This is a genomic window from Spirillospora sp. NPDC052242 (assembly GCF_040679555.1).
GTDB lineage: Bacteria > Actinomycetota > Actinomycetes > Streptosporangiales > Streptosporangiaceae > Spirillospora.
The window spans coordinates 1-57,671 of the sequence record NZ_JBFAUZ010000012.1; the positions used below are offsets into that span (position 1 = coordinate 1).

At 74.9% G+C, this 57,671-nt stretch carries 46 protein-coding genes; 23 read left to right on the plus strand and 23 right to left on the minus strand.

The window, feature by feature from the left end; genetic code table 11:
• Positions 1-196: 196 nt before the first annotated feature.
• Positions 197-430: an FmdB family zinc ribbon protein gene (locus AB0L25_RS12090; RefSeq protein WP_500171220.1), complete on the plus strand. Its 234-nt coding sequence runs from the start codon at positions 197-199 to the stop codon at positions 428-430.
• 16 nt (positions 431-446) lie between these two features.
• Here AB0L25_RS12090 and AB0L25_RS12095 read toward each other — a convergent pair whose 3' ends face one another.
• The 3 genes from AB0L25_RS12095 to AB0L25_RS12105 all read right to left on the minus strand — a co-directional run bounded on the left by AB0L25_RS12095 (position 447) and on the right by AB0L25_RS12105 (position 3,941).
• Positions 447-806 (minus strand): DUF1330 domain-containing protein, encoded by a 360-nt coding sequence (locus AB0L25_RS12095; RefSeq protein ID WP_500171222.1) that lies wholly within the window; start codon positions 804-806, stop codon positions 447-449.
• Between the two features lie 103 nt (positions 807-909).
• Entirely contained in the window at positions 910-2,769 is a 1,860-nt protein-coding gene (gene ilvD, locus AB0L25_RS12100) for a dihydroxy-acid dehydratase (RefSeq protein ID WP_500171224.1), read from the minus strand.
• Positions 2,770-3,125: 356 nt separating this feature from the next.
• Positions 3,126-3,941: a nuclease-related domain-containing protein gene (locus AB0L25_RS12105; protein WP_500171226.1), complete on the minus strand. Its 816-nt coding sequence runs from the start codon at positions 3,939-3,941 to the stop codon at positions 3,126-3,128.
• Positions 3,942-4,271: 330 nt separating this feature from the next.
• On the opposite strand from AB0L25_RS12105, the gene AB0L25_RS12110 reads away from it, so the two are divergent.
• The gene (locus AB0L25_RS12110; RefSeq protein ID WP_500171228.1) at positions 4,272-5,696 is read left to right on the plus strand and encodes an amidase; all 1,425 of its coding nucleotides are present in this window, start codon (positions 4,272-4,274) and stop codon (positions 5,694-5,696) included.
• Between the two features lie 51 nt (positions 5,697-5,747).
• Positions 5,748-7,841, plus strand: coding sequence for a 4-alpha-glucanotransferase (malQ, locus tag AB0L25_RS12115; protein ID WP_500171229.1), 2,094 nt, complete (start codon positions 5,748-5,750; stop codon positions 7,839-7,841).
• On the opposite strand, the gene AB0L25_RS12120 is transcribed toward malQ, so the two are convergent.
• The gene (locus tag AB0L25_RS12120; protein WP_500171231.1) at positions 7,822-8,820 is read right to left on the minus strand and encodes a hypothetical protein; all 999 of its coding nucleotides are present in this window, start codon (positions 8,818-8,820) and stop codon (positions 7,822-7,824) included. The genes malQ and AB0L25_RS12120 overlap by 20 nt on opposite strands.
• 71 nt (positions 8,821-8,891) lie before the next feature.
• Positions 8,892-11,429, minus strand: coding sequence for an aminopeptidase N (pepN, locus tag AB0L25_RS12125; protein ID WP_500171233.1), 2,538 nt, complete (start codon positions 11,427-11,429; stop codon positions 8,892-8,894).
• Between the two features lie 172 nt (positions 11,430-11,601).
• Here pepN and AB0L25_RS12130 point away from each other — a divergent pair, with 172 nt between their 5' ends.
• The 8 genes from AB0L25_RS12130 to AB0L25_RS12165 all read left to right on the plus strand — a co-directional run bounded on the left by AB0L25_RS12130 (position 11,602) and on the right by AB0L25_RS12165 (position 17,650).
• On the plus strand, positions 11,602-12,216 hold the full coding sequence (locus tag AB0L25_RS12130; protein WP_500171235.1) for a DsbA family oxidoreductase: 615 nt from the start codon (positions 11,602-11,604) through the stop codon (positions 12,214-12,216).
• A gap of 144 nt (positions 12,217-12,360) precedes the next feature.
• Positions 12,361-13,080 carry an energy-coupling factor ABC transporter permease gene (locus tag AB0L25_RS12135; RefSeq protein ID WP_500171236.1) on the plus strand — a complete coding sequence of 240 codons (720 nt, stop codon included), beginning with the start codon at positions 12,361-12,363 and terminating at the stop codon, positions 13,078-13,080.
• 11 nt (positions 13,081-13,091) lie between these two features.
• Positions 13,092-13,427 (plus strand): PDGLE domain-containing protein, encoded by a 336-nt coding sequence (locus AB0L25_RS12140; protein WP_500171238.1) that lies wholly within the window; start codon positions 13,092-13,094, stop codon positions 13,425-13,427.
• Complete coding sequence (gene cbiQ, locus AB0L25_RS12145; RefSeq protein ID WP_500171240.1) at positions 13,427-14,191, plus strand: cobalt ECF transporter T component CbiQ; 765 nt, start codon at positions 13,427-13,429, stop codon at positions 14,189-14,191. Before AB0L25_RS12140 ends, cbiQ begins: the two co-directional genes overlap by 1 nt.
• Positions 14,188-14,940 (plus strand): energy-coupling factor ABC transporter ATP-binding protein, encoded by a 753-nt coding sequence (locus AB0L25_RS12150; protein WP_500171242.1) that lies wholly within the window; start codon positions 14,188-14,190, stop codon positions 14,938-14,940. The genes cbiQ and AB0L25_RS12150 overlap by 4 nt, the downstream gene beginning before the upstream one ends.
• Positions 14,941-15,065: 125 nt before the next feature.
• The gene (locus AB0L25_RS12155) at positions 15,066-16,022 is read left to right on the plus strand and encodes an ATP-binding protein (RefSeq protein ID WP_500171243.1); all 957 of its coding nucleotides are present in this window, start codon (positions 15,066-15,068) and stop codon (positions 16,020-16,022) included.
• A 90-nt stretch (positions 16,023-16,112) separates the two neighbouring features.
• Complete coding sequence (locus AB0L25_RS12160) at positions 16,113-17,117, plus strand: hypothetical protein (protein WP_500171245.1); 1,005 nt, start codon at positions 16,113-16,115, stop codon at positions 17,115-17,117.
• A gap of 68 nt (positions 17,118-17,185) precedes the next feature.
• The gene (locus AB0L25_RS12165; RefSeq protein WP_500171247.1) at positions 17,186-17,650 is read left to right on the plus strand and encodes a ribose-5-phosphate isomerase; all 465 of its coding nucleotides are present in this window, start codon (positions 17,186-17,188) and stop codon (positions 17,648-17,650) included.
• 33 nt (positions 17,651-17,683) lie between these two features.
• Here AB0L25_RS12165 and AB0L25_RS12170 read toward each other — a convergent pair whose 3' ends face one another.
• On the minus strand, positions 17,684-17,854 hold the full coding sequence (locus AB0L25_RS12170) for a hypothetical protein (RefSeq protein WP_500171249.1): 171 nt from the start codon (positions 17,852-17,854) through the stop codon (positions 17,684-17,686).
• A gap of 160 nt (positions 17,855-18,014) precedes the next feature.
• Here AB0L25_RS12170 and AB0L25_RS12175 point away from each other — a divergent pair, with 160 nt between their 5' ends.
• On the plus strand, positions 18,015-19,133 hold the full coding sequence (locus AB0L25_RS12175; RefSeq protein ID WP_500171251.1) for a PP2C family protein-serine/threonine phosphatase: 1,119 nt from the start codon (positions 18,015-18,017) through the stop codon (positions 19,131-19,133).
• A 32-nt stretch (positions 19,134-19,165) separates the two neighbouring features.
• Here the strand turns inward: AB0L25_RS12175 and AB0L25_RS12180 are convergent, their stop codons facing one another.
• A complete protein-coding gene (locus AB0L25_RS12180; RefSeq protein ID WP_500171252.1) occupies positions 19,166-20,449 on the minus strand; it encodes a serine/threonine-protein kinase in 1,284 nt (427 codons plus the stop codon).
• A 273-nt stretch (positions 20,450-20,722) separates the two neighbouring features.
• On the opposite strand from AB0L25_RS12180, the gene AB0L25_RS12185 reads away from it, so the two are divergent.
• On the plus strand, positions 20,723-22,102 hold the full coding sequence (locus AB0L25_RS12185; RefSeq protein ID WP_500171254.1) for a sensor histidine kinase: 1,380 nt from the start codon (positions 20,723-20,725) through the stop codon (positions 22,100-22,102).
• 24 nt (positions 22,103-22,126) lie between these two features.
• Positions 22,127-23,668: a carboxyl transferase domain-containing protein gene (locus AB0L25_RS12190; protein WP_500171256.1), complete on the plus strand. Its 1,542-nt coding sequence runs from the start codon at positions 22,127-22,129 to the stop codon at positions 23,666-23,668.
• Positions 23,669-23,673: 5 nt separating this feature from the next.
• On the opposite strand, the gene AB0L25_RS12195 is transcribed toward AB0L25_RS12190, so the two are convergent.
• Positions 23,674-24,312: a response regulator gene (locus tag AB0L25_RS12195; RefSeq protein ID WP_500171257.1), complete on the minus strand. Its 639-nt coding sequence runs from the start codon at positions 24,310-24,312 to the stop codon at positions 23,674-23,676.
• On the minus strand, positions 24,309-25,436 hold the full coding sequence (locus AB0L25_RS12200; RefSeq protein WP_500171259.1) for a sensor histidine kinase: 1,128 nt from the start codon (positions 25,434-25,436) through the stop codon (positions 24,309-24,311). Before AB0L25_RS12200 ends, AB0L25_RS12195 begins: the two co-directional genes overlap by 4 nt.
• Before the next feature lie 132 nt (positions 25,437-25,568).
• On the opposite strand from AB0L25_RS12200, the gene AB0L25_RS12205 reads away from it, so the two are divergent.
• Positions 25,569-26,423, plus strand: coding sequence for a hypothetical protein (locus tag AB0L25_RS12205; RefSeq protein ID WP_500171261.1), 855 nt, complete (start codon positions 25,569-25,571; stop codon positions 26,421-26,423).
• On the opposite strand, the gene AB0L25_RS12210 is transcribed toward AB0L25_RS12205, so the two are convergent.
• Positions 26,416-27,351 carry a hypothetical protein gene (locus AB0L25_RS12210; protein ID WP_500171263.1) on the minus strand — a complete coding sequence of 312 codons (936 nt, stop codon included), beginning with the start codon at positions 27,349-27,351 and terminating at the stop codon, positions 26,416-26,418. The two genes, AB0L25_RS12205 and AB0L25_RS12210, sit on opposite strands and share 8 nt — an antisense overlap.
• A 45-nt stretch (positions 27,352-27,396) precedes the next feature.
• Positions 27,397-29,472: a hypothetical protein gene (locus AB0L25_RS12215; protein ID WP_500171264.1), complete on the minus strand. Its 2,076-nt coding sequence runs from the start codon at positions 29,470-29,472 to the stop codon at positions 27,397-27,399.
• A 121-nt stretch (positions 29,473-29,593) separates the two neighbouring features.
• Between AB0L25_RS12215 and AB0L25_RS12220 the strand changes: the two genes are divergently transcribed.
• The gene (locus tag AB0L25_RS12220; protein WP_500171266.1) at positions 29,594-30,637 is read left to right on the plus strand and encodes an alpha/beta hydrolase; all 1,044 of its coding nucleotides are present in this window, start codon (positions 29,594-29,596) and stop codon (positions 30,635-30,637) included.
• A 67-nt stretch (positions 30,638-30,704) separates the two neighbouring features.
• On the opposite strand, the gene AB0L25_RS12225 is transcribed toward AB0L25_RS12220, so the two are convergent.
• The 8 genes from AB0L25_RS12225 to AB0L25_RS12260 all read right to left on the minus strand — a co-directional run bounded on the left by AB0L25_RS12225 (position 30,705) and on the right by AB0L25_RS12260 (position 40,612).
• Positions 30,705-32,132 (minus strand): aldehyde dehydrogenase family protein, encoded by a 1,428-nt coding sequence (locus AB0L25_RS12225; RefSeq protein ID WP_500171268.1) that lies wholly within the window; start codon positions 32,130-32,132, stop codon positions 30,705-30,707.
• A 4-nt stretch (positions 32,133-32,136) separates the two neighbouring features.
• Positions 32,137-33,699: a PucR family transcriptional regulator ligand-binding domain-containing protein gene (locus tag AB0L25_RS12230; protein WP_500171270.1), complete on the minus strand. Its 1,563-nt coding sequence runs from the start codon at positions 33,697-33,699 to the stop codon at positions 32,137-32,139.
• Positions 33,700-33,939: 240 nt separating this feature from the next.
• Positions 33,940-34,725 (minus strand): hypothetical protein, encoded by a 786-nt coding sequence (locus tag AB0L25_RS12235; RefSeq protein WP_500171271.1) that lies wholly within the window; start codon positions 34,723-34,725, stop codon positions 33,940-33,942.
• A gap of 45 nt (positions 34,726-34,770) precedes the next feature.
• Complete coding sequence (locus AB0L25_RS12240; protein ID WP_500171272.1) at positions 34,771-35,757, minus strand: hypothetical protein; 987 nt, start codon at positions 35,755-35,757, stop codon at positions 34,771-34,773.
• Between the two features lie 46 nt (positions 35,758-35,803).
• Positions 35,804-36,781: an LLM class flavin-dependent oxidoreductase gene (locus AB0L25_RS12245; protein ID WP_500171273.1), complete on the minus strand. Its 978-nt coding sequence runs from the start codon at positions 36,779-36,781 to the stop codon at positions 35,804-35,806.
• Between the two features lie 63 nt (positions 36,782-36,844).
• Positions 36,845-37,156: a hypothetical protein gene (locus AB0L25_RS12250; RefSeq protein ID WP_500171275.1), complete on the minus strand. Its 312-nt coding sequence runs from the start codon at positions 37,154-37,156 to the stop codon at positions 36,845-36,847.
• A gap of 118 nt (positions 37,157-37,274) precedes the next feature.
• Positions 37,275-39,002: an ExeM/NucH family extracellular endonuclease gene (locus AB0L25_RS12255; protein WP_500171277.1), complete on the minus strand. Its 1,728-nt coding sequence runs from the start codon at positions 39,000-39,002 to the stop codon at positions 37,275-37,277.
• A gap of 158 nt (positions 39,003-39,160) precedes the next feature.
• A complete protein-coding gene (locus AB0L25_RS12260) occupies positions 39,161-40,612 on the minus strand; it encodes a carbon-nitrogen hydrolase family protein (protein ID WP_500171279.1) in 1,452 nt (483 codons plus the stop codon).
• A gap of 167 nt (positions 40,613-40,779) precedes the next feature.
• On the opposite strand from AB0L25_RS12260, the gene AB0L25_RS12265 reads away from it, so the two are divergent.
• Positions 40,780-41,517 carry a hypothetical protein gene (locus AB0L25_RS12265; RefSeq protein WP_500171281.1) on the plus strand — a complete coding sequence of 246 codons (738 nt, stop codon included), beginning with the start codon at positions 40,780-40,782 and terminating at the stop codon, positions 41,515-41,517.
• Here AB0L25_RS12265 and AB0L25_RS12270 read toward each other — a convergent pair whose 3' ends face one another.
• On the minus strand, positions 41,518-42,678 hold the full coding sequence (locus AB0L25_RS12270) for an MFS transporter (RefSeq protein ID WP_500171283.1): 1,161 nt from the start codon (positions 42,676-42,678) through the stop codon (positions 41,518-41,520).
• A gap of 186 nt (positions 42,679-42,864) precedes the next feature.
• Between AB0L25_RS12270 and AB0L25_RS12275 the strand changes: the two genes are divergently transcribed.
• The 3 genes from AB0L25_RS12275 to AB0L25_RS12285 all read left to right on the plus strand — a co-directional run bounded on the left by AB0L25_RS12275 (position 42,865) and on the right by AB0L25_RS12285 (position 46,959).
• Positions 42,865-44,145, plus strand: a complete 1,281-nt coding sequence (locus AB0L25_RS12275) for a lipase family protein (protein WP_500171285.1) — start codon at positions 42,865-42,867, stop codon at positions 44,143-44,145.
• Positions 44,146-44,223: 78 nt separating this feature from the next.
• Entirely contained in the window at positions 44,224-45,171 is a 948-nt protein-coding gene (locus AB0L25_RS12280; RefSeq protein WP_500171286.1) for an acyl-CoA desaturase, read from the plus strand.
• A gap of 33 nt (positions 45,172-45,204) precedes the next feature.
• Positions 45,205-46,959 carry a fatty acyl-AMP ligase gene (locus tag AB0L25_RS12285; RefSeq protein ID WP_500171288.1) on the plus strand — a complete coding sequence of 585 codons (1,755 nt, stop codon included), beginning with the start codon at positions 45,205-45,207 and terminating at the stop codon, positions 46,957-46,959.
• A 3-nt stretch (positions 46,960-46,962) separates the two neighbouring features.
• Here AB0L25_RS12285 and AB0L25_RS12290 read toward each other — a convergent pair whose 3' ends face one another.
• Positions 46,963-48,195, minus strand: a complete 1,233-nt coding sequence (locus AB0L25_RS12290; RefSeq protein ID WP_500171290.1) for a PucR family transcriptional regulator — start codon at positions 48,193-48,195, stop codon at positions 46,963-46,965.
• Between the two features lie 239 nt (positions 48,196-48,434).
• Between AB0L25_RS12290 and selA the strand changes: the two genes are divergently transcribed.
• From selA to selD, 3 genes are read left to right on the plus strand one after another with little or no spacing between them, the layout of a single operon-like run.
• Entirely contained in the window at positions 48,435-49,733 is a 1,299-nt protein-coding gene (gene selA, locus AB0L25_RS12295; protein ID WP_500171292.1) for an L-seryl-tRNA(Sec) selenium transferase, read from the plus strand.
• Positions 49,733-51,493, plus strand: coding sequence for a SelB domain-containing protein (locus AB0L25_RS12300; protein WP_500171294.1), 1,761 nt, complete (start codon positions 49,733-49,735; stop codon positions 51,491-51,493). Before selA ends, AB0L25_RS12300 begins: the two co-directional genes overlap by 1 nt.
• Positions 51,490-52,491: a selenide, water dikinase SelD gene (gene selD / locus AB0L25_RS12305; RefSeq protein WP_500171296.1), complete on the plus strand. Its 1,002-nt coding sequence runs from the start codon at positions 51,490-51,492 to the stop codon at positions 52,489-52,491. Before AB0L25_RS12300 ends, selD begins: the two co-directional genes overlap by 4 nt.
• 9 nt (positions 52,492-52,500) lie before the next feature.
• Here selD and fdh read toward each other — a convergent pair whose 3' ends face one another.
• Together fdh and AB0L25_RS12315 are read right to left on the minus strand one after the other, a co-directional pair.
• On the minus strand, positions 52,501-55,752 hold the full coding sequence (gene fdh, locus AB0L25_RS12310; protein WP_500171298.1) for a formate dehydrogenase: 3,252 nt from the start codon (positions 55,750-55,752) through the stop codon (positions 52,501-52,503).
• 122 nt (positions 55,753-55,874) lie between these two features.
• Positions 55,875-57,629, minus strand: a complete 1,755-nt coding sequence (locus tag AB0L25_RS12315) for a hypothetical protein (protein WP_500171299.1) — start codon at positions 57,627-57,629, stop codon at positions 55,875-55,877.
• Between the last annotated feature and the right edge of the window lie 42 nt (positions 57,630-57,671).

Sequence of the window (57,671 nt, forward strand, 5' to 3'; positions counted from 1 at the left end):
CAGGCGGCGGGCTCGGTCACGTACGGCGCCCACTGGGGATCGCCGTCGTGGACGATGCCGATCAGCCGCCTGACCGGTGGCCCGGCCTTTGCCGGGGGGGTGTGGGGGGTCGTCCCCCCACGATGAAGCGCCTGACCGGCGGCCGGAGCGCAAGCGCGGCGTGGCCGGAACGGGCGGGCGACCTTATATTTGAGGCGTGCCACGTTATGACTACCGCTGCCGCGCCTGCGGGTCGACCTTCGAGGTCTCCCGGCCGATGATCAACGCGTCCGATCCCGCGCCGTGCCCGGAGGGGCACGACGACACGGTCAAGCTGCTGTCCACGGTCGCCGTGACCGGCTCGTCCCGCGGCGGCGCCCCGCAGCCCCCGCCGTCCGCCGGCGGCGGTGGCGGCGGTGGCGGCTGCTGCGGCGGAGGCTGCTGCTCCTGACGGCCCGCCGGGCGGGTCAACCGGCCTGCGCGGCGGCCTGCGCGGCGCGCATGGCGCGGCCCGTGGCGGCGGCGTCGTAGCCCGGCGGGACGCCCTGCAGCAGCACGGCCGTGCCCGGGATGTTGTCGGTGCGCATCCGGACGATCGCCTGGTAGGCGTCCGACGCGAACCAGGCGCGGGCGTTCGCCATGTCGGGGAACTCGATGAGGACGTACCCGCCCTCGAACGGGCCCTCCATCACCTCGGGGTCCGTGCCGTGCACGAGGAAGCGGCCGCCGAACGGGTCCATCGTGTCCTGGATGCGCTCGATGTAGGTGAAGACGTCGTCGTGCAGGGGCGGCTGCGGGAGCAGGTGGGCGAGCGCGTACGCGGTCATGGTGGTCTCCCCGGGCGGTGGTGCCGGGGCCCCGGTCGGCGGCCCCGGCCTTGCGTGCTCCACTCTGCCCGGGGAGGGGTAACGCGGTCGATTACCTGTCAGGTCATGCCCGGTGCTCGAGCTGCGAGACGTCCCGCGCGGCGCCGGTGGAGGCCGAGGTGGCCATCGCGGCGTAGGCGCGCAGCGCGGCGCTGACGGGACGCCGCCGGTCGCGGGGCCGGTAGCCGCCGAGGTCGGCCAGCAGCTTCTCGCGCCGGATCTCCAGCTCGTCCTCCGGGACGTCCAGCTCCAGGACGCGGTTCGGGATGTCGATGACGATGCGGTCGCCGTCCTCGACGAGGGCGATGATCCCGCCGCCCGCGGCCTCGGGGGACGCGTGCCCGATGGACAGCCCGGACGTCCCGCCGGAGAACCGGCCGTCGGTGATCAGCGCGCACGCCTTGCCGAGCCCGCGGCCCTTGAGGAAGCTCGTCGGGTACAGCATCTCCTGCATGCCGGGGCCGCCGCGGGGCCCCTCGTAGCGGATGACGACGACGTCGCCGGCCTTCACCTTGCCCGCGAGGATGCCCTCGGACGCCTCGTCCTGGCTCTCGAACACGACGGCCGGGCCGGAGAACGTCCAGAGCTCCTCCTCGACGCCCGCGGTCTTGACGATCGCGCCGTCGGGGGCGATGTTGCCGCGCAGGACGGCGAGGCCGCCGTCGGCGGTGTAGGCGTGCTCGGCGTCGCGGATGCAGCCCTCGGCGCGGTCGAGGTCGAGGTCCTTCCAGCGGTTGCTCTGGCTGAACGCGGACGTGCTGCGGACGCCGCCGGGCGCCGCGTGGAACAGCTCGACGGCCTCGGGCAGGACGTCGGGGGAGCGGACGTCCCACCGGGCGACGAACTCGGCGATGGACGGGCTGTGGATCGTGTGCGCGCCGGAGTTCAGCAGCCCGGCGCGGTGCAGCTCGCCGAGCAGCGCGGGGATGCCGCCGGCGCGGTGGCAGTCCTCGACGTGGTAGGTGGCCAGCGCGGGGGCCAGCTTGCACAGGCACGGCACGCGGCGGGAGACGGCGTCGATGTCGTCGAGGCCGAAGTCGACGCCGGCCTCGGTGGCGGCGGCGAGCAGGTGCAGGATCGTGTTGGTGGAGCCGCCCATGGCGACGTCCAGCACCATCGCGTTCTCGAACGCGTCCCACGTCGCGATGTTCAGCGGCAGGACGGACTCGTCGTCGTCCTCGTAGTACCGCTTCGCGATCTCGACGACGGTGCGTCCGGCCTTCTCGTAGAGGGCGCGGCGGGCGGTGTGGGTGGCGAGGACGGTGCCGTTGCCGGGCAGCGCGAGGCCGATCGCCTCGGTGAGGCAGTTCATCGAGTTGGCGGTGAACATGCCGGAGCAGGACCCGCAGGTCGGGCAGGCGCTCTCCTCCATCTCGGCGAGCTTGTCGTCGGCGACGGACTCGTCGGCGGAGGCGATCATCGGGTCGATGAGGTCGAGCTTGTTGCCGCCCATGACGCCCTCGACGGGCTTGCCGGCCTCCATCGGGCCGCCGGAGACGAACACGGTCGGGATGTTGAGCCGCATCGCGGCCAGCAGCATCCCCGGGGTGATCTTGTCGCAGTTGGAGACGCAGACGAGCGCGTCGGCGCAGTGCGCGTTGACCATGTACTCGACCGCGTCGGCGATCAGCTCGCGGGACGGCAGCGAGTACAGCATGCCGCCGTGGCCCATCGCGATGCCGTCGTCCACGGCGATGGTGTTGAACTCGCGGGGCACGCCGCCGGCCTCCTTGACGGCGCCGGCGACGACCTTGCCGACCTCGTCGAGGTGGACGTGGCCGGGCACGAACTGCGTGAAGCTGTTGGCGACCGCGACGATGGGCTTGCCGAAGTCCTCGCGCTCGACGCCGCTGGCCCGCATGAGCGCGCGGGCGCCCGCCATGTTCCTGCCGTGGGTGACCGTGCGTGACCTGAGCGGGGGCATCGTGACCTCTCTGACCTGTGACGTGCGCGAGCCCGGGTGCGCGCGCCGCGCCGGGGTCGGCGGGGCGGGCGATCTTCGCCCGGGTGTCGCGGTGGGTGTTCCGGGACGCTCGCAGCGGCGGATCGCGGCGCTGCCGCCGGCTCAGCGGAGGTCGCGCGCGGGCCGGCCCTTCCAGGTCCCCGATGGTATCAACGCGCGGCGGGCGCGCGAATTCCCGGGACGGCGCGGCCGGCCCGGTGATCTGTGCGAAGAGGACGCGCGGCGCGGTGCGGACGCGCGGTGCGCGGGAATCCGCGGGGGTTCGCGGAGAGGTGCGGCACCTCGGGCGGTCGAGGTGCCGCGTGTCGCGTCGGGGTTCAGACGGGGTACTTGGGCGGCAGGGCCTTCTCGGCCGCCTGGAAGATCCGCTGGACGTCGATGTCGGTGAGGATCTTCGGCCGGCGGCGCAGGTAGGCGCGCGCCCGGTTGCCCGCGTAGACGTCCACGTCCCGGACCCGCATGACCTTCCACGGGATGGACGGCCCGTAGATCGCCACGGAGGGCTGGACGGGGACCTCGAAGCCGACCCGGCCGGCGAGGATCTTGCTGGCCTGCTCGGCTTCCCAGCGGGCCTCGTCGAGCCGGTCCTTCTTGTTGACGGGGCCGTGGAACAGCTTCAGGTGGGACATCGTGCGCACGGGGAGGCGCTTGTCCCATTTCTCGGAGTCGATCGCGTAGACGCCGCTCGGCCCGATGACCAGGTGGTCGATCCGGCCGTCGCTGACGCCGTCCTTGTCGTGCGGCACCGCGCGGGCGTGCAGCACGAGGTAGCCGCGGCGCTCGAGCGCCTTCAGCTGCTTCTCGGTGCGGCGTTCGGCGGCCGAGGACTTCTGCCACGCCGGGACGCTCGAGCTCTTGCGGGTCACCCGGACGACGTCCGCGATGACCACGAGGACGGCGAGCGTGAATCCGGCGCGCAGGTCGATCAGGGCCCAGCCGACGACGAGGGCGACGACGGCCGCGGCGCCGCGGACGAGCCAGCGGCGGGCGCGGGGGTCGCCCAGCAGCCCGTCGAGGCCCGCGGCGCGCCCGCCCGCGCGGTCGCGCGTCAGTTCCTCCTCGTGGTCGTCCAGGCGGTCGTCCACGAGGTCGTCGGCGCGGTCGTCCGGGGGGCCGTCCGGCCGGTCGTTCACGGGAGGTTCACGCTGGTCACGCCTCTCTTCGGGTCCGGGCCCGGGACGCACCCGGGCCTCCTGTCCGTTGCCCCGCTCCGTGATCGCCATGAGTGACGCTCCGTATTCCTTTCCGATCGGGGGCATGATCCTCCGTGCGCAGAGTAATCAGTCGTGCCGGGGTCGAACTAGTCATCTGGGGTTAATAGTTTTGTCCCCGCTCGTGAGTGATTCACTTACGCGGCCGGTGGGTATGGTGGTAATTCACCTCCCTTCCGTCTCGGGGGTGCCCGCCTACGCGGAGGGCCGTCCCGTTGATGCCCGCGCACGGGACGTCTACGGTTCCTTTTCGTGACACATCCCCATGACCTCGGCGTCAGGGAGACGGCCTCGGCCGTCCGGACCCGGGAGCTGTCCCCCGTCGAAATCGCCGACCACTACCTCAAGCGCATCGAACGCCTGAACCCACGGGTCGGGGCGTACGTGACGGTGACCGCGGACCTCGCGCGCGAGCAGGCGCGCGCGGCCGAGAAGGCGGTGCTGGACGCCGCCGACCCGGCGGAGCTGCCGCCGCTCCTCGGCGTCCCGATCCCGATCAAGGACCTGAACCTCGTGGCGGGCGTCCGGACGACGTTCGGCTCGTCCGCGTTCGCCGACCTGAAGGGCTTCGCGGACGACTCGGTCGTGCGGCTGCTGCGCGACGCCGGGTCGGTGATGCCCGGGAAGACGACGACGCCCGAGTTCGGGCTGCCGTGCTACACCGAGAGCGCCGTGGCGCCGGCGGCCCGCACCCCGTGGGACCTGTCGCGGTCGGCGGGCGGGTCGAGCGGCGGCGCGGCGGCGGCCGTCGCGGCCGGGCTGGCCCCCGGGGCGCAGGGCAGCGACGGCGGCGGGTCGATCCGGATCCCGTCCAGCGCGTGCGGCCTGTTCGGGATCAAGCCGACGCGCGGCCGGATCTCGCAGGGGCCGATCAGCGCGGACCTGTTCGGGCTGGCGACGAACGGGCCGATCGCGCGCAGCGTCCGGGACGCGGCGCTGCTGCTGGACGTCATGGCCGCGCCGATGTACGGGGACCTGTTCCGGGCGCCGGCGGCCGAGGGGACGTTCCTGTCGTTCGCGGACCGGCCGCCGGGGCGGCTGCGGATCGCGCGCAGCATCGAGTCCGCGGTGCCGGACGCGACCGTCCACCCGGACTGCGTCGCCGCCTACGAGGAGGCGACGGCGCTGCTGACGGAGCTGGGGCACGAGGTCGTGGACCTGCCGCGGGTCGACGCGTCCGAGCTGCTGCCGCACTTCGAGACGCTGTGGGCGGCGATGGCGACGACGACGCCCGTCCCGCCGGAGAGCGAGCACCTGCTGCAGCCGCTGACGCGCTGGCTGCGGGCGCGCGGCGAGGCCATCACGGCGCCGCAGCTGCTGAACGCGCAGGCGACGCTGCAGGGCGCGTTCCGTCTCGCGCTGGAGATGATGGACGAGTACGACGCGATCCTGCACCCGACCCTGGCGCAGCCCCCGGCCCCCGTGGGGTACTTCCACGACCAGGAGCCCGAGGAGAACTTCGCACGGCAGACGCGCTTCACGCCCTTCTGCGCGATGTACAACCTGTCGGGGCAGCCCGCGGTGAACGTCCCGCTGCACTGGACGGACGAGGGCCTGCCCATCGGCGTCATGCTCGCGGGCCGGATCGGCGGGGAGGGCACCCTCATCTCCCTGTCGGCGCAGCTCGAGGAGGCCCGCCCCTGGGCCGGCCGGAAGCCGCCCGTCTGGAGCGAGTAAGACCGGCCGCGCGCGACGGATGAGCCCGCGCGGACGGGGCAGTGGTACAGCGTGGTGGAAGAGGAACTCGCCGCGCTGGCGCGGCGGTACGGCGTCGCGACCCGCTACACCGACTGGCGGGGGCGCGAGACCGGCGTCGCGCCCGACACGCTCCGCTCCGTCCTCGCGGCGCTCGGCCTGGACGTGTCGTCCCCCGCGGCCGTCCGGGAGGAGCTGGAACGCGAGCGGGAGCGGGATCGGACGCGGCTGCTCCCGCCGGTCGTCGTCGCCCGCCGCGGCGAGGACCCGCCGCGGCCGCCCGGCCGTCCGGACCTGGCCGTCGAACTCGCGGACGGGACCGAGCGCCCGGTCGACGGCGACGTCCCGCCGGGCTGGCACCGGCTGCACGCGCGACTGGGGGAGCGGCACGAGAACGTCCCCTTCCTGATGGCCCCGCGCGCGCTTGCGCGTCCCGAACGGGCGTGGGGATTCACCGTGCAGCTGTACTCCGTGCGGTCGAGGGCGTCGTGGGGCATCGGCGACCTGCGCGACCTCGCGGACCTCGCGTCCTGGAGCGGCCGCGACCTCGGCGCCGGGTTCCTGCTCATCAACCCGCTGCACGCGACCGAGACCGTCCCGCCGGTCGGCCCGTCGCCCTACTCGCCGATGAGCCGCCGCTTCGCCGCGCCGCTCTACCTGCGCGTCGAGGACCTCCCCGAGTACGCCGCGCTGCCCGCCGCCGACCGGGACCGGCTGGCCGCGCTCGGCGCGCCGCTGCGCCCGGACGGCGTCGCGGTGCGGCCGACCGACCGGAGCATCGACCGGAGCATCGACCGGAGCGCGGCCTGGGCGGCGAAGCTGCAGGCGCTCGAGTCGCTGTACCGGCTCCCGCGCGGCGCCGTCGAGCAGCGCGCGTTCGCGGAGTTCCGGGCCCGCGAGGGCGGCGCGCTCACCATGTTCGCGACCTGGTCGGCGCTCGCCGAGAAGCACGGCCCGGACTGGCGGGCCTGGCCCGCCGAGCTCCGCGACGCCGGGAGCCGCGCCGTCGCCGCCGAGGCCGCGCGGCTCGCCGACCGCGTCGAGTTCCACGCGTGGCTGCAGTGGCGGCTGGACGGGCAGCTCGCGGCGGCGCAGGCGGCGGCGCGGGACGCGGGCATGCCGATCGGGATCGTGCACGACCTGGCGGTGGGCGTCGCGCACGGCGGCGCCGACGCCTGGATGTACCGGGACCTGTTCGCGCCCGGCATGAGCGTCGGCGCGCCGCCCGACGAGTTCAACCAGCGCGGCCAGGACTGGGGGCAGCCGCCGTGGCACCCGCGCCGCCTCGCCGAGGCCGCCTACGCGCCGTTCCGGGACATGCTCGCGGCGGCGTTCCGGCACGGCGGCGGGCTGCGCCTCGACCACGCCATGCAGGTGTCGCGGCTGTGGTGGGTGCCCGAGGGCGGCTCGGCGGCCGACGGCACGTACGTCCGCTACGACCGGGACGCGCTGCTCGGCTGCCTCGCGTGGGAGGCCGAGCGGGCGGGCGCCGTCGTCGTCGGCGAGGACCTCGGGACGGTCGAGCCGGAGGTGCGGGAGGCGCTCGCCGCGCACGGCGTCCTCGGGACGTCGCTGCTGTGGTTCGAGCGGGACGAGCGGGGCCGGCCGAAGCAGGCGCGGCGGTGGCGGGAGCCGTCGCTGGCGACGGTGGGGACGCACGACATGCCGCCGATCACCGGTTTCCTGCACGGCGACCACATCGACCTGCGCGACCGGCTCGGCCTGCTCACCCGTCCCCGCGCCGAGGAGGAGGACGAGCACCGGCGGCACCTCGCCGACTGGCTCGCGCTCCTGCACGCCGAGGGGCTGCTGCCCGCGCCGCCCGAGACGATCCTGCGGGCGCTGGCCGAGGGGTCGGGCGAGTACGACGAGCGGGTCGTCGCGGCGCTGCACGGCTTCCTCGCCCGCACGCCCGCCCGGCTCGTCGGCGTCTCGCTCGCCGACGCCGTCGGGGAGCGCCGCACCCAGAACCAGCCGGGCACGGTCGACGAGTACCCGAACTGGCGGGTGCCGCTGGCCGGCGCGGACGGGCGGCCGGTCCTGGTCGAGGACCTGCCGTCCCGCCCGCTGCCGTCCGTGGAGCCGGTGCGGCCGTCGCCGGGCGGCGTCAGCCCAGCGTCGCCGTGATGCGCGTCGTGACGTCGTGCAGCAGGGTGTCCGGGACGATCGGCGCCGCGGCGATCGCGGAGAACAGGGCGGGCAGCCCGGGCAGCGGGTAGGGGTCGTCGCCGGCGGCGCCCATCGCGGCGGCGCCGAGCGGGCGGCGGCACAGCGACCTGCGGGCCCGGTCCCACGCCGCCTGGACCTCCTCCGGCGACGGCACCCCGAAGCCGTGCCCGACGGGCGCGGCGTGCCGCAGCTTCACGAGGGCGCCGTCGGCGAAGTCGTTCGCCAGCCCGCAGCGTTCGGCGAGGTCGGCGCGGACGGCGTCGTCCAGCCGGGTCACGACCGTGCAGGGGGTGCGGCAGCGGGCGGCGCAGTCGCCGAGCGCGGACGCGACCTGGCTGTGCTGCCGGTCGAGGTAGGCGCGCCAGCCCGGCGGCGGCATCGTCGCGACCCGCAGCGCGCGCTCGCACGCGGACCGCTCGGGCCGCGTGTGGTCGCACTCGCGCGGCGCGTCCGGCTCGACCGGCACGCCCCACCGGCTGCCCTCGCCGCCGACGGCGGCGGCGAGCAGCGCCGGGTCGCCCGCGTGGCCGAGCACCGGCTCCCACGCCAGCATCGCCAGGTACTCGCCCGCGATGTGCACGGCGGCGACGAGCGCCGCCATCTCGCGGCGGTGCCAGCGCACCGCGATGACCTCCAGCAGCAGCGCGTACGCGGGGCGCAGGCTCGCGAGGGCGCCGCGCGGCCGCTCCCGGGGCGCCTGCGGCATGCGGCTGGCGCGCGCCCGGTCCAGCAGGTCCGGCGGGACGTCCCCGGCGGCCTCGGGCATCCCGAAGTCCTCGGCGTCCAGGTCGAGGACGCGCTGCCCGAACGCGCACAGCGCCGCCACCTCGCGGGTCCGGCCGTCGGCGGCGAGGGTGCCCTCGTCGAGCAGCGCCTCCAGGTCGCCGAACGCGTGCCGGCGCGCCAGTGCGGTCAGGACGTCCCGTGCGGTCTCCATCCCGCCGCTTCCTCTCTTGTTGTTCGGGGGGCCGTGGCCGTGCGGGGACCCGCACGGCCACGGATGGGTCGTCAGGACGCCGACGCGTCCTGCGCGCGCGCCCGCAGCGCACGCGCGACCCCGTCGCGTCCCTCGGACAGCAGCCGGACGAGCGCCGCCGGGGGCGTGTTCTCCTCGATGTACGCCTCGGTGCGGTCGATCGTGGACTGCTCGATCACCAGGAAGGGGTAGGCGCTCTCGGCGAACGTCTGCGACATGTCGCTGCTCCACTCCTTCCAGATGCGGCCGACCTCGGCGAAGTACCGGTCGACGTACGGGACGAGCAGCCCGGCCTGGTCGGGCTCGACGAACCCGCCGAGCGTCGCGCGGTACACGGCGTTCGGCAGGTCGCCGGACACGATCCGCTCCCACGCGGCGGCCTTGGCGTCGGCGGTCGGGATCGCGGCCGTGCAGGCGGCGGCGTGCCGCTCGCCCGCCGCCGTCCGGTCCCGCTCGTGCTCGGCGTCGATCTCGTCCTGCCCGGCCTTGCCGGTGACGACGAGGCGGCGCAGCAGCGTCCAGCGCAGGTCGGTGTCGACGGTGAGGCCGTCGAGCTTCTCCGACCCGTCCAGCAGGCCCCGGACGGACGCCAGGTGCGCGTCGCTGATCGCGGAGCCGGCGAACGCCTGGACGTACGCGAGCTGGAAGTCCGACCCGGCCTCGGCCTCGCGGGCCAGCTCCCACAGCGTGTCGGCCATCAGCGCGAGGCCCTCGTCCCGCCACGCCGGGTCGGCGTACTGCTGGACGGCGAGGCGCGCCTGCCGCAGCAGCGTCTGCGTGACCGAGATGTCGGTGACGCCCCGGACGCCCTTCGCGACGAGCCGGACGTAGTCGCGCGTCGCCATCTCGGCGTCCCGCGTCATGTCCCAGGCCGCCGACCAGCACAGCGCGCGCGGCAGGCCCTCCCGGATGTCGCCGATCCCCTCGACGAGGGTGCTCAGCGAGTGGTCGTCGAGCCGCACCTTCGCGTAGGTGAGGTCGTCGTCGTTGACGAGCACCAGGTCGGGCCGCTTCTGCCCGACGAGCTGCGGCACCTCGGTGCGCGCCCCGACGACGTCGAGCTCGACGCGCTCGCGGCGGACGATGCCGTCGGGCGTCCGGTCGTACAGGCCGATCGCGACGCGGTGCGACCGCAGCGTCGGGTAGTCGGGCTTCGCCTCCTGCAGGACGGCGAACGACGCGAAGTTCCCGTCCCCGTCGACCTCGTACCGCGGGCGCAGCGTGTTGACCCCCGCGGTCTCCAGCCACTCCTTCGACCACGCGCCGAGGTCGCTGCGCCCGGACGTCTCCTCCAGCGCGCTCAGCAGGTCGGTGAGGACCGTGTTGCCCCACGCGTGCCGGTCGAAGTAGCGGCGGACGCCCTCCAGGAAGTTGTCGCGGCCGACGTAGGCGACGAGCTGCTTGAGGACGCTCGCGCCCTTCGCGTACGTGATGCCGTCGAAGTTCACCTCGACGGCCCGGATGTCGGGGATGTCGGCGGAGATCGGGTGCGTGGACGGGAGCTGGTCCTGCCGGTACGCCCACGCCTTCATCAGGTTCGCGAACGTCGTCCACGACGCCGTCCACTTCGTGGCCTCCGACTGGCACAGCACGCTCATGTACGTCGCGAACGACTCGTTCAGCCACAGGTCGTCCCACCAGCGCATGGTGACCAGGTCGCCGAACCACATGTGCGCCATCTCGTGCAGGATCGTCTCGGCGCGCCGCTCGTACGCCGCGTCGGTGACCCGCGACCGGAAGACGTAGTCCTCCAGGAAGGTGACGGCGCCCGCGTTCTCCATCGCGCCCGCGTTGAACTCGGGCACGAACAGCTGGTCGTACTTCGCGAACGGGTACGGGCGCCCGAAGACCTTCTCGAAGTACGCGAACCCCTGCCGGGTGACGTCGACGATCGCGGGGGCGTCCAGGTGCTCGGCCAGCGACGCCCGGCAGTACACGCCGAGCGGGATGACGGTGCCGTCCTCGCGCCGGTACTCGTCGCGCACCACGTGGTACGGCCCGGCGATCAGCGCGGTGATGTAGGTGGAGATCTGCGGCGTCGGCATGAAGTGCCAGTCGCCGCCCTCCCGCTTCTCGGCCGCCTCGTTGGTGACGACCTCCCAGTCCTCGGGGGCGCGCACCTTGAACTCGAACGTCGCCTTGAGGTCGGGCTGGTCGAAGCACGTGTACATGCGGTGCGCGTCGGCCGTCTCGAACTGCGAGTACAGGTAGACGCCGCCGTCCACCGGGTCCACGAACCGGTGCAGGCCCTCGCCCGACCGGGAGTAGGCGCAGTCGGCGACGACGCGGAGCTCGTTCTCGGCGGCCAGGCCGGGCAGCGGGAGGCGACCCTTCTCCGCGTCGTAGGACGCGGGGTCCAGCGCGGTGCCGTTCAGCGTCGCCTCCCGCACGACCGCGCCGTGCAGGTCGACGAACGTGGACGCCCCCGGCTCGGCGCTCCCGAACCTGATCACGGTCGTGGAACCGAACCGCTCCTCACCGGTCGTGAGGTCCAGTTCGACCGCGTAGGACTCGACGGTGAGCAGCCGTGCCCGTTCCCGCGCCTCGTCGCGCGTGAGGTTGCCTGCCACATGAACTCCTCGGTCGGCTTATGGCTTGATCCCTCATGTCTACCAACAGGGCGGCCGACCCGTTGGTAGACAGGTCCTCCGCGCGGAATTCCGGCCCGTCCCATCCGGGGGAAATGCGGACGGCCGGGGAGGAGTTGTCGCTCTTGTAGACCGGTCTAGAAGGAGACGCACGATGACGCAGGACGCCCGTACCCCCGTGGACTTCTGGTTCGACCCGCTGTGCCCCTGGGCGTGGATCACCTCCCGCTGGATCCTGGAGGTCGAGAAGCTGCGCCCGATCGACGTGCGCTGGCACGTGATGAGCCTCGCCGTCCTGAACGAGGACAAGGACATCCCGGAGGAGTACCGGAAGATGCTCGAGACGGCGTGGGGCCCGGTGCGGGTCTGCATCGCCGCCGAGCAGAAGTACGGCGCCGAGGTGCTGGGACGGCTGTACACCGAGCTCGGGACGCGCCGCCACCACGACAAGCGCGACTTCGGGCCTGAACTGCTGGCGGAGGCCCTCACCGCCGCCGGGCTGGACCCGTCCCTCGCCGAGGCCGCCGACTCGACGGCGTACGACGAGGCGCTGCGCGCGTCCCACAAGGACGGCATCGACCGCGTCGGCCAGGAGGTGGGCACCCCGGTCATCGAGGTCGAGGGCAGCGCGTTCTTCGGCCCGGTGGTGACGCCGATCCCGCGCGGCGAGGACGCGGTGAAGCTGTTCGACGGCGTGGTGGCCGTGGCGAGCACCCCGGGATTCTTCGAGCTCAAGCGGACCCGGACCGAGGAGCCGTCCTTCGACTGACCCGGCGTCTGAACCGCGCCTGAACCGGGTGCCCGAACCGGTGCCCGGAACCGGCCGCGAACCGTAGTTGCGAGGCTATTGCAACTGCAACCGTCGCGCCGCACACTGTCCCTGCTGTGGTCGCCTACGGCAGGGCGGTGAGGGATGCACGCACCGGACGGATTCATCGACGCGCCCGTCTCGATCGCGGCGGGCGCCGTCGCGGTCGCCGGAGTCGGGCTGGCGCTGCGCGGCGCCGCCCGCGAACTCGACGACCGGACGGCGCCGCTCGCGGGACTCACCGCGGCGTTCGTCTTCGCCGCGCAGATGCTGAACTTCCCGGTCGCGTCCGGGACCAGCGGGCATCTGCTCGGCGGGGCGCTCGCCGCGATCCTCGTCGGCCCGTGGGCGGGCGCCCTGTGCGTGGCGGTCGTCCTGCTGCTGCAGGCGCTGCTGTTCGCCGACGGCGGCCTCACCGCGCTCGGCGTCAACGTCGTCACGATGTCGCTGGTCACGGTCGCCGTCGCGTACCCGCTGTTCCGCGCGCTCGTCCGGGTCCTGCCGAAGACCCGCCCGGCCGCGGCCGGGGCGTCGTTCGCCGCGGCGCTGGTGTCGGTGCCGGCCTCGGCCGCCGCGTTCACCGCGCTGTACGCGCTGGGCGGCACGACCGACGTCCCGATCGGGACGGTCGCGGGCGCGATGGTCGGCGTGCACGTCCTCATCGGCGTCGGCGAGGCGCTGATCACGGCGGCGACGGTGTCGAGCGTCCTCGCCGTCCGGCCCGACCTGGTGCACGGCGCCCGCGAGCTGCGCAGACCGCCGGAGCTGCGCGCGCGGGAGCCGGGCGCGGGCGGCGCCGACCGGGCCGAGCCGTCGCAGGCGTGAGGGAGAGGGCCGTGCAGACCAAACGCTTCTTCGCCGGGTTCCTGATCGTGTCGCTGATCCTGGCCGGGATCGTCAGCCACTACGCCAGTTCGAGCCCCGACGGCCTGGAGAAGGTCGCCGCGGACAAGGGCATCGCCGCGAAGGAGAAGGAGCACGCGCTGGCCGGCTCCCCGCTCGGCGACTACGGCGTCGAGGGAGTGGACGACGGACGGCTGTCCGGCGGGCTCGCCGGGCTGATCGGCGTCGGCCTCACGCTCGCGGCGGGCGGCGGGCTGTTCTGGGCGATCCGGCGGCGCGGCGGCGCCGAGCCCCGCACGGGGTCCGGGACCGCGTCCCGGACGGGCTAGTGGGCGCGGGCCACGCGCACCGGCTCCACCTGCCGGGCGACTCGCCGGTGCACCGGCTGCCGCCGCACTGCAAGCTCGTCGCGGTGCTGGCGTTCGTCCTGCTGGTCGTGGCGACGCCGCGCGAGCGGATGTGGGCGTTCGGCGGGTACGCGGTGCTGCTCGCGGCGGTCGCGCTCGCCGCCCGGGTGCCGTTCGGGACGGTCGCGCGGCGCGTCGTCATCGAGGTCCCGTTCGTCGCGTTCGCGCTGCTCATGCCGTTCATCGCGACCGGCGAGAAGGTCACCGTGCTCGGGCTGCGGCTGAGCGAGGACGGGCTGTGGGGCGCGTGGAACATCCTCGCGAAGGGCACCCTCGGCGTGGTCGCGTCCGTCCTGCTGGCCGCCACGACCGAGCCGCGCATGCTGCTGCTCGGCCTCGAACGGCTCCGCGTGCCGCGCCTCATCGTGCAGATCGCCGGGTTCATGCTGCGGTACGGCGACGTCGTGGCCGCCGAGCTCGGCCGGATGCGGACGGCGCGCGCGTCCCGCGGGTTCGAGGCGCGCGACGTCCGCGCCACGGGCGTCCTCGCGAAGTCGCTGGGCGCGCTGTTCCTGCGCTCGTACGAGCGCGGGGAGCGCGTGCACCTGGCGATGGTGAGCCGCGGATACGACGGCCGCATGCCGGTGCTGCACGACATCGGCGCGACGCCCGTCCAGTGGACGGCCGCCGCCGCGCTCCCGCTCGCCGCGTCCCTGGTGACGCTGACCGCCTGGATGGGCGCATGACCCCTTCCCTGGACGTGCGCGGCCTCGCCTACGCCTACCCGGACGGGACGCAGGCGCTGTTCGGCGTCGACCTGACGATCGGGCGCGGCGAGCGGGTCGCGCTGCTCGGGCCGAACGGCGCGGGCAAGACGACGCTCGTCCTGCACCTGAACGGCATCCTGCACGGCGGCCTCGGCGAGGTGCGGGTCGGCGGGCTCGCCGTCGACCCGGGCGACCGCGCGGCGCTGCGGGAGGTGCGGCGCCGCGTCGGGATCGTGTTCCAGGACCCCGACGACCAGCTGTTCATGCCGACGGTCCGCGAGGACGTCGCGTTCGGCCCCGCCAACCTGGGGCTGCGCGGCGCCGAGCTGGACGCGCGCGTCCGGTCCGCGCTCGACCGGGTGGGGATGGCGCACGCCGCCGACCGGCCGCCGCAGCACCTGTCCTTCGGGCAGCGCCGCCGCGTCGCGGTCGCGACCGTCCTGGCGATGGAGCCGGAGATCCTCGTGCTGGACGAGCCGTCGTCCAACCTCGACCCGGCGAGCCGCCGCGAGCTGGCGGAGATCCTGCTGGGGCTCGACGTGACCGTCCTGATGGTCACCCACGACCTCCCGTACGCGGCCGAGCTGTGCCCGCGTTCGGTGATCCTGTCCGGCGGGGTGATCGCCGCCGACGCCCCAACCCCGGACCTGCTCGCCGACGCGGAGCTGCTCCGCGCGCACCGCCTCGAGCTGCCGTTCGGGTTCGACCCCGCCGCCGCGCGCCGCTGAGCCGCCGGGTCGGCGGTCCTCGGGGCCTTCTCGGCCGTTCCGCTTGCCTGACGCGCCCGCCTCCGCCAGACTCGTGATTCCGGAAGTGGCAATGATTTTCATATCCGAAACGGGGGCATTTCACCGTGAAGGTTGCGTTCGTCGGCAAAGGCGGCAGCGGCAAGACCACCCTGTCGTCGCTCTTCGTCCGGCACCTGGCGGGCCGCGGGCTGCCGGTGGTCGCCATCGACGCCGACATCAACCAGCACCTCGGCGTGGCGCTCGGCCTCGACGAGGACCGCGCCGCCAAGATTCCCGCGATGGGCGATCACCTCACCGACATCAAGGAGTACCTGCGCGGCGCGAACCCGCGCGTCTCGTCCGCGTCGGCCATGGTCAAGACGACGCCGCCCGGCGAGGGGTCGAGGCTGCTCGACTTCCGCGGCGACGACCCGATCCACCGGCTGGCCGAGGACGTCAACGGCGTCACGCTGCTCGCCACCGGCCCGTTCAACGACGACGACCTCGGCGTGGCGTGCTACCACTCCAAGACCGGGGCCGTCGAGCTGTACCTCAACCACCTCGTCGACGGGCCGGGCGAGTACGTCGTCGTGGACATGACCGCCGGGGCCGACACGTTCGCGTCCGGGCTCTTCACCCGGTTCGACCTGATGTTCCTCGTCGCCGAACCCACCCGCAAGGGCGTCGGCGTCTACCGGCAGTACACCGAGTACGCCCGCGACTACGACGTCGCGATCCGCGTCGTCGGCAACAAGGTGCAGACCGACGAGGACGTCGCCTACCTGCGCGAGCACGTCGGCGACGACCTGCTGACGTGGCTCGGCCAGTCCGCGTCCGTCCGCGCGCTGGAGCAGGGCCGCACCGGCGTCGCGCTGGAGGAGGGCAACGAGGCCGCGCTGTCGCGGATGCGCGCCGAGGTCGACTCCCGCGTCAAGGACTGGGAGAAGTTCCAGCGGCAGGCCGTCGAGTTCCACGTGAAGAACGCCCGGAGCTGGGCGAGCCGGGCCGTCGGCGAAGACCTGGAGAACCAGGTGGATCCCGCGTTCCGCTTCCCGGAGCCGGCCGCCCGGAGCCGCGCCTGACCGGAACGCCCCGGTTTCGGGCATCCGGCCGTGCACCCGGCGTGATGTAGGGCCTACCGTCGCGGGGGCGGCGGCACTAACCTGCGCGCCATGACGATGCGGCGGATGGTGATGACGGCCGGGGGCGCGGTGCTCCCGGTCGTGGCGATCGCTCTGATCTTCGGGAACCAGTGGGCGGTCGAGGCGATCCTCGGGGAGGGGCGCGAGGGCGGGCTGTGGCCGCTGCTGTACTGGCTGCAGCACCCGCAGTGGCGCCTCTACCCCGAAGGGTTCTACAACTGGGGCTACGTCATCTCGCTGGACTTCGGCCTGCTCCTGTTCTTCGTGCTCCTCGCGGGCCTCGTCGTCGCCGGCGTCCGCGCCGTCGACCCGAACCGGGGGATGCTCGGCGCGGTCGTCACGGGCTGGTGGGCCTGCGTCGTCGCCTCGGGCCTCTCGAGCCTCGTCGCCGGGCTGCTGATCGGCCTGACGCTCGACATCTCGCCGCCCGGGCAGAGCATCGTCTGGAACTCCGTCGCGGGCGGCGCCGCCTTCGGCTTCGCCTACGGCTGGATCGCGGGCCTCGGCGCCCTCGCCGGGTTCCACCTCGGCCGCGACCGCGGGTTCGGCGGGCAGGCGCCCGCGCAGCAGGGGTACGCCCCGCAGGGCTACGGTCAGCAGCCCTACCAGCAGCAGGGCGCGCCGATGCAGCCGCAGCTCCCGCCCGTCCCCGGGCAGCCGCCCGTCCCGGGCCAGCCCGTGCCCGGACAGCAGCCGTACGCGCCGCCGCAGCACCCGGCCCACGTCCCGTACGTCCCGCCGCAGGGCGGGCCCCAGCAGCCCGTCTGGGGCGCCGCGCCGCAGCAGCCGTCCGTCCCGCAGCCGTTCGTCCCGCAGCAGCCGTCCGCGCCCGAGCAGTCCGCGCCCGAGCAGCCCGCTCCGCCGCCCGCGCCGGACGCCCCCACGCTCGACCCGCCGACGCAGGCGGACGACGAGACGGTGCCCGCCGAGTCCGGCGACGCCCCGGCATCGGGCGGCGGCGACCTCGCCGACAAGACGATGCTCGACCACGACCCGGGCGCCGGCGACGACCGTCCGATGCCGCCGCCCGCCTGACCCGGCACCGCCGCCCGCCCGGCGCCCCGGGGACGAACGACGCGCGTGGACCTGCGACAATCGGGCCCATGCGCGTCTTTCTTGGAACCGATCACGCCGGCTTCGAGCTCAAGGAGCACCTGGTCTCCTGGCTGAAGGAGAACGGGCACGAGCCCGTCGACTGCGGCGCGTTCGAGTACGACGCCGCCGACGACTACCCGCCGTTCGTCCTGCGGGCGGCGGAGCGGACGGCGGCGGAGCCGGGCACGTTCGGGATCGTCCTCGGCGGCTCCGGGAACGGCGAGGTCATGGCCGCGAACAAGGTGCAGGGCGTGCGGGCGGCGCTCGTCTGGAACGAGGACACCGCGGTCCTCGCGCGCGAGCACAACGACGCCAACGTCATCAGCATCGGCGCGCGCCAGCACGACGCCGCGACCGCCGCCCGCTTCGTCGAGCTGTTCCTCGCCACCGAGTACTCCAAGGAGTCGCGGCACACCCGCCGCATCGACATGCTGACGGCCTACGAGCAGACCGGCGTCGTCCCCGGCGCCTGAGGGGCGACGGCGCCGCGCCGCCGCGGAGCGGGGCTAGGAGCGGCCGCCGCGCTTGTCCTGGCGGCGGCGCTCGTTCTTCGCGGCGCGGCTGCGCTTCGGCGCCCGCGCGGGCGCGGGGACGTCCTCGCCCGCGGGGCGCGGGCGGGAGACGTCGCGCGCCCGCATCGCCGCGTCCACCGTGATGCGCATGCCCGGCTGACCCATCCGTCGCCTCCTCGTGTCCCGTCCCGCGGGCACCGCCGGCCCCGGAAATCTCCTGAACAGGGCTTGTACCCGGAAATCTTGCGACTGGACCGTTACAAGGAGTGACGGGTGGCGTGGATCCCGTCCGGGGCGGGTCATTGCTCGATACAGTGCCGGAGTCATGCTTCAACGTCTGGTGCAGCGCCTGCCGCCGAGAGTGCGGGCCTTCCTGCGCAGGATCCCGGTCCTCGTGGTCCTGTACCGGTTGCTGCGCCGCGGGCGGCTGACCCGCGACCGGTACGTGTTCGCGGCGCTGGCGGTGCTCGCGGTGGTGATCGGGGCGGCGACGGCGAACGACACGCGGGGGCTGGCGCCGTCGGGCGTCCTGGTGCTGGTCGTGCTGGGCGGCGGGCTGCTGCTGCGGGTGCGGAGCCTGGTGGCCCTGCTGGTCATCGTCGTGGCGATGGTGTGCTTCGCGGCGTGGCACAACGGCCCCGCGATCGGGTGGGGCATGATCGCGACGCTGGCGGTGACGGCGGTGCTGGCGCTCACGCTCGCGCGGACGCGGCAGCAGCTGGGCGTCCAGGGCCTGCGCGGCGACTCGATGCTGCTCGACCTGCGCGACCGGCTGCGGCGGCAGGGCGAGCTGCCGGAACTGCCGGACGGCTGGTCGTCGCAGGTCGTGCTGCTGCAGGCGGGCGGGTCGTCGTTCGGCGGCGACTTCGTGGTGTCGGCGTGCGAGGGCGACGTGCTCGAGGTGGCCCTCGTCGACGTCTCGGGCAAGGGCACGGACGCGGGCACACGGGCCCTCATGCTGTCGGGTGCTTTCGGCGGTTTGCTTGGATCGATCCAACCTGACCGTTTCCTCCAGGCGTGCAACGTGTACCTGCAGCGCCAGCGGTGGGACGAGGGGTTCGTCACCGCCGTGCACGTGGTCGTCGACCTGCGGACGGGCGAGTACACGGTCGAGTCGGCGGGGCACCCCCCGGCCGTCCAGTTCGACGCGAGCAGCGGAGCGTGGCAGGTCAGCCCCGCCAAGGGCGTGGTGCTCGGGGTCGTGCCCGAGGTGTCGACCGTCCCCGAGCACGGGCGGCTGCGGCCCGGCGACGCGCTCCTGCTCTACACCGACGGGCTGGTCGAGTCACCCGGCCTGGACCTGGACGCCGGCATCGACCGGCTGCTCGGCGAGGCGGAACGGCTCGTCCCGCACGGGTTCCGCAAGGGCGCGCGGGAACTGGTGGAGCGGATGGCCGCCGCCCGCGACGACGACTGCGCGCTCGTCCTGATCTGGCGCACCTGACCCCCGGCGCGCCCGACCCGGCGCGCCCGGCGTCAGCGGCGCCGCTGCCGCACCGGCGTCCGCCGCGCGTGGACCTGGACGGACGTCGCGCGCGGCTCGCCCCGGCCCTGCAGGCCCGTGATGATCGCCCAGAGCAGCGCCGTGCCCGCGGCGGCGCCCGCGCCCGCGAGCAGCCGGGTGCGCGGCGACGCCCAGCCGCCGGTGCCGCCGAGCGGCGCGAACGTCTTCGTCGGGACGCCCGGGTCGGCGGCGGTCGGCCGGGCCCGGCGGGCGGGCCGGAACGGGCCCGGCGTCGTGCGCGCCCGCAGTGCCCCGGACGGCGCCGCGGCGAGCGCCGGGCCGGCCCCCTGGACGGCGCCCTGCACCGCGCCCCGGACGGCGCCCCGCACCGCGCTCTGCACGGCGCCCGACATCGAGCCGGACACCGTGCCCGGCATCGCACCCGACATCGTGTCCGGCACCGAGACCCCCGCGGGCACCCCGCACGGCTGCGGCTGCTCCACCAGCGTCAGCAGCAGGTCCGCGGCGGTGGGGCGGGCGGCCGGGTTCTTCGCCAGCGCCGACCGGACGGCCGGGACGAGCGCCTCCGGGAGCCCGTCGAGGTCGGGTTCGCCGGTCGTGACGCGCAGCCGCGCCGGGTCGCCGCCGAACGGCATCCGGCCGGTGCCGGCGTGCGCGATGAGGCAGCCCCACGCGAAGATGTCGGCGGCCGGGGTGGCGGCGCCCCCGACGAGGACCTCCGGCGCCATCCAGCCGGGCGTGCCGAGCACCTTCCCGGACCTGCCCGCCCGGTCCGTCCCGCGGGCGCCGCGGGCGTCCTGGCTGCCGGCGATGCCGAAGTCGATGACGCGGCACCCGGACAGCGTGAGCATGACGTTGGCCGGTTTCAGGTCGCGGTGCACGAGCCCGGCGGCGTGGATCGCGGCGAGCGCGGACGCGACGCCGACCGCGACGCCGTGCAGGTCGCCGGGCGGCAGCGGGCCGTTCGCCGCGAGCCGGTCGTGCAGCGAGACGCCGCCGACGTAGTCGGTGACGAGGTACGGGCGGCCGTCCTCCTCGCCGTGCGCGAGCACGCGCGCGGTGCAGAAGGACGCCACGCGGCTCGCCAGGTACGCCTCGTCCTTGAACCGCCGGCGGTAGGACGGGTCGCGGGCGAGGTGCGGGTGGATCGTCTTCACCGCGACGCGCCCGCCCGACTCGGGGTCCGTCCCGAGGTACACGGTGCCCATGCCGCCCGAGCCGAGACGGCCGAGCAGGGGGTGCCCGCCGACGACCCGGGGGTCCGCCGGCTCCAGCGGCCGGATGTCTGCGTCCATGGTGGTGTCCCGACTCCCTCGCGTATCTCCCGTCCGTCCATCCCCGCTCGTTCGCAAAATATGGCGCGTTTGTGCAGGAACTGACTGGAAGAAGGGCCTCGGTGCCGCCCTGAGTGCAGTGTGCCCGCCGCGGGTGGCGCGGGGGTTTCGGTGGGGTATGTGGGGATGTTTCGCTGCGCAATGCTTCGGTAACAACCTGTTCTGCGCACTCCTCCCGGGCGCTCGGCGCACGGCGGCCGCCGCGCGGCACGGAAAGGGGGAGGGGGCGCCGCAGTGATCTTCCGGGGCGCGTGGACGCCCTCGCGCTGGTCGGTGCGGGCCCGCGTCACCGCCGTCGCGACCGTCGTCGTCGCGGTGCTGCTGACGGTCGGCGTGACGGGCTTCTACTTCTCGCTGCGCCGCACCGTGAACACCCACCTCCACGACCGGGGCCTGATCGTGGCCCGCGACCTCGCCACGCTCGTCCGGACGAGCGAGCCGCGCGGCGCGCTGCCGATCCGCGACCCCGACTTCTCGCTGCTGCAGGTCGTGACGCCGCAGGGCGAACTGCTCGCGGCCAGCGACGCCCTCCGCGGGCAGGGCCCGCTCCGCCTGCCCGCCCCGTCCGAACCGGGCGGCACCCGCTCCTACGTCACCGAGGTGCCCGGCGTGGCGCCGGACGTCTACGTCATCGCCACGCGCGTCCAGAGCCCGGACGGCCCCCGCATCGTCTACGCGGGCGCGCCGATCGCCATCTACACGATGAACAAGGGCTTCTTCATCGGGGCGCTCGCGACCGGCGTCGTGCTCGGCACCGCGCTGACGTCGTGGATCGTCGCGTTCGCGGTGCGCCGCGCGCTGCGGCCCGTCCGGGTGATGAGCGCGGAGCTCGCGCAGATCACCGGCGGCGACCACGGCCGCGTCACCGTGCCCGAGCAGCACGACGAGGTGTCGGAGCTGGCCCAGTCGGTGAACCTCACGCTGTACCGGCTGGAGCAGGTGCTCACCCGGCAGCGCGCGTTCGTCGCGGACGTCTCGCACGAGCTGCGCAGCCCCATCACCGGCCTGTGCGCCCAGCTGGAGGTGGCGCTGCAGGCCCCCGAGGACGAGGACTGGCCCGCGGTCGCGCGCGCCGCGCTCGCCGACGCCGACCGCCTGCAGGGCATCGTGTCGGACCTGCTCATCCTCGCCCGCCTCGGCTCGGGCGTCGAGGCCGAACCGCACCCCCTGGACCTCGGCGCGTTCGTCCGGGAGGAGGCCGGGCGGCGCCCCCGGCGGGTGCCGGTGCACATCGACGCCGCCGAGGGCGTCACGATCCGGGGGGTGCCCCACCAGCTCGCGCGGGTGCTGACGAACCTGCTCGACAACGCCGAGCGGCACGCGCGGTCGTGGGTGCGGGTCACCGTGGCGGCCGACGGGCCGGACGCCGTCCTGGAGGTGCTCGACGACGGCGCGGGCATCGCCCGCGACGACCGCGAGCGGGTCTTCCGCCGCTTCACCCGGCTGGACGAGGCGCGGCGCCGCGACCGGAGCGGCACCGGCCTCGGCCTCCCCATCTCCCGCGACATCGCCGTCGCGCACGGCGGCTCGCTCGTCGTCGCCGACAGCGACGCGGGCGCCCGGCTCGTCATGCGGATCCCCCGCGATCCGCCCCCCGGCGCGACCCCCGCGTGACCGCCCGCCCGGCGTCCGGTCATCATGCTGGGGACCGCCGTCGAAGGGAGCCCTGTGTCGGAACGGGTCGGGGCGCGCGAACTGCTGCGCCGGGTACTGGACGAGGGCACGTGGACGACGTGGGACGAACCGGCCGGCGCGGGGACCGGGCCCGCGCCGGACTCCGCCTACGGCGCGGAGCTCGCCGCCGCGCGCGAGCGCAGCGGGTGCGACGAGGCCGTCCTCACCGGCGAGGGACGGCTGCGCGGGCGCCGCGTCGCGTTCGTCGTGTCGGAGTTCCGGTTCCTCGCGGGATCGATCGGGCGGGCCACCGCCGACCGGATCGTCGCCGCCGTCGAGCGCGCCACCGCCGCGGGACTGCCGCTGCTCGCCGCGCCGTCCTCCGGCGGCACCCGGATGCAGGAGGGCACGGCCGCGTTCGTCCAGATGGCCCGCATCACCGGGGCCGTCATGGCGCACCGCGCGGCCGGGCTCCCGTACCTCGTCTACCTGCGGCACCCGACGACCGGCGGGGTGTTCGCGTCGTGGGGCTCGCTCGGGCACGTGACGGCCGCCGAGCCGGGCGCGCTGATCGGCTTCCTCGGCCCGCGCGTGTACGAGGGCCTGTACGGGGAGCCGTTCCCGCCGGGCGTGCAGGTCGCGGAGAACCTCGCCGCGAAGGGCCTGCTGGACGCCGTGGTACCGATCGACGACCTGGCCGCGATCGCCTCGGGCGCCCTCGCGGTCCTCTGCGGGCGCCCGCCGGCCACCCGCCCACCGTCCACCCGTCCGGAGACGAAGGCCGCCGCTGAGAGGGGTGCTGCGGAGGCGGGGGGTCGGGACGGTGACGACGCGTGGGATTCGATCGAGCGGTCTCGGCGGGCCGGGCGTCCCGGGGTCGCCGAGTTGCTGCGGCACGGTGCGTCCGACGTCACGCCGCTTTCCGGGACGGGGCAGGGGGAGGCCGACCCGGGGCTGCTGCTGGCGCTCGCCCGGTTCGGCGCGGCGCCGTGCGTCCTCGTCGGGCAGGACCGCCGGTCGCAGCGGGCCGGGCATCCGCTCGGGCCGGCCGGGCTGCGCGTCGCCCGGCGCGGCATGGCGCTCGCCGCCGAACTCGGCCTGCCGCTGGTCACCGTGGTCGACACGCCCGGCGCCGTGCCGTCCGCCGAGGCGGAGGAGGGCGGCCTGGCGGGGGAGATCGCCCGCTGCCTCGCCGACCTGCTGACCCTCGCCGCGCCGACGCTCTGCCTGCTGCTCGGCGAGGGCACCGGCGGGGCGGCGCTCGCGCTGCTGCCCGCCGACCGGGTCCTCGTGGCCCGGCACGGCTGGCTGTCGCCGCTGCCGCCCGAGGGCGCGTCGGTGATCGTGCACCGCACCCCCGGCCGGGCCGCCGAGCTCGCGGCGGCCCAGGGCGTCCGGTCGTCCGACCTGCTGCGCGCCGGGACCGCGGACGTCCTGGTGGACGAGCTGCCGGACGCGGCCGACGAGCCCGCGGCGTTCTGCCGCCGCGCCGCCGCGGCGATCGAGCGGGAACTGTCCGGGCTCGCGGCGGGGAGCCCCGCCGCCCGGCAGGCCCGGTACCGCTGAGGCCGTCAGCCGTCGTCCAGGAGTCCGGCGCGGTGCGCGAGGATCGCGGCCTGCACGCGGTTGGTCAGCGCCAGCTTCGCCAGGATGCGGCTGACGTGCGTCTTCACCGTCGCCTCGCTCATGTGCAGGGCGGCGGCGATGTCGGTGTTGGACAGGCCGCCGCCGACCGCGACCAGGACCTCCCGCTCCTTGGCGGTGAGGACGTCGAGGCGCCGTTCGGCTTCGGCGCGCCCGGTGTCGGCGAACCGGCGCAGCAGCCGCCGCGTCACCTTCGGGGACAGCATCGCGTCGCCGCGCGCGGCGCTGCGGACGGCGGCGAGCATCTCCTCGCCCGAGGCGTCCTTCAGCAGGAACCCGACCGCGCCGTGCCGCAGCGCGGTCCGCACGTACTCGTCGAGGTCGAACGTCGTCAGCACGACGACGGGGTACCGGGGCGCGAGCCGCGCGGTGGCGGCCAGGCCGTCGGCGCGCGGCATCCGGATGTCCATCAGGATGACGTCCGGGTCGCGGGCCCGCGCCCGCCGGACCGCCTCCTCGCCGTCGGACGCCTCGTCCACGACGGTGATGTCGGGCGCCGCGCCGAGGATGGTGCGCAGCATCGCGCGGACCATCCACTCGTCGTCGACGACCAGGACGCGGATCACGGCGCCGCCTCGCGCAGCGGCACCTCGGCCGCGACCTCGAACCCGCCGTCCGGGGTCGGCCGCGCGGTCAGCTCGCCGCCGACGAGCCGGACCCGCTCGGCGACGCCGAGCAGCCCGTGGTCGCCGCCCGGCAGCACCCCCGCCGCCGCCGGGCGCGGGCCCGGCGGGCCGTTCGTCACCGAAAGCCGCAGCGACCCGGGCGACCGGACGACCCGCACGACCGTCCGCGCGTTCCCGGCGTGCTTGTGCACGTTGGTGAGCGCCTCCTGCACCACGCGGTAGGCGGCGTGCTCCACGAGGGCGGGCGCCGGCTCGCCCGTCCCGTCCTCCGCCTCGAGCGTGACCGGCATGCCGATGCGGCGCGACTCGGCGACCAGCTCCGGCAGGTCGTCGAGGCCGCGCTGCGGCGCCAGCGGCGCGTCCCCGGTCCGCAGCACCTCGACCAGCGCGCGCAGCTCCGCCAGCGCCTCGCGGCCGATCCCGCCGATCCGGCGGCCGATGGCGAGGGCGTCGCGGCCCTCCGCCGCCTCGAGCGCCGTCGTGTGCAGCACCATCAGCGCGACGCGGTGCGTGACGACGTCGTGCATGTCCCGGGCGATCTGGGCGCGCTCCTCGGCGCGGGCCGCCAGCACCCGCCGGTGCTGCTCGCGCTCGGCGCGCTCGACCCGTTCCCGCATCCCGGCGATCAGCTCCCGGCGGGTGCCGACGTAGAGCCCGAGCAGCGCCGGGGCGACGCAGACCGCCGCGGTGAGCGGCGCCGCGGCGTCCGGGCCGCCGACGCGCCAGAACGGCAGGCCGACCAGCAGGACGGCCGGGACCGTGCGCGCCATCGTCCCCCGCCACGACCGGGTGCGCTCCCCGACGGTGTACTGCGCGAGCAGCAGCGGGGTGAACGCGCCGGTGGTGAGCCAGCCCGCCGCCGCGGCCGCCAGCAGCACGTCCGGGCGGCGGCGCCGCCACCAGGCCGCGGCGCCCGCCAGGACGCCCAGCACGATCGCGCACCACAGCGGCGGGTGCCACGACGTGTACGCGAGGTCGGTGTCGCCGAACGAGCCGCCCGAGCCGCCGTCGCCGGACGCGACCGCGGCGGCGACGACGACGGCGGCGAGCGCGTCCCGCTTCATGAACGCCCACGATAACCGCGGCCCGCCCGCCCGGGATCGGCAGAAAGTTGTACGTGGGCGCCATCCTTCCACCGACCCGGCCGCGCGGATCGGCCGATGCGCGGGCGTCCCCGCCGCGGCGACGCTGGGCGCATGTCCGCACCGACGCCCCCACCGACCAGGCGTCCCCTCCACTACGCCTTCGCGGCGTACGGGACGGTCGCCGCCCTCGCCTTCCAGACCGTCCCCGATCCCAAGTACCCGTTGATGCAGACGATCGCGACCGGCGGGTACCTCGTGGCGGCCGCGCTGCTGGTCGTCCTCGCGCTCGGCGGCGCCCGCCGGACCCTGATCGGGTTCCACCTCGGGTTCCTGCCCGTCCAGTTCCTCTTCCTGTTCGGCGGCTCGCAGGCGCCGCTGGCGGGCATGCTGTTCGGCGCGCTGACCGTCGCGGTCATGCGGCCCCGCTTCCCGATGCTGAAGCGGACGTCGCGCCGGGTGTGGCTCACCCTGCACGTCGGGGTGAGCGTCGGCTGGCTCGGGCTGGCGACCGCGATGTCGACGCTCGCCGTGGCGGGGGCGACCGCCGACGGGCACGCCGTCCGGCACGGCGCCTACGTGCTCATGCACGTGTTCGACCTGGCGATCGTCATCCCCAGCGTCGCGCTCGCGATCATCACCGGGCTCGTCGTCTCGCTGGGCACCAAGTGGGGCCTGGTCCGGCACTGGTGGGTCCTGCTGAAGTTCGCGATCTCGCTGGTCATCCCGGTCGTCGCGACGGTGCAGAGCGGCTGGATCGAGGAGCTGGAGCACCGCACGCTCGACCCGGCGGGCGACCCCGGCGGGCTCGGCGTCGTCCTCGTCTGCTGCATGCTCGGCTACACGGCGCTGCTGTGGACGGCCGTCGTGCTCTCGGTCGTGAAGCCGGGCGGCCGGACCCGCTGGGGGCGGGCGGGCGCCGGCGAGCCCGCCCGCCGGCCGGTGCCCGCCGCGCGGCGGCTCAGTTGAGGTTGCCCTCCATGCCGCTGTAGATCTCGGTCGCCTCGCAGAAGGCGGCGCCGAACTCCGCGGCGACGCCCATCGCCTCGTCGATCTTCCGCAGGTCGGACGGGTCGCAGTCGAAGGCGTCCCGGTGCCGGGCGAGGTTCGCGCGGGCCCCGGCGACCTCGGGTGCCGGGACCAGGCCGCCGACCATGTAGTTGCCGGTTACGGTGCCGTCGGGGAGCGGCCAGTCCAGGCCGGGGAACTCCTCGCGGAGCAGCCCGGTGAGCGCCGCCGGGGCGGTGAAGCCCTCGTCCGCGACGCGCGCGTCGGCGCAGAGCGCGGTGGGCCAGGTGCGGCCGCGCGACATCCAGCCCGGCAGCAGCGCGGCGGCGAACGTCAGCAGGTTGAACGGCACCTCGCTCGCCAGGATCTCGGCGGCGTCGAACTCCCGCCCGTCCGGGTGGCGGACGGTCCGCCTCCCCTCGCGGAGGGCGATCGCCGCGCCGCGCAGGATCCGCAGGGCCGTGCCCATGGCCGCGGCGAGCCGCTCGTCGTCCGGCAGCCGCCCGCCGGTGTCGGGCGTGACGCGCGCCGCCAGCGCCGGGTCGATGCGGTCGATCATCTCCCGCGCGAGCGCGTCGACCTCGCCGCTCGGCGTCGCGAGGTACCGCCGGACGTCCTCGGCGATCCCCTCGATCGCGTCGCCGACGATGAAGAACGGACGTCCCCACACGTGCAGCCCGGAGTCGAACGCGACGCCGTCCAGATCGCGGGTCGCCTCGAGCACGCCGAGCGCCCACGCCTTGGCGCGGAAGCGCGTCTTGCGGATCTCGACCGCCCGCGCGATCAGGTCGTCGATGCCGTCGGCGTCCCCGTGCCCGGCGATGTACGGCAGCAGGCGGCCTTCGACCAGCGCCATGTCGACCGGGTGGAAGCTCGTGTCATAACCCATGATCGGTAAGCGTAGGGGGCGGAGGCGACGTTTCCGGTATGCCCGTCACGGGCCGCCCAGCGCGATGTCGTCGGGGCCCGCCACGGGCGCGGACGCCTCGCCGAGTTCGACGTCCGCGCCGATCGGGGTGGCCTCCAGCACGTCGTGCAGGAGGTCGACGACCGTCCGGAACGCCGACCGGCCCGGCGGGGTGCGCCGCCGCAGGTCGGCGAGGACGCCCAGGTCGGCGGCGGTCAGCTCGTCGAGCGGACGGACGGCCGGTGCGGCGGCGGCCCGCACGGCCTCGTCCACGAGGGTCACGGCGTCGCGGCCGGCCGCGTGCACGGTGCCGTCCGGGGTCGCCCAGACGGCGCGGGCGGGCAGCCCGGACAGCGGGCGCGGGCCCGGGACGGGCTCCAGCGTGGCGGCGTCCGCGTACCAGGCGGTCCCCGGGGTGTACAGCCGGGACGGCGAGGCGCCGAGCAGTTCCCCGGTCGCGGGCAGGTGGACGACGGCGCCGACGGACTCGTGGAGGTGCGGCGTGAGCGCCGCGATGTCGCGCAGGCCGCCGTCCGGCGTGCACGCGATGAGGCGCCCGTCGGTGAACAGGCGGTCCGGTGCGGTGAAGCAGCCGGGGGTCGTCGGCGCCCAGGGGGAGCCCTGCCGGGCATGGCCGTTCTCCGAGTCGGCGACGACCCGCCCGTCCGGTTCGATGACGACGATCCGCAGCGGGGCGCGGCTGTGGAACGCGACCCGCCCGCTCACCGGATCGGCGAACACCTCGTACGACCAGGCGAAGGTGACCGGGTCGACGCTGTGGTTCGGGGGGAAGGCGGTGAGGAACGGCAGGTCGGCCGTGGTCAGCGGCCCGTCCGGGGACGGGCGCCCGGCGCGGTCGAACCGGTGCAGGCGCACCTTCCGGTCGCCGGTGAGGGCCGCGGCGACGAAGCCGCCGGGGACGGGCGCCAGGTGGGTGACGCGGTCGTCGACCGGCAGCCGCTCCATCCGCCCGTCCGCGAACGGCAGCCACCAGACGTTCCGCTCGTCGTGCTCGGGGGCGATCGCGGCGCCGTGCTCGGTGAGGGCGAACCGCGGCGTGCCGCCGTCGACGACGTGCCGTCCGGCGAAGGTCGCGACGCCGCCGTCCAGCGTGAAGACCTGAACAGTGCAGGGGTCGGTCGGCTGCGCCCGGCCGACGTGCGCGACGACCATGAACCGGGCGTCGGGCGAGAAGGCGCCCGCCTCCACCAGCCCGCTCACCGGCACGGTCCGGCGGTCGGCGTCCGCGACCACCGCGACGTGCGCGTGGAGGCGGGACGGGGCCGCGCGGAGCAGCGCGAGGACCCGGCGGTCCGCCGGGGCGGGCCGCCAGCCGGCGGGGAGGGCGCGGGCGACGGCGGCGGCGTCGGCGAGCGGGAGCCGCTTGGCCAGCCGCCACGCCTCCTCCCACCGGCGGTTCTCGAGCAGGGCGTGCGCGAGGTCGCGGCGCTCCCCGACGCCGAGGCCGGCGCCCCGGTCGCGGTCGGCGACGACGCGGACGGCGTCCAGGTCGCCCGCGCGGAGCATCGCCTCCCGCATCCGCTCCCGGCGGGGCCCGCCGGCCGTCGCGTAGGCCCGCGCGAGGTGCGTCCCGTCGGGGTCGAGCGCGCGGTACCGGGCGTGGCGCCCGGTGACGAGGAACAGTTCGGCGAGCGCCGCCGGATCGTGGGGGAGGTCGTCGCGGCCGGCGAGGACGGCCGCGAGCGGGGCGCCGGGCCCGGCGTCGAGGGCGGCGGCGAGCGCGTCGCGCAGCAGGTCCGGGTCGGTCGTCCGCGCGAGCAGGTCCCGCGCGATCGTCCCGAGCGGGTGGTCCTCGACGAGCGCGGCGGCGAGCAGGGCGGCGCGCTCGCCGCCGGGGCGGGTGCCGCCGCCGAGCGCCACCAGGCTCCGCGCCCGCCGGTCGCCGCGCGCGGGACGGCGCCACGACCGCAGCGCCCGGAGCAGTTCGTCGTGGGGGTCGCGGTCGAGCCAGCGGGCCCACAGCGCGTCGATCACGCCCTGGTCGCCGCTGTCGCCCGCCTTCCGCAGCCGCTCCCAGGCCGGTCCCTGGAAGCCGTCCCGGACGGCCCGCGCCAGCAGCCGTTCGCGCCGCCCCGATCGCATGGTCCGTACGGTAATCCGGGCCGGCGCGCGGGGCCACGGGGATCCGCCCGGGATGGGCCCTACCGGTGGGTAGGTCGGCATCGTTACGATCGGCGGACGGTTCGCCCCCCAGGAGGTACAGATGTCTCGTCTGTCCGAACTCGTTCCGCCCGCGGTCGTCGGCGGCGTGCTGCGCGGCGTGTTCGCGCTGCCGGACCCCGTCCGCCGCGTGATCGCGGGGGCGCCGGTGCGCCGGGACGGGCAGCGGCTCGCGCTGGACGCGCAGCTCCTCCTGACGCTGTCGCGGCTGGAGCAGCGCAACCTGGGCGGCGGGCGGCCCGCGGACGCCCGCCGCGGCATGGAGCGGTCGAACAAGCTGCTCGTCCGGTCCCTGCCGCGGCCGGTGAAGACCCGCGACGTCGCCGCCGGGGACGTCCCGGCGCGGCTGTACACCCCGGCCGGGCTGGCGGAGGGCTCGCCGCTGCTGGTCTTCTACCACGGCGGCGGCTGGGTCATCGGCGACCTCGACACCCACGACTCGGTGTGCCGGTACCTCGCGGTGAACGCGGAGGCGCGGGTGCTGTCGGTCGGGTACCGGCTCGCGCCCGAGCACCGGTACCCGGCGGCGGTGGAGGACGCCCTGGAGGCGTGGGCGTACGCGGTGGAGCACGCCCGCGAGCTGGGCGCCGACCCGGACGCGATCGCGGTCGGCGGGGACAGCGCGGGCGGGAACCTCGCCGCGGTCGTCGGGCTGCGCGCCGAGCGCCGCCCGGACTTCGCGCTGCTGTTCTACCCGGCGACCGACATGTCGGTCCGGCGGCGGTCCCGCGAGCTGTTCGCCGAGGGGTTCATGCTCACCGACGCCGACATGGTGTGGTTCAGCGACCACTACTGCCCGGACGAGGAGCGCCGCAAGGAGCCGGACGCGTCGCCGCTGCTCGCCGGCGACGTCGCCGGGTTCCCGCCGACCTACCTGGTGACGGCCGGGTTCGACCCGCTGCGGGACGAGGGCGAAGAGTTCGCGAAGCGGCTCTCCGGCGCCGGGGTGCCGGTCGCGCTGCGGCGGCAGGACGACCTGATCCACGGCTTCGCGAACATGTGGGGCCTCGGCGGCCGGTTCCGCGAGGCGATGGCGGAGGCCGCCGGGGCGCTGCGCACCGGCGTGGCGCGGGCCCGGCTCCGCTGACGGAGACCGGGCCCGGGCCGGGAGGACGGCGCAGGGCGCAGAGGCGCAGGGTTCAGAGGCGCAGGGTTCAGAGCTGCAGCCCGGTGAAGACCATCACCTTCTCCTCGGTGTAGTCCTCCATCGCCGACCGCAGCCCCTCCCGGCCGACGCCCGAGTCCTTCACGCCGCCGTACGGCATCTGGTCGGCCCGGTAGGACGGGACGTCGCCGATGACGACGCCGCCGACCTCGAGCTCGCGGTGCGCGCGGAACGCGACGTCGATGCTGCGGGTGAAGATGCCCGCCTGGAGCCCGAACTTGGAGTCGTTGACCCGCTCGAACGCCTCGTCCACGCCGTCCACCGGCTGGACGAGCATGACCGGGCCGAACACCTCCTCGCGGGACACCTTGGCGTCGTCCGGGACGTCGGCGAGCAGCGTCGGCGCGTACGCGGCGCCCTCCCGGGTGCCGCCCGCGAGGACCTTCGCGCCCGCCGCGACGGCCTCGTCCACCCACGCCTCGACGCGTTCGGCGGCCTCCTGGCTGACCAGCGGCCCCACCTGCGTCTTGTCGTCCCACGGGTCGCCGGTCACGAGGCTCTCGACGTTCTCCACCAGCTTCGGCAGGAACTCCTCGTAGACGGAGCGGTCGACGTAGACGCGCTGCACGGCGATGCAGCTCTGCCCCGCCTGGTAGTTGGCGAACAGGCCGATCCGCTTCGCGGCCCAGTCGAGGTCGGCGTCCGGCAGGACGACCGCGGCGCCGTTCCCGCCGAGCTCCAGCGTGACGTGCTTGCGCGGCGCCCGGTCCTTGATCGCCCATCCGACCGGGACGGACCCGGTGAACGACACGATCGGCAGCCGCGGGTCGTCGACGAGGTCGGACGCGCGGTCGTTCGGCACCGTCAGCACCGACCACATCCCGGCGGGCAGGTCGGTCTCGGCGAGCAGCTCGCCGAGCAGCAGCGCCGACAGCGGGGTGGCGGGGGCGGGCTTCAGCACGATCGGGGTGCCGGCCGCGATCGCCGGGGCGATCTTGTGGGCGGCGAGGTTGAGCGGGAAGTTGAACGGGGAGATGCCGAGCACCGGGCCCTTGGGGACGCGGGTGATGTAGGCCATCCGGCCCTCGGCGGCGGGGTCGGTGTCGAGCCGCTGGGTGGTCGCGCTGAAGCGGCGGGCCTCCTCGGCGGCGAACCGGAACGTGGAGACCGCGCGGGCGACCTCGCCGCGCGCCCACAGCAGCGGCTTGCCGTTCTCGCCGGTGATCAGCCGGGCGACCTCCTCGGACCGCTCGGCGAGCCGGGCGGACACGTGCGCGAGCGCCTCGGCGCGGACGTGCAGCGGCAGCGCCGCCGCGTCCCGGCGCACCGCGTCGGCGGCCGCGACCGCCTCCTCCACCTGCGCGGGGGTCGGCACCGCGACGGTCCCGACGACGCGGCCGTCGTAGGGGTGCGTCACGGTCAGTTCGCCGTCACCGGTCTCGGGCCGGCCGGCCAGCCAGAATGGGGTCGCGTTCATGCCTTCACGCTATCTCCGGAGGCCCCGCTGGGGAGTCTCCGACATGGCGAATCCGGTCGCCCTCGTTGGCCGCGACGGCGAACGCGACCCACAGTTCGGCGCGGACGGCCGGGTCGTCCAGGTCGCGGCCCAGGACCTCGGCCGCCTTGCGCAGCCGCGACCGGAGGGTGTGCCGGTGCACGCCGAGCGCCCGCGCGGCCGTCTCGCCCTGCCCGTTGGCCTGGACGTACGCGCGCACCGAGCCGTCCAGCCGTTCGGCGCGCAGCGGGGCGAGCAGCGCCTCCGCGAAGGCGCGCGCGGGGCCGGGGTCGAGCACCCCCAGCACGCCCTGCCCCGGCAGGTCGGCGTGGTGCATGGCGGGCACGTTCCCGCGGACCGCCGCGGCGAGCGCCTCCTCGGCCTCCCGCAACGCCTCCCCGAGCGCCGCGGCGGCGCCGGGCGGACGGCCGCCGCCCGGGCCGCCGTCCTCGGCGTCGAGGGGACCGGCGGTACCGCTGACGCCGACCGGGGCGACGCCCGCGAGCAGGGCCGTGACGGTCGCGACGGCGGCCTCTGGGACGATCACCGCGACGTGTCCGCGCAGCGGCAGCGGCAGGCAGCGTTCGCCCGCCGGGTCGGATTCGAGCGCGTCCAGTACCGCGCCCGCGCCGCCCTTCGCGGGCGTCGCGCACGCCAGCACCCGCACCGGCCCGTGCGGCACCGCGCCGCCGCCGGCGGGCCGCCCGAGCAGCACCCCCGCCAGCGCCGCCCGCAGGTCGCGGGCGGTGCGCGGGGTCTCCGACTGCAGCGTGAGCAGCGCGACCGCCGCGCCCACGATGGTGTGCGCCGCCGGCGGCAGCGGCTCGCCCGTCCCGACGGCGAGGAACCCGCGCGGCCGCCCGCCGAGCCCGATCCGCTGCACCGCGATGTGCTCGCCGGGCAGCGACAGCGCCAGGCTCGCCGGGGACCCGTCCGGGGCGCCCCGGTCCGCGGGCGGGCGGCGGCGCAGCCGCGCCAGCTCGGGCGCGAGCTCCTCCGCGTGCGCGCGGGCGCGCGCGGGCTCGGCGTGCCGGACGTCCCCGGCGGCGTCGAGCAGCAGCGCCCAGCCGCCGAGGAGGCGCGCGAGCCGCGCGACGAGCCGTCCGGGCCCGGCGAGCGCGGCGCGCGTCAGCTCCCGCTGCGCCTGGAACGCGCGGGTGACGTCCTCGTACCATTCGGCGGCGAGCAGCCGGGAGACGGCCTTGCCGATCGCGATGAACGGGACCGGGCGCGGCACCTCCAGCACCGCCAGGCCCTGCGCGCGGGCCGCGGCGAGCAGCTCGTCCGGGACGGCCGGGTGGATGACGCCGACCCCGAAGCCGAGCCCGGCGACGCCGCGCCCCACCAGCCGCGCGACGTAGTCGGCCGCGTTGCGCGGGGTGAGCCGCATGCCCGTGGTGAGCACCAGCTCGCCGCCCTCCAGGAACGGCGTCGGGTCCTCCAGCTCGCTGACCGCGACCCACAGGACGGGCGTGTCCGGCGGCGGCCCGGTCGGGGACGTCAGCCCGAGCTGCGGGATCGCCGCCACGGCGGCCAGGCTGGGCGGCACGGCGCTCCCTGCGGCTCGTGGGCGGTCAATGTCCGAGGCGTCCAATCGGGACGGCGCGATTCGCCGCCCCGTACGTTCATCCTAGGCGCGGGCGCGGCCTAGATTCGGCGCATGGGCAGTCGGGCCGAGAGGTTCGCGAGCCGGAGTTCTCGCCCGTGACCGGAGTGCTCGGGCCGCCTCCGGGACGTACGCGAAGGCCGCCGGCCCCCGCTTGGGCGGGTCGGCGGCCTTCGCGCGCGGTCAGCCGACCCGGTGCCGGTCCGCGGACCACTCCCGGACGTCCGCCCGCGCGAGCAGCCGACCCGGGACGAGCAGCGCGAGCCCCCCGAGCACCATGCGTCCGACCATGACGAGCGTGTCGCGCACGTCGCCGTTGTCGTCGGAGAAGAACATGAGGCCGAAGAGGACGGACGCCGCCAGCAGGATGCCTCCGAGGGCCGTGCAGGCGTTGACCATGAACGTGATCGCCGTCGGGCCGCCCGCCCAGACGCGGACCAGCCACGCCGCCACGGCCAGCACCCACACGACCGCGATCGCCGCTCCGCCGAGGTCGCCGGTCTCCAGCGCGGTGTAGACCATGGCGACGACCCAGAAGACCGCGAGGAACACCACGCTCGCCGCGACCTTCACCGGACGGGCGCGTCCCGCGGGCACCGGGCGTCCCTTGGGCCGGTAGACGCCGGGGGCGAACGCCCTCAGCGCGCCGTCGAGCTCCCGCCACTCGACCGTCCACGGGATCCCCTGCGGATCGACCCGGTGCAGCCCGGCGGCGTCGAACACCAGCCTGCGCGGCCGGATCACCCGCCACCACAGCGGCAGCGGGAAGAGCCCGAGCAGGACGGACGCCGCCCCGAACAGGATCGAGACGTCCCGGGAGCCCTCCATCCCGTCGCCGACGGCGGCGTAGAAGATCACGTAGACGCCGAGCACGAAGAACACCGCGCCGGTCGTGGCCAGGAATCGGGTGCGGAGGCTGCCGATGCGGAGTGACACCGCGTCGCGGGCGGGACGGACATCGCCGGGCATGCGGCCGAACGATAGATCAGCGCCAACGGCCGGTACACCCCTCGATCAGCGGCCCTGCCCGCGGGCCTTGGACCATTCGCGGACGTCCGCGCGGGCGAGCAGGCGCCCGGCGGTGAAGACGGCGGCGCCGGGCAGCAGGAGGAGCAGGATCACCCAGTCCTCGCCCGGGTCGGGGGGATGGCCGCCGCTGTAACCCGCGGCGGCGATGAGGAGGACGCCGAGGAACAGGACCGCGCCGAGGAGCGGGGCGAACCTGGCCATCTGGCCGGTGGCGAGCGGGCCGCCCAGCCAGATGCGGGCGAGCCACAGCGTGAACGCCGCCGTCCAGAGGGCGCCCATCGCGACGGTCCGGGTGGAGGCGTCGTCGAGGACGGCGGCCGTCATCGCGGCGGACCAGCAGAGCGCGAGGAGCGACACGCCGGCCGTCACCGCCCGCGGGCGTCGGGGGACGGGGACCCGCGTGCCCGGGGTGCGGTACATCCCGGGCGCGAACCGGGCGAGTCCGTCGTCGATCGGGCCGACGACCCGGTGGGCGTGGCCGAACGGCAGGCGGTAGGCGACGCCCGGGGCGCCCGCCTCCGCGACGGCCAGATGCTCCATCTCCGGGTGGGCGTCGCGGAACTCCGGGTCCGCCGGGTACAGCAGGAGGTTCACCGCGGACGCCACCCGCGGCGCGCCGGTGTCGGGCTCCGGACTGCTCAGGCGCACGCGCGACAGCTCCGCCCACCGCACCGCCCACGGGCTCCCGTCCGGGTCGTCCCAGCGCATCCCGGACGCGTCGAGCACCAGCCGGCGGCGCCGGAACGCGACCCGCCACATCAGCAGGGGGAGGACGCCGATCAGCGAGAACACGGCGCCGATCAGGAACGCCGCCACGCGGGCGCCCGTGCCGCCGTCGACGCCGCCGGTGACCGCGGCGGCGATCGCGACGACGCCGAAGAAGCCCGCGACCGCCATGCCGACGACCAGCTGCCGTGCGTGGACGTCCGCGACGTCGACGGTCACCGAGTCCGGGGGGCCGGCCGAGTCCATGATGATCGAAGTTAGACGACTTCTCCCGGCCGGTCGACCGCGCCCGTCAGCGCGGTTCGAGCGACGCCGGGTACAGCTCGGCGAGGATGTCGTACGACTTCAGCCGGTCGGCGTGGTCGAACACCTGCGTGACGACCATGACCTCGTCCACGCCCGTCCGCGCGACCAGCTCGTCCAGTTGCCGCCGGACGCTCTCCGGCCCGCCGATCACCTGGTCCGCCATCCGGGACTGGACGATCTGGCGCTCCAGCGGCGTGTACGGGTGGGCGGCCGTCTCCTCCGGGCTCGGCAGCGGGCCCGGGTTCCCCTGCCGCAGCCGCAGGAACGACAGCGCCTGCGGCGCCGCGAGCTCGCGGGCCCGCTCGTCCGACTCGGCCGCCGTGACGCCGACCCCGATCATCGAGTACGGCTGCTCCAGGGCGCCGGGGCGGAACGACTCGCGGTACAGGGACAGCGCGGGGATCGTGTTCTCGGCGCTGAAGTGGTGCGCGAACGCGAACGGCAGGCCCAGCAGGCCCGCGAGCTTCGCGCTGTAGCCGCTGGACCCCAGCAGCCAGATGGGCGGCTCGTTCCCGGCCGCCGGCGTCACCGTGCTCTTGTCGTCGAAGTAGTTCCGCAGCTCGATGACCTGCTCGGGGAAGTCGTCCACCGACAGGGAGTCGGGGGAGCGGCGCAGGGCGCGCGCGGTGGCCTGGTCGGTGCCGGGGGCCCGGCCGAGGCCGAGGTCGATGCGGCCGGGAAAGAGGGCCTCGAGGGTGCCGAACTGCTCCGCCACCACCATCGGGGCGTGGTTCGGCAGCATGATGCCGCCCGAGCCGACGCGCATCGCCGACGTCGCCGCCGCGACCTGCCCGATCAGCACCGCCGTCGCCGAGCTGGCGATGCCCGGCATCGCGTGGTGCTCGGCGAGCCAGTACCGGTGGAAGCCGAGCCGCTCGGCGCGCCGGGCCAGGTCCAGGGTGTTGCGCAGCGCATCCGCGGAGGTGGAGCCGCTGACGACGGGGGCGAGATCGAGAACAGACAAACGGACGGTCATGAACAGTGACAACCCGCCCGGAGCCCGGCGTCTTCCCGGTCGGGCCTCCGCTCAGGCCGTGACGGCCGCCACGACGACCGCGGTCACCGCGCCGATGACCACGGGCACGGTGATGGCGAGCCACGACCAGTTCACGAGTGTGCGCGCGCGCTCGGGATCGTCCGCGAACCGTTCCTCGGCGCGGGCGTACAGGAGGGCGGAGACGAAGAGCAGGGGGAGGAAGGCGAACATCGTCAGGAGGCCGAGGACGAAGGCGACCGTCTGCCCGAAGCGGGTGTAGGCGCCGTCGGGGCCGATGCCGAACGCGAGACGGGGAGCCGCCGGGGCGAGGGCGGCCGAGCGGGGAGCTGCTGCTGCTGTCATGGCGCGCGTTCCCATCACTAGAAAGCGATTCGGGAATCGTACGTCCGGAATGCGAGACGGAAAAGGGGCCGGGCCCATTCGGCCCGGCCCCCATTCGCCTTTTCGGTCGGCCGTTGGATCAGCGCAGATCGAGGCCGATCAGCAGCGGGTCGTGGTCGGACGAGCGGAACGCGTCCGGCCGGTAGAACTCGGCCGGGTTGTACTCGGTGTTGTAGTCGAGGAAGCGCGGCTCGTCGCTGTTGACGTGCCAGATCGTCGCGCCCGTCACGCGCCGCGACAGCGCCGGGCCCGCGAGCATGTGGTCGAGCTCGCCGGACTGGCCCATGTAGACGTAGCTGTAGCGGTCCTCGTCGTCGACGAACCGCTTCGTCTGGCTGGTCAGGCCCGCGTCCTCGAGCACCTCGATCGGGTCCTCCGCCGCGTACGCGTTCAGGTCGCCGAGGACGAGCGGGTTCTCCGCGGCCTTCGCCAGCTCCGCGATCGCTGTCGCCTGCTCCACCCGGCGCGCGTTGTAGCAGCTCTGCCCGTCGCCCTGGTCCGCGTCGGGACCGGACGCGCCGCCGCAGCCCTTCGACTTGAAGTGGTTCACGATCGCGGTGAACGCCGCGCCGCCCGCCGCCGGACGGAACGCCTGGACGAGCGGCGGACGGTCGAGCACGTCGTCGCGCGACGAGCGCGGCGCGCCGACCGGCGTCACCGTCGCCTTGTCGTAGATGAACGCGACCTTGATCTCGTCCGTGCCGGGGTACGGGTGCGCCGTCCACGCGTACGTCCGGCCGGCCCCCGCCTCGGCGGACGCGGCGTTCAGCGCGTCCACGAGCGCCTTCAGCGCGGTGTCGCCGTTGTTCTCGACCTCCATGAGCCCGACGACGTCGGCGTCCAGGCCGCGGAGCGCCGCGACGAGCTTGGCGAGCTGCCGGTCGCGCTCGGCGACCGTGTTCGCGCCCCGCCGGTCGAGCGTGGTGAACCAGTTGAGCGTGTTGAAGCTCGCGACCCGCACGTCCCCGCCGACCGGCTCCGGCTCGTCCGGCCGGGGGTTGGCGCGCGCGAAGTGCGGGCTGCGGGTCGGCTGCAGCCGGTAGGAGTCGAACCCGTACGACAGGACGCCCGTGAGGCCCTCGGTGACGTCGCCGAGCCGCACGACGCGCCCGTCGGCGGTGTAGGGGACGGTGTCCGGGTTCTGGACGTTCGAGGCGTCGTCGACGAGCAGGCGGCGGGCGTCGTTCTCCGCCTGCGAGGAGTCGTCGTGGCCGTCGGTCGGCTGGAACAGCCGCCCGCCCTCGGCGACCGTGATCTCCCCGTACCGGGCGAGGTCGTAGGTCTCGCTCGCGACCATCTCGCCCCGGAACCGCAGCAGGACCCCCTCGAACTGCTCCGGCTTCGCGCCGTCCTCCAGCGGCAGCCGCACGTTGTCCGGCGCGATCGCGGGGGCGGTGCCGCACACGTCCACGGCCGACACCGGCGACAGCTCCGTCAGGCCGTGGTACTCGACGACCTTCCCGGTGACGAGCACCCGGTCGCGGACGTCCACGTCCCGCGTCGAGTACACGAAGATCCCGTCGGAGGTGCGCGGGTCGTCGTCGGGCGTCGGGTCCTGCACGAAGAAGCCGCGGAGCCGGTCGGACCGCTGGAAGTCGGCGGTGACGACGCCCTCGACGCGGACGGTCCGGCCCGCGAGCGGGGAGGCGTCGCCGGTGCCCTGCACCGCCGCGATCTCGTGGTCGGCGGGGACGGCACAGGCCGCGGGAGCCGCCGCGGCGGCCGGGGCGAGGCCGGTGACGAGACCGGCCGTCACGGCGGCGGCGGCGAGGACCGCCGCCGGGCGTGCTGCTGCTGATCGGCGCATGGGCGGGAGCGTAAGGCGGGCCCGCCGCCCGCCGGGGACCGGTTCGTTAACGCTCTACCAACTTGTAATGGATTGCCGTGATTGGTGTGCCACGTGGGGCGAAACGCCGATCGCTCCCGGTTTGACCCGGCCGCGGTCCCTTCACCGTCGGGTGACGGTCACTTCCCGTTCGGCCAGTGGCCGTGCCACGCGTCGTACGCGGCGCCCGGCAGCACCCGGGGCAGCGCCGACGTGCGCAGCCGGCCCAGCTCGGCGCCCGTCCCGGCCGCGCCGAACTGCAGCTCGGTCGCGTAGGCGGCGCGGTCGAGGCTCGCCGGGCCCGCCACCAGGCACGTGTACCGGGGGCCGGGCAGCTCGTCGTCGGGGATCGCGGCGCCGACCGCGAGGCTGTTGGCCACCGTCACCCAGGTGCCGAGGCCGATGACCTGCCGCTCCGCGCCCTGCTGCTCCCACCGGAACTGCAGGATCGGCTTGGAGAAGATCGGCACGAGCAGGTGCGAGACGCCGCAGGACAGTAGCTCCCGCTCCCACCCGATCGAGCGGCTGAGATCCTCGCAGATCAGCACCGCCAGCCGGCCGAGCGACGAGTCGAGCACGCTGATCCGCGCCCCCGGCCGCGAGTACTCCTCGGCCGTCCCGTCCTCCGGCGCGTTCCGCAGCCGCCACAGCCGCATCTGCGCCGCGTCCAGCGTGAACCCGGACAGCTTGTCCTGGACGAGCAGCTCCTGGCCCGTCCACCGGTCGATCAGCACCGCGCGGTTCGGCGGCGGGTCGTCGCCGCCGAGCGGGCCGGTGCCGACCAGCAGGAACCGCAGCGGGTGCCGCTCCCGGTCGCGTCCGGCCGTGTCGAACGCGACCTCCTTCCAGTGCTCCAGCAGCGAGTCCGACAGCGACGACTCCGGCATCACCGCGAGCCGCGCGCCCGACTCGTCCAGCCGCCGGATGATCGTCTTGATCCGGCTGCGGATCCCCGCGGTGTCCATGGGGCGCAGCCGGTACACGGTCATCCCGTGCTTCTCCTCGAACGTGATCTCCACGTCGTCGAACGTCTCCAGCACCGGGGCGCAGCCCACGGCGACCGGTTCGTCGCGGCTGAAGTGCGGGTCGTGCACCGACGGCAGGATCGTGTGGTCGATCTTGTCCCACTCGGCCTTCGGGACCCGGTGCACGCCGAAGAACTCCGCCTTCGTGCGCCGCCCGCGCGGCCGTCCGGGGAACGCGCAGCGGGGGAGCAGCGCGCCCTCCGTCTCCGGCCCGTTGAGCCGCCCCTCGGTCAGGTAGTTCACGAGCGTCCCGGCGAGCGCGGGCGCGTCGTAGTACGGCGAGTACGGGCTGGCGTGCGCGAGCGCCGCGTCGAGCCCGAGCAGCAGCGCGAACCGTCCGCCGTCGCCGTGCTCGCGGACGATCCGCGCGGTCTCCTCCGGGGCGAGCTCCCCGTCCTCGAGGACGGTCTCGGCGACGGCGTCCGCCGCGGCCCGCACCTCGGGATCGTCGTACCAGCGGGTGGCCGTCCAGGACTGGAAAACGTCGTCGGACACCGAGTCGTAGAGCCTGACGAAGAGATCAGCTGGTGCGGCCGGGTAGGCGGGAGCCCCCAACTGATCCTGCATGAGCACCCTCCGGGGGAAATCAACGAGCGGCGACATCTGGCGGTAACTCGATGCTAACCGGAGGGGCACCCGCGTTCCGTGGCATCGGATACAGTCTTCACTTGACAATCATTTGGCATCGGCGCACCCTTGAGGGGTACGGCCACTTCATCGACCCAGGAGCAGCCGTGAACCTGAGGGCAGAGCCGACCTCGCCGCCGGCCGGGCGCACCCGCGACCGCCGCACCGAGGCGCGGCGTCTCATCGAGACCATGGAGCACGCCAAGGTCATCAGCGACGGGCACTTCAGCGCGCTCGGCATGCTGATCACCGACGCGTCGCTGACCGCCGACGAGCCCGCGCTCGTGGAGGTACAGGACGGCCTGCAGTGGCTGCACCGGCACTACCTCGACGTCGACGCGCTCGACGGCGCGCAGCGCGAGCAGCGCGGCCGCATCCTCGGCCTCATCGACGTCGTGCACTGGGCGCTGCGCCGGCTCCCGTCCGGCCTGCAGCTCGCCCTGCAGCCCGACGGGCACGCGGCCCGCTTCCTCGTCGCCGTCTGCCGCCGCCGCGGCATGTCGAACCAGCAGCTCGCCGCCGAGCTCGGCACCGACGAGACCGAGATCAGCCGCGTCGGCCGCAAGCTGCTGTCGGCCGGCGTCGTCTGGAAGCGCAAGGAGTGGCGCCGCAACTCCTGGGAGATCACCCCGCGCGGGCGCGAGTACCTCGAGACGTCCGGCCTCCTGCCCGAGGAGCCCGGCGAGCCGCGCGCCGAGACCCCGCGCGCCGAGCGTCCGGTCGTCCGGTCGTCCGACCCCGACCTGCACGAGCGCCGCCGCGAGCCGGGCCCCGACCAGCCGGTCCCCGGCCATCCGCTTCCCGACCGGCCGGGACCGTCGCGCGAACGCCCCCGCCGCGGCTGATCAGCCGCGGCGCCGCGCCAGCGGCAGCACGAGGAAGATCAGCACGGCCGTCATGGCGAACGCGGCCGCGTGGCCCGCCCGGTCGGCGGCGACCCCGAACGCCGCGCCGCCGACCCCCATGCCCCCGTCGAAGCCGATGTTCCAGATGGCGCTCACCGTCCCGTAGCCCGACAGCGGCACCCGCTCGTACATCATCGCCAGGCTCGCGTTCTGCGCCACCCCGAAACCGGCTCCGAACAGCACCATCGCGGGGAACACCGCGGCCGGGTTCGGGGCGAGCACCAGCAGCGCCACGCCCGCCCCGGCGACCGCGACCGCCGGGAGCAGCAGCCGTCCGGCCCCGTGCCGGTCCCCGACCCGCCCGGCCCACCAGCGGGTGAACGTCGTCGTGCCCGCCTGCACCAGCAGCGCGCCCGCCGCGAGGCCGGTGACCGCGGGCAGGAACGTGACGAGGACGCCCGACGCCATCGACGTCGCGCCGAACGCGAGCGCGGGGAGCACCAGCACCGCCGAGCGCAGCCCGGCCGCGATGCCGAACGCGGGCTCGTCCGCCCCGCCCGTGCCCGTCCGTCCGGGCAGGCCGGGCAGCACGGCCAGCGCGGCCAGCGAGAGCACCGCGCCCGCGACGAACACCGGCGCGTACCCGACCCGCTCCGCGAGCCACACCCCGAGCGGCAGCGCCAGCACCGACGGCGCGCCCGTCATGATCCCGTACAGCCCGAGCCCCTCGCCGCGCCGCTCCGGCGGGACGAGCGCCGCCGCCATCGCGCCCGTCACCACCACCGCGACCGCGAAGCCGAGCCCCCGCACCAGGCTCACCGCGACGATCATCGGCATGCCGTCCGACGCGGGCAGCACGAGCGACGGCGCCCCGAGCAGGACGAGCCCGACCGCGAGCACCGCCCGGTGCCCGAACCGCCGGATCAGCCGGGGCAGCCCCAGTTCGGCGAGCACCGTCGTCAGCATCAGCGTCCCGGTCGCCAGCCCCGCGCCGACCTCGCCCGCGCCGCCGGACCGCGCGTACATCGGCACCACCGACATCAGCAGGAAGAAGCCGGTGAGGGAGGTCAGCGTGGCGGCGAACACCAGCGCCAGGTGCCGTCCGACCAGCCGGGGGCGCAGGTCGGGGGCGGGATCGGAGTGTCGGAGGGCTTCGCTCATTACACCGACGTTAGAAGACCCGGACGACCGGAATCGCCGCTGGGTGCGAGGGGGAGCGCTCCCGGTTTGTTGAGTCCGTTGCTAAGAGCGGCGCCCGACCATGTGAGAAGACTTCATTTTCCTCGCGGGCCTCGTGGGACACAGTCGGCTGCATTCACTTTCCTGGCCCACCCCCCTGGAGTGAGGATGCGACTACGGACCCTGTTCACCGCCGCGGTGCTCGGTGCCGCCGCGCTGACGGTGCCCGGCGCCGCGGCGGCGCCCGCCGCGGCAGCCGCGCCGGCCGGGTGCGGCGCCACCGACGAGGAGATCTACGCCGCGCCGCCGGCGGCCGTCCAGGGGAACGCGGGCGACCTGCTGGCGTGCCGGGAGGCGGTGCTGACGAACATCCCCGGCGACATCCCGATGAAGGCGTGGAAGGTCCGCTACGTCTCGACGGACGTCAAGGGGAACAAGAACGTCGTCACCGGGACGGTCGCGGTGCCGGAGGCGGAGTGGACGAAGGGCGGTTCGCGCCCGACGGTCGCGTTCAACCCCGGCACCCTCGGCTCCGGGCCGCAGTGCGCGTTCTCCAAGCAGCTCGCGGGCCGGTACGTCGACATGTACGAGGGCGGGAACCTCGCGCTGTTCCTGAAGGAGGGGCACGCGATCGCCGCGACCGACGGCGTCGGGTACCTCGACGGGCAGGTCCACACGTACATGGTCGGCGCGAACGCCGGGCACGCGCTGCTCGACATCGTGCGCGCGTCGCGGCAGATCCCCGGCGGCGGACTGCGGGCCGACGGGAAGGTCGGCATCTCCGGCTACTCGGAGGGCGGGGCCGCGTCGCTGTGGGGGGCGCAGCTCGCGTCGTCCTACGCGCCCGAGCTGGACGTCGTGGGCGCCGCGGCCGGGGGCGTGCCGGGCGACCTGAAGGTGACCGCGAAGGCGCTCAACGGCAGCCTGTTCGCCGGGTTCCTCGCGGACGCGCTCGTCGGCCTGAACGCCGCGTACCCGGAGATGCCGTTCACCGAGCTGATGAACGAGAAGGGCGAGAAGGCGATCCGGGACGTCCGGTCGCACTGCCTGTTCGGGACGCTCGCGGTGTTCCTGGGCGCGAAGGTCGAGAACTTCTCCACCGACGGCCTGTCGCTCGAGGAGATCTACGGGCTGCGCGGCCCCGGCGGGGCGACCTGGGGCGAGATCGTCGACCGGCAGCGGCTCGGCGAGGGCATCGGGACGCCCGGCTCGGGCGCCCGGTACGAGATCGGCTTCCCGGTGTTCCAGTACCGCGGCTGGCTCGAGGAGATCATCCCGCACGAGACCGAGGACGCCACGCGGAAGGCCTACTGCGACGCGGGCGTCAACACGACCTGGAAGTACACGTACCCGGCCGAGCACCTGACGACCGACTGGCTCGCCGCCGGGGACGTGACGAACTTCCTGGACGACCGTTTCGAGGGCAAGCCCGCCGAGGGCAACTGCTGATCCGTCCCGGAGGCCGGGCCGCCGGACGAACCGGGGCCCGGCCTCCGGGGATCCATCCAGGTCAAGGAGAACATTGACATGACAGCGGGTGTCGCCGAGGCCGGCAACAGAACCCCGCAGCCGGACATATCCGGAACGGTCCCGTGGCCCGAGCGGATCGCGATCGCGGTGTTCGTGATCGGCCCGATCGCCGGGGTGCTGGGCGCGATCCCGTTCCTGTGGGGCTGGGGCATCGGCTGGACGGACGTCGCGATCTTCGCCTTCCTCTACCCGCTGAACGCGATCGGCGTGACGGTCGGGTACCACCGGCACTTCACGCACGGCGGGTTCAAGGCGAAGCGGTGGCTGCGGATCGCGCTCGCGATCCTGGGCGGGCAGGCGATGCAGGGGTCGGTGGTCCGGTGGGTCGCCGACCATCGCCGCCACCACAAGTACGCCGACCAGGAGGGCGACCCCCACTCGCCGTGGCTGTACGGGCCGGGCGTGTGGGGGCTCACCAAGGGCCTTTACCACGCGCACATGGGCTGGCTGTTCAGCAAGGACCGGACGTCCCGCAGCAAGTACTGCCCCGACCTGCTGAAGGACAAGGACATCCGGTTCCTGTCGCTCGACCCCGTGTACGCGCTCATCGTGCTGTCGACGTTCGCGGTGCCGTTCGCGCTCGGCGGGCTGCTCACCTGGTCGTGGCACGGCGCGATCACGGCGACGTTCTGGGCGGGGCTGCTGCGCGTGTTCGCCGGCGACCACATCACCTTCTCCATCAACTCCATCTGCCACGTGTTCGGCAAGACGGACTTCAAGACCCGCGACAAGGCCCGCAACGTGTGGTGGCTGGCGATCCCGTCGTTCGGCGAGTCGTGGCACAACCTGCACCACGCCGACCCGACGTGCGCGCGGCACGGCGTGCTGAAGGGCCAGATCGACATCAGCGCCCGCGTGATCTGGATCTTCGAGCGGCTCGGCTGGGTCTGGGACGTCCGCTGGCCCGACCAGGAACGCCTCGCCGCCCGCCGCGTCTCCCCGTGACCCCGCGTGTCCCGTGATCCCAGGAGCCTCACCATGAGCGATCTTCCCGCCCTCGACCGGACGCCGCTGATCGAGCGGCTCGCCCGGTTCGCCAAGGACTTCCCCGACGACCGCGCCTACACGTTCATGGACTACATGTCCGACCCGGACGGCGTCGCCACCGACCTCACGTGGGGCGAACTCGACCGGCGGGCGCGCGCGCTCGCCGCCGCGATCCGCCGCGCGGCCGAGCCCGGACGCCGCGTCGCGCTCCTCGCCCCGCAGGACCACCACTACGTCGCCGGGTTCCTCGGCGCGATGTACGCCCGCGTCATCGGCGTCCCGCTGTTCTCGCCGGACCTGCCCGGCCACGGCGACCGGCTCCGCGCCGTCTACGACGACGCCGAGCCCGACGTCGTCGTCACCACGAGCGCCGCGCTGCCGGCCGTCCGGACGTTCCTGGACGGCGACGGCGTGCGCCCCGCGGAGATCGTCGTCGCCGACGAGGTCGACGCGTCGCTCGACTGGACGCCCGAGCCGATCGACCCCGACGACGTCGCCTACCTGCAGTACACGTCCGGCTCGACCCGCACCCCGGCCGGGGTGATCATCACGCACGGGAACTTCGCGACGAACGCCGAGCAGCTGTGGCGCACGTTCGAGGGCATCCCGCGCGAGTCGACCGGCGTGAACTGGCTGCCGGTGTTCCACGACATGGGCCTGGTGACGACGGTCGCGCTGCCGCTGGTGTACGGGAACCCGGGCGTGATCATGGACCCGGTCGCGTTCATCATGCGGCCCGTCCGCTGGCTGGAGCTGCTGAGCGGGCAGGACCACGCGTTCACCGGCGGCCCGAACTTCGCCTACGAGTACCTCACCGCGCAGGTCACCGAGGAGGAGAAGGCGAACCTCGACCTCAGCGGCGTCCAGGTGTTCATGAACGGCGCGGAGCCGATCCGGGAGAGCACCCTCACCGGCTTCTACGAGGCGTTCAAGGACTGCGGGCTCCGCAAGGAGGCGCAGGTGTGCGCCTACGGCCTCGCGGAGGCGACCGTGTACGTGTCGGCGTCGTCCCGGTTCCAGGAGCCGACGCGCACCGCGTTCGACCACGAGGCGCTGCGGCGCGGCGTCGCCGACCCGTGCGCCGCGGACGCGCCCGGCGCGATCCAGCTGCTCGCCTGCGGCACGTCCTACGGCCAGCACGTCGTGATCGCGGACCCGGAGACCGGCGTGCGGCAGCCGGACGGGACGGTCGGCGAGATCTGGGTGCACGGCCCGAACGTCGCCGCGGGCTACTGGGGGCGCCCCGAGGCGACGAGGGAGACGTTCCAGGCCGAGCTGTCCGGCACGGTCGGGGACGTGCCGCGCGGCCCGTGGCTGCGGACCGGCGACCTCGGCGTCCGGCACGGCGGCGAGCTGTACGTCACGGGCCGCATCAAGGACCTCGTCATCGTCGACGGCCGCAACCACTACCCGCAGGACGTCGAGTACACGGTGTCGACCGCGCACAAGGCGATCCGGCGCGAGTACACGTGCGCGGTCGCGGTCGACACCGGCGACACCGAGGGCCTCGTGGTGATCGCCGAGCGGAACCGGCGCGTCCCGATCGCCCTGCTGGACGCCGAGGACGTCGCGCGGGCCGTCCGGGCGGCCGTGAAGAAGGACCACGACCTGCGGGTGCATGACTTCGTCCTGATCGAGCCGGGCGGCCTGCTCCGCACCAGCAGCGGCAAGATCGCGCGTTCGGCGTGCCGGCAGGCGTACCTGGAGGGGACGCTGCCGCGCACCGCGACCGGCGGGACCGGCTGACGGTCACGCCCGCTCCCCGTCGGCGCCCAGCAGCCAGACGGGGAGCAGGAGCATCAGCTCCAGGCGCAGCTCCGGGTCCTCGATGTCGAAGTCGAACATCTCGTGGAGCTGCGCCATCCGGTACCGGACGGTCTGCGGGTGCACGCGCAGGGCGTCCGCGGCGTCGGTCGCGTTGAACCCGTGCTTGAGGCATTCGAGGAGGGTCCGCGCGAGCCGGGCGCCGCGGTGCGGCCCGGCGTCGGCCAGGGGCGCGAGCCGGCGCCGGGCGGCCGCCTCCGCGAGCGTCCGGCCCTCCTGCAGCAGCAGTTCCGGCAGGTGCCGGTCGGCGTGCAGCAGCCCGCCGTCCCGCGTCTTCGGGCAGTCCGGGAGCAGGTCGAGGGTCCGGTGCGCCCAGTGCAGCGACACCCCGGCCTGCTCGAGCGGCACCGACGGCCCCGCCGCGCCCGTCCAGTCCCGCAGCGGCGCGGTGAGCCGGTCGATGCCGCCGGGCCGGTCCGGGTCGGGCACCACGAGGCAGGTGCGGCCCCGGTCGAGCCCGGACAGCAGTGCGGGCGGCAGCCCGCGCGGGCCCTCGCCGCCGTGGCCGGGACGGGTGTCGAGCACGAGCACCGCGATCCGTTCGGGCAGCGGCCAGCCGGCGAGGGCGGCCTGCTCGACGATCACCTCGCGCGGGGCGGGCGGGTCCGACAGCAGCAGGCTCAGCAGCCGCGCCCGCCGCTGCTCCCGCTCGCCCGCCGCCTTCTCCCGCGCCCGCGCGTACCCCTGCGCGGCGGCCGACGCGAGCAGGTCGAGGTACGCGAAGTTCGCCTCGGTCAGCCGGATGGCGAGCTCCCGCGGCTTCTTCAGCCGGTCGGCCTCCCGCGACAGGTACCGCCAGGCCGTCCGCGACGCGACCCGCAGCGCGTTCTGGAAGTGCTCCAGCCCGCGCCCTTCCACGGCCTCGCCGTAGCCGATGTCGAAATAGAGCTGGTGGAGTTCCTTCCACGACGCGTCGGGGTCGGCGATGAGCCGGACGAAGTGCTCCATTCCGCGCGCGGTCGTTTTCCGGACGACCTCCACGTAGACGGGGTCTTCGAGGCGGGCGTACTCGGGGACGTTCCGCAGGATCCCCTCGACCATGGCGTCGCCCAGCGCGGGCAGGTGGGGGCGGAGCCAGTCGGCCTCCTCGCGGGGGATGTCGCGCCAGGGCTGGTCCGACAGGTCGTCGGCGGCGGGCCGTTCGGCAAGCTCGGTCACAGGGGCACCTCCGTGAGCACAAACCCGGGCCGCCAGGCTAGGCAGAGTGTGTCACCGGCGACACTCACCGCGATGACAACACTTCCGGCGACTTGCTCCGGGGGCGAGCGTTTTTCGCGACGTGGAAACACAGGCCCGTCCAATTTTGGGTGAATTGCACAGGAAACACCGGCATATCCGGTGCCGTTTGCCCGTCAAGATCGCGGGTAGAGCACCGGCCGGTGAAGGAGGGCCCGCGCATGCACGACCAGGACGGGCGGCGGCGCATCCCCCGGACGGACGCCGTGCTCGCCGACCCGCGGCTCGCCGCGGCCGCCCGGCGCCTCGGGCGCGGGCCGGTGAAGGAGGCGGTCGTCGCCGCCCAGGCGCGGGCCCGCGCGGGCGAGATCCCGCCCGCCGCGGTCGCCGACGAGGCCGCCGCGACGCTGCCGCCGACCGCGTCCGCGCTCCGCCCGGTGATCAACGCGACCGGCGTGCTGCTGCACACCAACCTCGGCCGCGCGCCCCTCTCGCGGGCCGCCCGCGACGCCGTCGCCGCCGCCTCCGGCGTCACCGACGTCGAGCTCGACCTCGCCACCGGCGCCCGCGCCCGCCGCGGCCGCGGCGCCCTCGACGCGCTGGCCGGGCGCGTGCCCGCCGCCGAGGCCGCGCACGTCGTCGGCAACGGCGCCGCCGCGCTCGTCCTCGCCGCCACCGCGCTCGCGGGCACCCGCGAGATCATCGTCAGCCGCGGCGAGCTGGTCGAGATCGGCGACGGCTTCCGCATCCCCGACCTCCTCGCCGCGACCGGCGCCCGGCTCCGCGAGGTCGGCACCACGAACCGCACGTCCCCGGACGACTACGCGGCGGCCGTCGGCCCCGACACCGGCTTCATCCTCAAGATCCACCCGTCGAACTTCCGGATCACCGGCTTCACCCGCTCGGCCGGCATCGCCGAACTGGCCGGCCTCGGCGTGCCCGTCGTCGCCGACATCGGCTCCGGCCTCCTCGCCCCCGAACCGCTCCTCCCGGACGAACCCGACGCGCAGACGGCCCTCGCCGCGGGCGCGGGCCTCGTCACCGCCAGCGGCGACAAGCTCCTCGGCGGCCCGCAGTGCGGCATCGTCCTCGGCCGCGCGGACCTCGTGCGCGCGCTCGCCCGGCACCCCCTCGCCCGCGCGCTCCGCGTCGGCAAGATGACCCTCGCGGCGCTCGAGGCCACCCTCCGCGGCCCCGCCACCCCCACCGCGCGGGCCCTGCACGCGGACCCGTCCGAGCTGCGGGAACGCGCCGAGAAGCTCGCCGCCGCGCTGACCGAGCACGGGATCGACGCCGCCGCCGTCGCCAGCGAGGCCGCGGTCGGCGGCGGCGGCGCGCCCGGCGTCGCGCTGCCCAGCGCCGCCGTGTCCCTGCCCGCGCCCTGCGCCGCCCGCCTCCGCCGCGGCGACCCGGCGGTGATGGCCCGCGTCGAGCACGACCGCTGCCTGCTGGACCTGCGCGCCGTCCCCCCGGAAGACGACGCCGCCCTCGCCCGCGCCGTCCGGGCGGCGGCCGAGTGATGCACGTCGTCGCTACCGCGGGGCATGTCGATCATGGGAAGTCGACGCTGGTGCGGGCGCTGACCGGGATGGAGCCCGATCGGCTCGCGGAGGAGCGGCGGCGCGGCCTGACGATCGAGCTGGGGTTCGTGTGGACGGCGGCGCCGGACGGGGGCGCGATCGCGTTCGTCGACGTGCCGGGCCACGAGCGGCTCGTCACGACCATGCTCGCGGGCGTCGGGCCGGTGCCCGCGGTGCTGTTCGTCGTCGCCGCCGACCAGGGCTGGCAGCGGCAGTCGGCGGAGCACCTCGCCGTGCTGGACGCGCTCGGCGTGCGGCACGGGCTGCTCGCCGTCACCCGGTGCGACCTCGCCGACGCCGCGGCCGTCCGGCGCACCCGCGAGGACGCGCTCGACCGCGTCGCCGCGACGTCCCTCGGGTGGGTCGAGGCCGTCGAGGTCAGCGGCGCGACCGGCGCCGGGCTGGACGCGCTGCGGGCGGCGCTCGGACGACTCGTCGCGGGGCTCCCGGCGCCCGACCGGGACGCCGACGTGCGGCTGTGGACCGACCGGGTGTTCACCGTGCGGGGCCGGGGAACGGTCGTGACCGGCACCCTCGGCGCGGGCGCGATCCGCGTCGGCGACCGGCTCGCGGGGCCCGGCGGGACGTTCCGGGTGCGGGGCCTGCAGTCCCTCAAGGAGGACCGGCGCGAGGTCGGCGCCGTCGCGCGCGTCGCCGTCAACCTGCACGGCGGCGGCGAGATCGGGCGCGGCGAGGCGCTGCTCACCCCCGGCCGGTGGCTCACCGCGGACGTCGTCGACGTGCGGCTGCGCGGCGACCCGGCCGCCGACCTGCCGCCCCGGCTCACCTTGCACGCCGGATCGGCCGCCGTGCCCGTGCACGTCCGGCCGCTCGGCGCCGACACCGCGCGGCTGAAGCTGCGGCGGGCGCTGCCGCTGCGCGTCGGCGACGCCGCGCTGCTGCGCGACCCCGGGCGGCACCGGGTCGCCGCGGGGATCACGGTCCTGGACGTCCGCCCGCCCCCGTTCGTCCGGCGCGGCGCCGCCGCGGCCCGCGCCCGGGACCTGGCCGGGCGGACCGGACGGCCGGACGGCGCCGCCGAGCTGCGCCGCCGCGGGCTGGTGCGGCGCGCGGAACTGGTCGCCATGGGCGTCCCGGCGCCGTGCGAGCCCGTCGCCGGCGACTGGCTCGCCGACCCCGGGCACTGGGCCGACCTGCGGCGCCGCCTCGTCGCGGCCGTCGCGGAGCACGCCCGCCGCCGCCCCGCCGACCCCGGGCTGCCCGCCGACGCCGCCCGCCGCGCCCTCGGCCTGCCCGACCGCGCGCTCGTCGACGCCCTCGCGGACGGGCTGCGCAGCCGCGACGGCCGCCTCTACGCGAAGGCCCCCGAACTGCCGCCGGACGTCCGCGCGGCGGTGGACGCGGTCCGCCGCGACCTCGCCGCCGCCCCGTTCCGGGCGCCCGACGCGAACCGGCTCGCCGAGCTCGGCCTCACCCCGCGGCTGCTCGCCGCGGCCGCCGCCGCGGGCGCCCTGCTCAAGATCGGCGACGGGCTCGTGCTGCTGCCCGGCGACGACGCCCGTGCCGCCGCCCGGCTCGCCGAACTCGACCCGCCGTTCACGCTCAGCGAGGCCCGCCGCGCGCTCGGCACCACCCGCCGCACGGCCGTCCCGCTGCTGGAGCACCTGGACGCCCGCGGGTACACCGTCCGCGTGGACGACCGGCGCCGACGCTGCCGCGACACCGAGGGGGCACCATGACCGTCACCGCCGAACGCCTCACGCAGTACGCGCACGGCGGCGGCTGCGCCTGCAAGATCCCGCCCGGCGAGCTCGAGGACGTCGTCGCCGGGCTGACCGCCGCGCCCCGGGACCCGAACGGGGAACTGCTCGTCGGGCTCGACACCGGCGACGACGCCGCCGTCGTCCGGATGCCCGGCTCCCCGGACGCGGTCGTCGCCACCGCCGACTTCTTCACGCCCGTCGTGGACGACCCGTACGACTGGGGGCGCGTCGCCGCCGCGAACGCCCTCTCGGACGTGTACGCCGTCGGCGGCCGCCCGCTCGTCGCCGTCAACCTGCTGGCCTGGCCCCGGGACGTCCTGCCGTTCGACCTCGCGCGGGAGGTGCTGCGCGGCGGCCGCGACGTCGCGGCGCTCGCGGGCTGCCATGTCGGCGGCGGGCACAGCGTCGACGACCCCGAGCCCAAGTACGGGATGGCCGTGACGGGCGTCGCCGACCCGGACCGGCTGCTGCGCAACGACACCGGCGCCCCCGGGCTGCCGCTCACCCTCACCAAGCCGCTCGGCGTCGGCGTCCTCAACAACCGGCACAAGGCGACGGGCGAGGCGTTCCCGCAGGCCGTCGCGGCGATGACGGAGCTGAACCGGGACGCGTCCGCCGCCGCGCTCGCCGCGGGCGCCCGCTGCGCGACGGACGTCACCGGCTTCGGCCTGCTCGGGCACCTCTACAAGCTCGCCCGCGCGTCCGGCGTCACCGCCGTCGTCGACGCGGCGGCCGTCCCGTACCTGGACGGCGCGCGGGCGGCCGTCCGGGACGGGTTCGTCAGCGGCGGCACCCGCCGCAACCTCGACTGGGTCGCGCCGCGCACCGACTTTGGCGCCGCCGGCGAGGAGACCCGCCTGCTGCTGGCCGACGCCCAGACCTCCGGCGGCCTCCTCGTCGCCGGCGAGGTCCCGGGACATCCCGTCATCGGCGAACTGGTCCCCGCCGCCGACCACGCGATCGTCGTCCGCTGAACCGGTCCGCTAGACCGCGGTCCCCGTCTCGTCCGTGATGCCCGCGCGCCGCTGGTAGTCGCGGACGAGGTCGAGGAGCGCGGCGCCGCGGGGGCGGCGGCCGGGCCGGATGTCGCAGGCGAGGGCCTTCGCCTCCTGGATGTGGGTGTTCGGGTCCAGGGAGAGGTGCAGGAGCTCGTTCGCGGCGTCGCCGGTGCTGTAGCCGTTCGGGCCCCAGTGGTAGGGGAGGCCGATCTGGTGCAGGGGCCGCCCGTCGACGACGAGGGGCCTCATCCGGTCGGTGACGAGGACGCGCGCCTCGACGGCGTTGCGTCCGTTCACGATCGTCGCCCAGCCGCCGTGCCGCAGGTTCCGTTCGGCGGCCAGCTCCGGCGAGACCTCGCAGAAGAACTCGGGCTGGAGTTCGGCCAGGTAGGGCTGCCACCGGGACATGCCGCCCGCCGTGTGGTGCTCGGTGAGGCGGTACGTCGTCACCACGTACGGGAACACGTCTGCGCCCGGCTCGCCGCCGCTCGGCTGGTACCGGTTCGCCGGGTGCGGCCGCAGCACGTGCCGGACGGGGTTGTGCTGCTGGGCGTACAGCGGGTTCGCGAACGGCGATTCCTGCGGCTCGTAGTGCGCCGGCAGGGGGCCGTCGACGAGGCCCGCCGGGGCGAACAGCCACGCCTTGCCGTCGGCCTGCATGATGAACGGGTCGTTGCCCGCGAGCGCGGCGGGGCCGGTCGAGCCGTGCTCCGGCTCGAAGTCGGGGGCCTTGCCGGCGGCGAAGTCCGGCACGTCGTGGCCCGTCCACTTCCCCTCGCCCGGGTCCCACCAGACGAGCGCCTTGCGTTCGCTCCACGGGTTGCCGTCCGGGTCGGCGGACGCCCGGTTGTACAGGATCCGGCGGTTCATCGGCCACGCCCAGCCCCATTCGGGCGCGACCCAGCTCTGGTCGCGGCCGGGCTTGCGGCGGGCCGTCTGGTTGACGCCGTCCGCGCGGCAGCCCGCGTAGATCCAGCAGCCGCAGGAGGTGGACCCGTCGTCTTTGAGCTGCGTGTACGAGGAGATCGGGTTCCCCTCGCCGTCGTACCCGTTGATCTCGGCGAGGACGGCTTCGGCGTCGGGCTCGTCGAGGGCGCCGTGCGTCGGGTAGTCCCAGGTGAGGTCGAGGACGGGCCGGTCCATCTCGTCGGTGGAGCCGGCGAGCTTCTCCCGGATGATGCGGCCCAGGTGGTACATGAACCACAGGTCGCTGCGGGCGTCGCCGGCCGGGTCGACGGCCTTGTGGTGCCACTGCAGCATGCGCTGGGTGTTGGTGAAGCTGCCGTCCTTCTCGGTGTGCGCGGCGGCTGGCAGGAAGAACACCTCGGTGCCGATGTCCTCGGTGCGCAGCTCCCCGGTCTCGATCTCCGGGCCGTCCTTCCACCACGTCGCCGACTCGATCAGCGAGAAGTCGCGGACGACGAGCCAATCGAGGTTCGCCATGCCGAGGCGCTGCACCTTCGCGTTGGCGGACCCGACGGCCGGGTTCTCGCCCATCAGGAAGTAGCCCTTGCAGACGCCGTCGATCTGCGCCATCGCCGTCTCGTACGTGCTGTGCGAGCCGGTGAGCCGCGGCAGGTAGTCGAAGCGGTAGTCGTTGTCCTCGGTGGCGGCGTCGCCCCAGTAGGACTTCAGCAGGCTCACGAAGTACGCCCGCATCTCGCCCCAGAAGCCCTTCTTCGCCGACTCGCCCTCGACGAACCGGTCCAGGTCCAGGCCCGGGTGCGCGTGCGGCATCGGGATGTACCCGGGCAGCAGGTTGAACAGGGTCGGGATGTCGGTGGAGCCCTGGATCGAGGCGTGCCCCCGCAACGCCAGGATCCCGCCGCCGGGGCGGCCGATGTTGCCGAGGAGCGTCTGCAGGATCGCCGCCGTCCGGATGTACTGGACGCCCACCGTGTGCTGCGTCCAGCCGACGGCGTAGGCGAACGCGGTCGTCCGGTCCCGGCCCGAGTTGTCGGCGACGAGCCGGCACACCTCCAGGAACCGGTCGGCGGGGACGCCGGTGATGCGCTCCACCATCTCCGGGGTGTACCGGGAGAAGTGCCGCTTGAGCACCTGGAACACGCACCGGGGGTCCTGGAGCGTCGGGTCGCGCTCCGGGTCGCCCTCGCCGATGCCGGGGCCGCCCGACCCGGCGGTCTCGCCGCGCCCGGAGTCCGCCACCGCCCGCCGGTGCGCCTCGTACGCCTGGTCCCGCTGCCCGGACGCCGCCTGCACCTGCATGCCCTCGTACTGCCAGCTCGACAGGTCGTAGCTGCGGTGCTCCGGGTCGAGACCGGAGAACACGCCGTCGAGGTCCTCGGTGTCGCGGAAGTCCTCGCTCAGGATCACCGGCGCGTTGCTGTAGTTCAGGACGTAGTCATGGAAGTACGCGTCGTTCTGCAGGACGTAGTTGACGATCCCGCCGAGGAACGCGATGTCGCTTCCGGCGCGCAGCGGGACGTGGACGTCCGCGAGCGCGCTCGTCCGCGTGAACCGCGGGTCGACGTGGACGACCTTCGCGCCGCGCGCCTTCGCCTCCATCACCCACTGGAACCCGACCGGATGGCACTCGGCCATGTTCGAGCCCTGGATGACGATGCAGTCGGCGTTCTGCAGGTCCTGCTGGAAGGTGGTCGCGCCGCCGCGTCCGAACGAGGTTCCCAGACCGGGAACGGTGGAGGAGTGTCAAACGCGCGCCTGATTCTCGATCTGCACCGCGCCGAGCGCGGTGAACAGCTTCTTGATCAGGTAGTTCTCCTCGTTGTCGAGCGTGGCGCCGCCGAGGCTCGCGACGCCCAGCGTGCGCCGCACCCGCAGGCCGTCCTGCTCCCACTGCCAGCCGTGCCGCCGCGCCTCGATCACCCGGTCGGCGATCATGTCCATCGCGACGTCGAGGTCGAGCTCCTCCCACCCGGTGCCGTGCGGGCGCCGGTACAGGACCTTGTGCTCGCGCGCCGACCCGGTGGTGAGCTGCAGGCTGGCCGAGCCCTTCGGGCACAGCCGGCCCCGGCTGACGGGCGAGTCGGGGTCGCCCTCGATCTGCGTGACCTCGCCGTCCCGGACGTACACGTCCTGGCCGCAGCCGACGGCGCAGTACGGGCAGACCGACTTCACGACCTTCTCCGCGGTGCCGGTCCGCGGCTTCAGGTCCGCGGTCGCCGCGCTCTTGACGGCCGCGCCGCGCCCGAGCGGGTCGCCGTCGGAGAACTGGCGGTAGACGGGCCACGCGCCGATCCACTGCCGGACGCCCATGCCGCACACCGCCTCTCGCTCTCCCGGAGCCACCCGGACGCAGCGTCACCTACCCGGCCCGCGCCCGCTAAACACCGGCCCGCTGACCACCGGCCCGCTGACCACCGTGCCCGCCTCTCCGGTCATCTCCCCGCGAACACCGCGAGGTGCTGCGAGATCGGCTCCGGCCGCCCGCCGTTCTGGACGGCGGCCGCGGTGAGGACGTCCAGGTGCTGGTAGCCCGGCGCGACGACGTCGCCCGGCCGCGGGTCGCGAGCGCCGAGCCCGTCCCCGGCCTGCAGGTTCAGCGTCGGGTTCGCGTCGATCCCGCCGGTGTGGACGGCGTCGCCGGCGATGCCCGGGGCGTCCGCGAGCGCGATGTCGGTGATCAGCTTCGTGGGGAAGTAGTGCTCGGTGAAGTCGAGCGGGTGCTCGGACAGGCTGCGGGCGAGCTGCGCGATGTCGGTGACCTCCTTGGCGGCCGTCGTGAACGGCCCGCCGTGCTTCGACCTGTACCCGGGATCGTCGGGGGCGCCGACGAGGTCGAAGTTCCGCCACGTGTACAGCGGGCCGTGCGGGGTGTCGGGGATCGCCTTGCGGTCGGTGCCGAGCAGCGCCGAGAGCCCGCCGAGGCCCAGCTCGTCCAGGTTGTTCGGCGCCGGGAACTCCTTGTCGACGATCTTTCCGCCGTCCCAGAACCCGACGCTGGCCTGCATGAACGCGAGCGGCTGCGAGTTGTCGTCCAGCAGCCCGCCGAGCGCCGCCGCGTTGGTGAACCGGAAGTCGCGGACGGTCGGGGAGCCGGCGGCGAACGTCGGGTAGTCCTCGGCGAACAGCAGCCGGTAGGTGGTGTCGGTGTTGAACGAGGACGGGACGTAGGTCGCGAGGTCGGAGACGCCCTCGGGGTCGAGCCGCGCGGCGAGGCCCGCGATCGCGAGGAGGTTCATCGTCTCGGTGTTGACGACGGCGGGCGCCGACAGCGCGCGCGGGACGATCCCGGCCGCCAGCCCGAGCCGGACGACCCCGGCGCCGAACTCGACGAGCGGCACCATGTCCGCCGGGAACCCCTCCATCCCGAGGATGCCGGTGTCGATGCGGGTGTCGAGCGCGAAGTACCCGGCGCACTGCTCGTACCCGGCGTCGGCGGTGGTGGCGCGGTCGCCGTCGAAGTCCCACATCGCGAAGTAGGCGGTCAGGACGCCGCCGAGCGAGTGCCCGCCGCACATCACCTTCCGCTTGCGGAGTGCCGGGTCCGGCAGCTCCCGCACGAGGAGGTCGTACTGGTCGCGGACGGTCCGCTCCAGCCCGACGTGCTGGAGCCACTCCACCTGCTCGTTCGTCCGGTACCCGGCGAACTTCCGGCCGTCGACCTTCTTCTGCCGGTAGTAGTAGTCGACGGCGAGGTGGACGTCCCCGGCCGCGAGCCCCGCCCGGATCCCGGTGCGGTCCTCCAGGCAGTTGGACCGCCGGTCGAGCGCCCAGAACTCGATGTGGTCGCCGTTCTCGGCCGCCTTGCGGACGGTGTTGCGCGCGAGCCCGTCGAACGACCCGGCGCCCGCGAAGATGCCCGGTTGCGCGACGAGGACCCGGTCCGCGTCCGCCGAGTCCGCCGGGCCGTCCGCGTGCCGGTACCGCAGGTACGACAGCCAGTCGCACTGCTCGGGGCGCGGCCCGGCCGACTCCGGCAGCGGCACCCGGACCCGCACCACCGACTCCTCGACGTCGGTGACCGGCGAGCTGGACGCGACGGGCGTCTCGGTCCGGTCGGCGGCGCGGGCGGTCGCGGGCGGGGCGGACAGGACGCCGGCGGCGAGCGCCGCCGCGGCGAGGGCCGCCGCCGCGCGGCTCCGCAGGGACGGGGTACGGGCGGCGCGTCCCGTGCCGGGGCTCGGCCTCATCACGCTCTCCTCGGGGGAGGACCGGTCGATGAGTCGACAATG

Bases quoted from the DNA above. Each gene is read 5' to 3' on its own strand.
- AB0L25_RS12095 (WP_500171222.1), bottom strand. From the start codon at position 806: ATGACCGCGTACGCGCTCGCCCACCTGCTCCCGCAGCCGCCCCTGCAC.
- AB0L25_RS12165 (WP_500171247.1), top strand. From the start codon at position 17,186: ATGCGCGTCTTTCTTGGAACCGATCACGCCGGCTTCGAGCTCAAGGAG.
- selA (WP_500171292.1), top strand. From the start codon at position 48,435: ATGCACGACCAGGACGGGCGGCGGCGCATCCCCCGGACGGACGCCGTG.
- AB0L25_RS12160 (WP_500171245.1), top strand. From the start codon at position 16,113: ATGACGATGCGGCGGATGGTGATGACGGCCGGGGGCGCGGTGCTCCCG.
- AB0L25_RS12280 (WP_500171286.1), top strand. From the start codon at position 44,224: ATGACAGCGGGTGTCGCCGAGGCCGGCAACAGAACCCCGCAGCCGGAC.
- AB0L25_RS12130 (WP_500171235.1), top strand. From the start codon at position 11,602: ATGACGCAGGACGCCCGTACCCCCGTGGACTTCTGGTTCGACCCGCTG.
- AB0L25_RS12270 (WP_500171283.1), bottom strand. From the start codon at position 42,678: ATGAGCGAAGCCCTCCGACACTCCGATCCCGCCCCCGACCTGCGCCCC.
- AB0L25_RS12150 (WP_500171242.1), top strand. From the start codon at position 14,188: ATGACCCCTTCCCTGGACGTGCGCGGCCTCGCCTACGCCTACCCGGAC.
- AB0L25_RS12225 (WP_500171268.1), bottom strand. From the start codon at position 32,132: ATGAACGCGACCCCATTCTGGCTGGCCGGCCGGCCCGAGACCGGTGAC.
- AB0L25_RS12260 (WP_500171279.1), bottom strand. From the start codon at position 40,612: ATGCAGGATCAGTTGGGGGCTCCCGCCTACCCGGCCGCACCAGCTGAT.
- AB0L25_RS12250 (WP_500171275.1), bottom strand. From the start codon at position 37,156: ATGACAGCAGCAGCAGCTCCCCGCTCGGCCGCCCTCGCCCCGGCGGCT.
- ilvD (WP_500171224.1), bottom strand. From the start codon at position 2,769: ATGCCCCCGCTCAGGTCACGCACGGTCACCCACGGCAGGAACATGGCG.
- AB0L25_RS12180 (WP_500171252.1), bottom strand. From the start codon at position 20,449: ATGGACGCAGACATCCGGCCGCTGGAGCCGGCGGACCCCCGGGTCGTC.
- AB0L25_RS12300 (WP_500171294.1), top strand. From the start codon at position 49,733: ATGCACGTCGTCGCTACCGCGGGGCATGTCGATCATGGGAAGTCGACG.
- selD (WP_500171296.1), top strand. From the start codon at position 51,490: ATGACCGTCACCGCCGAACGCCTCACGCAGTACGCGCACGGCGGCGGC.
- AB0L25_RS12210 (WP_500171263.1), bottom strand. From the start codon at position 27,351: ATGGGTTATGACACGAGCTTCCACCCGGTCGACATGGCGCTGGTCGAA.
- AB0L25_RS12220 (WP_500171266.1), top strand. From the start codon at position 29,594: ATGTCTCGTCTGTCCGAACTCGTTCCGCCCGCGGTCGTCGGCGGCGTG.
- AB0L25_RS12255 (WP_500171277.1), bottom strand. From the start codon at position 39,002: ATGCGCCGATCAGCAGCAGCACGCCCGGCGGCGGTCCTCGCCGCCGCC.
- AB0L25_RS12200 (WP_500171259.1), bottom strand. From the start codon at position 25,436: ATGAAGCGGGACGCGCTCGCCGCCGTCGTCGTCGCCGCCGCGGTCGCG.
- AB0L25_RS12285 (WP_500171288.1), top strand. From the start codon at position 45,205: ATGAGCGATCTTCCCGCCCTCGACCGGACGCCGCTGATCGAGCGGCTC.
- AB0L25_RS12215 (WP_500171264.1), bottom strand. From the start codon at position 29,472: ATGCGATCGGGGCGGCGCGAACGGCTGCTGGCGCGGGCCGTCCGGGAC.
- AB0L25_RS12120 (WP_500171231.1), bottom strand. From the start codon at position 8,820: ATGGAGACCGCACGGGACGTCCTGACCGCACTGGCGCGCCGGCACGCG.
- AB0L25_RS12170 (WP_500171249.1), bottom strand. From the start codon at position 17,854: ATGGGTCAGCCGGGCATGCGCATCACGGTGGACGCGGCGATGCGGGCG.
- AB0L25_RS12135 (WP_500171236.1), top strand. From the start codon at position 12,361: ATGCACGCACCGGACGGATTCATCGACGCGCCCGTCTCGATCGCGGCG.
- AB0L25_RS12275 (WP_500171285.1), top strand. From the start codon at position 42,865: ATGCGACTACGGACCCTGTTCACCGCCGCGGTGCTCGGTGCCGCCGCG.
- AB0L25_RS12190 (WP_500171256.1), top strand. From the start codon at position 22,127: ATGCTGGGGACCGCCGTCGAAGGGAGCCCTGTGTCGGAACGGGTCGGG.
- AB0L25_RS12235 (WP_500171271.1), bottom strand. From the start codon at position 34,725: ATGCCCGGCGATGTCCGTCCCGCCCGCGACGCGGTGTCACTCCGCATC.
- AB0L25_RS12240 (WP_500171272.1), bottom strand. From the start codon at position 35,757: ATGGACTCGGCCGGCCCCCCGGACTCGGTGACCGTCGACGTCGCGGAC.
- AB0L25_RS12205 (WP_500171261.1), top strand. From the start codon at position 25,569: ATGTCCGCACCGACGCCCCCACCGACCAGGCGTCCCCTCCACTACGCC.
- AB0L25_RS12315 (WP_500171299.1), bottom strand. From the start codon at position 57,629: ATGAGGCCGAGCCCCGGCACGGGACGCGCCGCCCGTACCCCGTCCCTG.
- AB0L25_RS12175 (WP_500171251.1), top strand. From the start codon at position 18,015: ATGCTTCAACGTCTGGTGCAGCGCCTGCCGCCGAGAGTGCGGGCCTTC.